Here is a 55909-nt window from a genome sequence, read left to right as displayed (position 1 = left end):
GTCGGCGTTTTACCAGCGCAAGCGCGATCTCCTGCACAGCCTGCTGGCCGATTCGCCGTTTACGCTGCTGCCGAGCGCCGGATCGTTCTTCATGCTGGCGGACTACAGCCAGTTCAGCGACGAGCGCGACAGCGAGCTGGTGAAACGGCTGATCGTTGAGTACGGCGTTGCCACCATTCCGCTGTCGGCGTTTTATGCGGACGGTACGGATAATAAATTGATTCGTCTCTCTTTTGCGAAAGATGAGGCGACGTTACGGGCAGGTGCCCAGGCCCTGTGTCGGGTTAAACCACGCTGAGGAGTATGAGATGAAATTACGCGCGTTAGTTGTCGGCATGGGATTGCTGTGTACTTTTTCTTCCTTCGCGGCCACCGAGCTGCGTTACGGTCTGGAAGCGGAATATCCGCCGTTTGAGAGCCGCAATGCGGCGGGCGAACTGGAAGGGTTTGACGTTGAGCTGGGGAATGCCATCTGCAAAGCGGCAGCGCTGAAGTGCAGCTGGGTTGAAACCTCCTTTGATGCGCTGATCCCGGGCCTGGTGGCGAAGAAATTTGACGCCATCAACTCGGCGATGAACATCACCGAGCAGCGCCGCAAGAGCATTGATTTTACCCAACCGATCTACCGTATTCCGTCGCAGCTGGTCGGCAAGGCCGGCACGGCGGTTGAGGCAACCCCAGAAGGGCTGAAGGGGAAAACCATCGGCGTGCTGCAGGGATCCATCCAGGAAACCTATGCCAAAGAGCACTGGGAAAAGCAGGGTGTCACCGTGGTGTCTTATAAAGATCAGAATATGGCCTGGGGCGATCTGCTGAATGGCCGTATCGACGCCTCGCTGGTCATGTCCGCGGCCGGGCAGGCAGGTTTCCTCAGCAAGCCGCAGGGGAAAGGGTTTGGCTTCATCGGCAAACCGGTGTCTGACGACACTATCCTCGGCAGTGGGATCGGTTTTGGGTTGCGTAAGGGCGACGAGGCCACCAAAAAGCAGCTTGATGCCGCGATTGATAAAGTACGTGCCGACGGCACGATCGCTAAACTCGCTGATAAGTACTTCCCGGGTATCGATGTCAGCGTAAAATAATCGCCTCATTAGCCCCGGCGAACGATGTCGCGCCGGGGCATTTTTAATACACTTCATCCTTCAAGCTGCCTCTGCGTTGGCTACGTCTGTTCACCCAAGTCACTTACTTAAGTAAGCTCCTGGGGATTCTCAGACTTGCCGCCTTGATCCAGCATGAATGATTTTGTGTATTTACTGTTTTTTACACCACTTTCGGGCCGTTCTGGTCGACAGAAAATATTTATCACTTTGTTCATATAAACACCGGCCAACAATTGGATTCTTAACCATTTTTGTTTAGGCTGTGCGTTCTTTCTTGCCGTCATTTCGCCGAGCGCGAAACACATTCACACGACCATAAGGACGTTTTTCCAGGCATGAATCGCAGACGTTTTCTAAAAGGCTCGCTGGCAGTGGCAGCCCTGAGCGGCACATCTGGCCTTGCTTCCCTGTTTTCCAAAGCGGCATACGCTGCCGACTCTGACATTGCTGACGGCCAGAGCCGTCGTTTCGACTTCTCCGTACTGCAATCCATGGCGCATGACCTGGCGAAAACCCCGTGGGGTGGCGCGCCGCGTCCGCTGCCGGACACGCTGGCAACCATGACGCCGCAGGCGTACAACGCCATCCGCTACGATGAAAAACAGTCACTGTGGAACAACATTGAAGGGCGTCAGCTGGACGTGCAGTTCTTCCATATGGGGATGGGGTTCCGCCGCCGCGTGCGGATGTTCTCGCTGGACCAGTCAACCTCTATGGCGCGCGAGATCCACTTCCGTCCGGAGCTGTTCAGCTACGGTGAAACGGGTGTGGATACCAAACAGCTGGAAGGGCAAAGCGATCTCGGCTTTGCGGGCTTCCGCGCCTTTAAGGCGCCTGAGCTGGCGCGTCGCGATATTGTCTCTTTCCTGGGCGCGAGCTATTTCCGCGCGGTGGATGACACCTACCAGTACGGCCTTTCCGCGCGCGGTCTGGCGGTAGATACCTTTACCGACACGCCGGAAGAGTTCCCGGACTTTACCGCCTTCTGGTTTGAAACCGTCAAGCCCGGCGACACGACTTTTACCGTCTACACGCTGCTGGACAGCCCGAGCATCACCGGCGCCTATAAATTCGTGATCCACTGCGAGAAGAGCCAGGTGATTATGGAGGTGGAAAACCATCTCTACGCGCGGAAGGACATCAAGCAGCTCGGCATCGCGCCGATGACCAGCATGTTCAGCTGCGGCAATAACGAACGCCGCATGTGTGACACCATTCACCCGCAAATTCATGACTCCGACCGCCTGGCAATGTGGCGCGGCAACGGGGAGTGGATCTGTCGTCCGCTGAACAACCCGCAGAAGCTGCAGTTTAACGCCTATATGGACAAAAACCCGAAAGGGTTCGGCCTGCTGCAGCTCGACCGCGATTTCTCGCACTATCAGGACGTGATGGGCTGGTATAACAAACGCCCGAGCCTGTGGGTTGAACCGCGTAACGACTGGGGTAAAGGCGCGGTTGGCCTGATGGAGATCCCGACCACCGGCGAAACGCTGGATAACGTGGTCTGCTTCTGGCAGCCGGAAAAAGCGGTGAAGGCGGGCGACGAGCTGGACTTTAAATATCGTCTGTACTGGAGCGCCATGCCGCCGGTGCGTTCTCCGCTGGCCAACGTCTTCGCCACCCGTACCGGTATGGGCGGCTTCCCGGAAGGCTGGGCACCGGGCGAAAATTACCCGAAAGTGTGGGCCCGTCGCTTTGCTATCGACTTCGTCGGTGGCGACCTCAAGGCCGCTGCGCCAAAAGGCATCGAGCCGGTGATTACGCTCTCCAGCGGTCAAGCGAAGCAGGTTGAGATCCTCTACGTTGAGCCGTTTGACGGCTATCGCATCCTGTTTGACTGGTACCCAACCTCGGATTCGACGGAGCCGGTGGATATGCGCCTGTTCCTGCGCTGCCAGGGCGATGCCATCAGTGAAACCTGGCTGTACCAGTATTTCCCGCCAGCGCCGGATAAACGTCAGTATGTTGACGACCGGGTAATGCGTTAACGATCGATTCCCTCTCCCTCCGGGAGAGGGTTAGGGTGAGGGGCAATGACCGCAGCAAAATCCGAAATTATCCCGGTATCTGACGCTCTCGAGCTTCGCGCCGTCGAAGAGCGCTACGCCGCCGATCTGCATAATCTCGTCGTCAAAAACAAAACCTTTCTGCAAACCGCCTTTGACTGGGCGCAGCACGTGGGCAGCGAGGACGATACCCGCCGCAACGTGCAAAGTAACCAGATGCTGCACCAGCGCGGCTACGCCAAAATGTTTTTGATATTCAAGAGTGATGAACTGGTCGGCGTGCTGTCGTTCAATACGATTGAACCAGCCAACAAGGCCGGGTACATCGGCTACTGGCTGGATGAATCCCACCAGGGGCAGGGCATTCTCTCCCGGTCACTGCAGGCGTTTATGCGCTACTACGTCGAACGTGGGGAGATCCGCCGTTTTGTGATCAAGTGTCGGGTGGCGAATCAGCACAGCAACAGCGTTGCCGTACGCAACGGTTTTACGCTGGAAGGGTGCCTGCGGGAAGCGGAATACCTGAATGGCCGCTTTGACGATGTGAATATCTACGGGAAGATTTACGCCCTATAACGCCCCCAGCAGCGGGGTGCGGGTGATGCGCTGGTCGCCGTTAATCACTTTTTCGCCGCGCAGGTGAATGCTCTCCCCGGTAAACGCTTCGATGACCGCATCATCGGTGATTTCAACCCGGTGCTCGATGAGTACATCCCCGCTGATCCTCGCGCGTCCCTGGATCACCACTTTGTCATCCAGCATGATCGGCCCGCCGCGCAGCCAGGCCTGACCGCCAATCAGAACGTGGTGCTTGATGACGCAGTTTCCCTCCACCACGGCATTCTCCGCAATCTGAGAGCTGTAGCGCACCGTCGGAATGGCATCCTCGTCATAACCGGCAATCACGCGGGCGTTGCCATAGACCTTTGCGCAGTCGCAGACCCAGACGTTATTTAAGTCGTTACCTTCGAGGATGGCGTTGTCGAATACTTCGGCGCGGTGCTCAACAAACGCAAAATTAACCATCGCCTCGCCGTAGATTTGCGCCTGATGCACAATGCGCGACTGGCTGACGGTCGCCTTATCGTAGATTTGCAGGATCTGGTCATGGTCCGGCGTCAGCCCTTTGGCGGCGATGATAACGCTGTTGTGCAGAATGCGGGCGTCGCCGTAGAGATGGCATTCGCCCCGCACGCAGGAGTGCTGAATGGTGACGTTGTCACTTATGCGCGCCCCGTGGCTGACCTCCGCGCCGTCCAGCCAGCAGCTGCCGCTGATATGCGCATCGTGGCTAACGATGCACGGTAGGGTAAGTCGCGCATTGCCGGACACGGTTGCACCGGCAAACACCACGCTGTTTTCGTCGTAGATCCAACCGTCTCCGTCCTGCGCGAGGGCGCGCTCATCGTCAACCCAGCCGCCTTTCGTACCGACCGTCACGTCGTTAAAATCCACTGTCGCGATAATCTGCCGCAGCGTGACGGAGCGGGTAGTTTCGCCGTTTTTCCATTGCCAGAGGCGGGTTTCGTCGCTAAGGCGATATTTGTTCATCTTTAGGTCTCTGATAAGCGTCTTAACTAAACGTAGCAAATTTTTCGGTTTTCGAGCGGCTGGCAACCAGACGGTAAACGCCTTAAAATGGCATTCAGGATGCACTTTAAACTTATGCAGGCTCAGGAAAAAATAATGACCGTTGATGAGAATTACTTCACAGAGAAATATGGCTTAACCCGCACCCATTCAGAGGTGCTGTTCAGTGCGGCACAGATTAAACCGGGCAAAACGCTGGATCTGGGCTGCGGCAACGGCCGCAACAGCCTTTATCTGGCGGCCAACGGTTACGAGGTGACCGCATGGGACAAGAACCCGATGAGCATCGAGAATATCGAGCGCATTAAGTCGGAAGAAGGGATCGATAACCTCCACACGGCGATTAAAGATCTCAACAACCTGAGTTTTGACGGCGAGTACGATTTCATTCTCTCCACCGTGGTGCTGATGTTCCTGGAGTCAAAAACCATCCCGGGACTTATCGCCAACATGCAGCGCTGCACCAGGCCCGGCGGCTACAACCTGATTGTTGCCGCGATGGACACGGCGGATTACCCGTGCACCGTCGGCTTCCCGTTTGCGTTCAAAAGCGGTGAGCTGAGCAACTACTACGAAGGCTGGGAGTTGCTCAAATACAACGAAGACGTTGGCGAACTGCACCGCACCGACGAAAACGGCAACCGCATCAAGCTGCGCTTTGCCACGATGCTGGCGCGCAAGCCCGCTTAGCGGGCAGCAAGCAGGCAGATCTGCAGGGCGGTGTTGTAAGACGCCTCGAACGACGACAGCGGCAGGAATTCAAACTTCGAGTGGAAGTTATGCGCGCCGGTGAAGAAGTTCGGCGTGAGCAGCCCTTTTGCCGAGAGCGCCGCGCCGTCGGTACCGCCGCGCATGGGAGTCGGCTTCGGCGTGATGCCGAGTGATTCCATTGCCTCGAACATCAGATCGATGGCGCGCCTGTCTTCACCAATCGCATTGCTGATATTGCTGTAGGTATCTTCAATGCGATAGTCCACCCTGGCCGTTGGATACTGGGCGGCAACCAGCGCGGCTACGTCGGCAATCTGCTGCTTGCGGGCGGCAAAGTTGTCCTTGTCAAAGTCGCGGATATTGGCCTTAAGAATGGCCTCGCTTTGCCCGGCCTGAATGCCGTTAAACCAGATATAGCCCTCACGCCCCTCGGTGCACTCCGGCGTTTGCTGGCGGTCAAAATGGTTGATGTAGTCAGTCGCCATCAGCAGGGGATTCACCAGCACGCCTTTGGCGGACATCGGGTGCGCCGTTACGCCGGTAAAGCGGATCTCAGCGGCTGCCGCATTAAAGTTCTCGTAGACAATTTCCCCCAGCTCGCAGCAGTCGATGGTCCAGGCGAAGTCGACGTCAAAGCGCTTAAGGTCCAGCGCTTTTGCACCGTTCAGGCCGATCTCTTCGTCAGGCACAAACGCCACGACGATATCCCCGTGCTGATGTTCCGCCGTCAGGTTTTCCAGCACCGTCATGACCACCGTGACCGCCGATTTATTATCCGCGCCCAATACGCTGGTTCCGTCGCTGAAAATAATCTCCTCATTCGGATACGCCAGAATTTCAGGGTGCTCGTTAACCCGCAGCCAGATGTCTTTCTCTTTATTCAGGCAGAGATCTTCACCGGTAAACGTTAATATTTGTGGATGAATATCCGGTGATAATCCCACGTCCACGGTATCAATATGGGTAATAAAGCCGATGCGCGGCGCGCCGGGCACGTTGCCTTTTTTGACCGCCGTTACCGTGGCGAATTCATCAATAACAATATCGTCTAACCCCAGCTGTGCCAGCTCCTGCGCCAGCTCCCGCGCCATGTCGTGCTGGCCCGGCGTTGAGGGCAGGGTTTTGACTTTGGGATCGCTCTGGCTGGTGATCGCGAGATAGCGGAAAAAACGGTGCGTTAATTGTCTGGAAAGCGGCGAGCCCATAGTGATTTATTCCTTATTTATTTTTCAGGTGTTTGCCACATCACTTTAATGTTATTTATGAAATGGCAAAAGAATTAATTAGCCGTCGAATTAAAAAGACAGGAATAAATGATGAAAAGCAAACTCACAACTATAACGCTGGCGCTTGCTGCACTCACGGTCAGTTCCACCGTCGCCGCGAAAACGCTGGTGTATTGCTCCGAGGGATCGCCGGAAAACTTTAATCCTCAGCTATACACCTCGGGAACCAGCGTGGACGCCAGCGCCGTGCCGGTCTATAACCGTCTGGTTGATTTCAAACCCGGCACCACGGAGCTGGTGCCAAGCCTGGCGGAGCGCTGGGAGGTGAGCGACGACGGCAAGGTTTACACCTTCCATCTGCGTAAGGGCGTCAAATTCCAGAGCAATAAATCCTTCACGCCGACCCGCGACTTTAACGCCGACGACGTGATTTTCTCGTTTATGCGCCAGAAAGACGTGAATCATCCGTATCACAACGTCTCTAACGGCAGCTATTCCAACTTCGAAAGTCTGGAGTTTGGCAGCCTGATTACCGGCATTGATAAAGTTGATGACCACACCGTTCGCTTTACCCTGGCGCACCCGGAAGCGCCGTTTGTCGCCGATCTGGCATGGTATTTTGCCTCGATCCTGTCCGCTGAATATGCCGACGCGATGCTCAAAGCGGGCACGCCGGAGAAGGTGGATATGGAGCCTATAGGCACCGGGCCGTTTAAGCTGGCGCAGTATCAGAAGGATTCGCGGATCCTGTTTACGGCGTTCGACGACTACTGGCAGGGGAAATCGAAGCTGGATCGGCTGGTGTTTAGCATCACGCCGGATGCCTCCGTGCGGTTTGCCAAAATCGAGAAGAACGAATGTCAGGTGATGCCGTTCCCGAACCCGGCGGACCTGCCGCGCATGAAGGCGAACAAAGACATCAACCTGATGAGCAAAGCCGGACTGAATACCGGCTTTCTGGCGTTCAATACCCAAAAGCCGCCGCTGGATAACGTAAAAGTCCGTCAGGCGCTGGCGATGGCCATCAATAAGCCGGCCATTATTGATGCGGTTTTCCACGGCACCGGCACCGCTGCAAAGAATCTGCTGCCGCCGGGCGTCTGGAGCGCAGACAGCGAGCTTAAGGATTACGATTACGATCCTGAAAAGGCGAAAGCGCTGCTGAAAGAGGCCGGTTTTGCCAGCGGCGTGAGCGTCGACCTGTGGGCGATGCCGGTGCAGCGTCCGTACAATCCGAATGCGAAACGCATGGCGGAGATGATTCAGGCCGACTGGGCGAAAATCGGCGTACAGACCAAAATCGTCACCTACGAGTGGGGCGAATACCTTAAGCGCGTGAAGGGCGGGGAACATCAGGCCGCGCTGATGGGCTGGACGACCGCAACGGGCGATCCCGACAACTTCTTTGGTCCGCTATTTACCTGTACCTCGGCAAACGGCGGCTCAAATTCGGCGAAATGGTGCTACAAGCCCTTCGATAACATTATTGCGGAAGCAAAATCAACCACCGATCGCGATAAACGCGTGGCGCTGTATAAAGAGGCTCAGCAAATGATGCATGATCAAATGCCGGCGGTGATGATTGCGCATTCAACTATTTTCGAACCGGTGCGCAAGGAGGTGACGGGCTATGAAATAGACCCGTTTGGCAAACATCTGTTCTGGCAACTGGATATAAATCAGTAATTTTTCACTGCCCGGCACGCTTCCGGGCAGTCTTTTCGCAATTTGTGCTCCCCGCATCATTTTTTGTCACAACAAACCCGCCGGTCTTTTGCTATAACTTCAAATGCATACTTGCAGATAACATGGAAAACTATCATGCGTACTCAAACTTTTTTTAAAGTTGCAGTGCTTACTGGTCTGTTGGCGTTGGCGGGCTGTTCTTCAAAAGTCGCGGCTCCCGAACAATATTCTGGCTTTTTAAAAGACTATTCAGGCTTGCAGCAGACGACGTCTGCGACGGGTAAACCAACGCTGCGTTGGGTTGATCCTTCCTATAACGAAGCTAATTACGACAGTATTCTCTGGACGCCGATTACTTATTATCCTGCGCCTAAACCGACCACTCAAATTGGTCAAAAAACGCTTGATGAGCTGTTGAATTACACCAATAACAAAATGAAAACTGCTATTGGTACCCGTAAGCCAGTCGTGACCACGCCGGGTAAACACAGCCTGATTTTCCGCGGTGCAATTACCGGGGTGAGTTCGCAGAAAGAAGGTCTGCAGTTCTATGAAGTGGTGCCGGTCGCGCTGGTTGTAGCAGGTACGCAGATGGCAACCGGACATCGCACCATGGATACGCATCTCTTCTTTGAAGGCGAACTGATCGATGCGGCCACCAACAAACCGGTCATGAAGGTGGTGCGTAAAGGCGAAGGTAAAGATCTGAACAACGAAAGTACGCCGATGACCTTTGCGACGCTGAAGCAGGTTGTTGATGACATGGCGACGGACGCCACCATGTTTGATGTGAAAAAGACCGCGAAATAAAATAAAACGGCCTGCGTAATGCAGGCCTTTTTATTTACGCCATTCGTAAGCGTCTGAACCAGGTTTCTGGTTTGGTAAACATCACCATATTTCCCCCCAGAATCAGCAATAACCCCACGATACCGTTGATATGCCAGACGTAGCCTTCATACACCGTAGAGATGGACAGCGCCACCAGCGGGAAGAGCAGCGTACTGTAGGCCGCTTTGCCCGGACCGATACGTCCCACCAGCGTGAAGTAGGCGCCAAAGGCAATCACCGAACCAAACACGGCCAGATAGAGCAGCGCGCCAATGTAGCTGATGGTCCACTCTGGCGCGAAGCTGTCGCCTCTGAACAGGGCAATGCAGCCCATTACCAGGGTGCCGTAGAGCATCGCCCAGGCGTTGGTGGTCATGGTTTCAAGGCCTTTGCGCTGGTGACGCATGCTGATCATATTGCCCAGCGAGAAGCCGTAGGTGCCGAGCGCGGAGAGACCAATCCCGGTCAGGAGCGACGCGCTCCAGCCGCTGGCCAGCAGATCGTCCCAGAAGAGGGTGACGATCCCAGTCAGGCCCAGTGCCGCCGCCGTCCAGAAACGCGCGGGCGGGCGCTGCCCGAAGAAGATAAAGCTGTTAATGGCGTTATAGAGTACGGCCATGGAAAAGATCACCGATTCCAGCCCGGTGTTGATGTGCGAGGCTGCGGCGTAAAAACACCAGAAGTTAAAGCAGAAAACGCAGCATCCCTGGAGCATACAAAAAAGGTGATCCCGCAGCGCCAGCTGGCGCAGGCGGCGCAGGGCGATTAATACCACCATCATCGTGAGGCTGGCGACGGCGAAACGCCAGAAAATAGAGACGGGCGCCGCTACGGGACCCTGCTGCAGGAAAATCGCAATCCAGGTGGTTCCCCAGATGACCACCACCAGTCCGTATAATAATGCGTTCATATTTTTCTCTTCTCAAACCACGGAAGCCCGCAGTATGCCGCTGAGATCGGTCAGGGGCTTTCACCGGCTTGCGGTCGACTTGCAAAATCTTGCGCTTTTTTCTTTCCCGGGGGCTGGCAACGGGAGACAACTCTTCTTAGACTGATATTCCAGTCAATCACGCGCTTACGGTCATGTCTCACGCTTACGATACCTTTGAAACGCTTTGCCAACAGAATGCGGTCCTGCGGGAAACCGTCTCGCTGAATTCGGGCATTCAGCTGGCAGCGTGGTACAACAAGCACGATACGATAACGGTAAAAAGTAACCATCATACTCTGAGCCTGTACGTGGCGGACGGCTACGAAAGCTACCAAAAAACGCCGGGCGGCTGGAAGAACGGCGGGGGGCCGGACCGCTTCTGTTTGATGCCAAAAGAGAGCGAATCGACGTGGGATATCCGTGATGACCTGTCGTTTGTGCATCTCTACTGCACCGATGAACACCTGCGCGACGTGGGGGAAAAGATCTGGGACAAGCGCCCGCTTTCGCTGACGCTCGACGAGCGCATTTTTGGTAGCGATCCGAAAATCACCGCGCTGTATCGCCAGTTTTTGCTCGGCTGCGACTGGCAGCAGCACGCTAACCAGCTCACCCTGAGCACGGCCTCTACGCTGCTCCTGACCCATCTGCTGCAAAACTACTCTAACGTTCAGTGGAAGCTGCCGGTCGTCACCGGCGGGCTATCGCCATTCGTGCTGCGTAACGTGCTGGCCTTTATCGAAGAGAACCTCGGGCAACCCCTGACGCTGGCTGAACTGGCGGCGCAGGCCACCCTCAGCGAATACCATTTTGCCCGCATGTTCCGCCAGTCGACGGGGCTGGCGCCGCATCAGTATGTGATGCAGAGACGAATGGAAAAAGCGAAGGCCCTTGTGCAGAACACGGCGACGACGCTAACTGACATCGCCCTTGCCTGTGGGTTTAACTCCGCCAGCCACTTCAGCAACCGCTTTCGCAGCGCGACGGGCATGACGCCTTCGCAGCTACGCGCGGCGAGCGCGTGAAAACAGGGCATAGCATACGCCGCCCAGCACCAGCCCCCAGAATGCCGAACCGATCCCGAGGATCGTGACGCCGCTCGCGGTCATCAGGAACGTGACGATGGCCGCGTCGCGCTCCGCCTCGTGGCTCAGTGCCTGATATAAACTCCCGCTGATGGTGCCCAGCAGCGCCAGACCAGCGAGCGTCTGGATCCAGCTGAGCGGCAGAGCGGCCATCAGCCCGGTAATCGAGCCGCCGAAAATCCCCGCCAGCAGATAAAATCCTCCTGCTGCGATGGCCGCCAGCCAGCGTTTACCGGCATCCGGATGCGCATCCGGGCTTTGACAAATGGCGGCAGTAATGGCCGCGATGCAGATAGAAAAGACGCCAAAAGGGGATAACAGCAGCGCCAGCGCTCCCGTAACGATGATAAGCGGCGAGACCGCCAGCGGGTAACCGGAGGCCTTCATCGTGGCGAACCCCGGCGCGTTTTGTGAGGCCATGGTTACCAGGAAGAAGGGCACGCCAATACTCACCAGGCTGGTGAAGGTGAACGTGGGGGCGATAAATTCAGGCATCACAAGCGAGAGCGTGAGCTTATCAGTGACAACGTCACCGCCCGCCCATGCCACGATACCGCCGACCAGCAGCGTGACCACGATGGCGTAGCGCGGCGCCAGCGCTTTTGCTATCAGCCACGCCGCAATCATGCTGCCGCACAGCAGAAAGTGCCCCTCAAGGTGCGCAAACGCGTGCAGGCCAAACTGCAGCAACACGCCTGCCAGCATGGCGGCAGCAAGCGAATGGGGGATCAGCCTCATCAGACGGGCGAAGAGCCCGGTGATGCCGCAAAGTAAAATGAGCGCGTTAGCAAAGATTAACACGCCGATCGTTTCCGGCAGCGTTGCGCCGTGCAGGCTGGTGGCGAGCAGCGCCGCGCCGGGCGTTGACCAGGCGGTCAGCACCGGCGCTTTGTACCACCAGGAAAGCGCCAGCGTGCTGACGCCCATCCCAATCCCCAGCGCGGTCATCCAGCCTGCGATCTGCTGTGCGCTGGCACCAGCCGCCGCGGCAGCCTGCCAGATGATGGCGGCCGAGCTGGCGTAACCGACCAGCACGGCGACAAATCCAGCCAGGGCGACTGGAACAAGGTGAGAGGAAGGGCGCATGAGAACTCCGTTGTGCGTTATAACGTCCGGCATAAGGTAACACTGTGCGCTATAGCGTACAAGTGGTATGCTGATCGCCATCAGGAGGGACTATGGACATCACACTACACCTTGCAACAACGCTGAAAACGCTGCGCCAGGCGCGCGGCTGGAGTTTGTCGAAGCTCGCGGACGAGACCGGCGTGTCAAAAGCGATGCTGGGGCAAATCGAGCGCAATGAATCCAGCCCGACGGTGTCGACGCTGTGGAAAATAGCCACCGGGCTGAACGTGCCGTTTTCCGCGTTCATCACGCCAGCGGCGGACCGGCAGGCGGTGTTTGACCCGCAGCAGCAGGCGATGGTGGTCAAACCGCTCTTTCCGTGGGACGAGACGCTCGGGTTTGATTATTTCTCCATCACGCTGGCACCCGGCGCGCTGAGTGAATCCACGCCGCATGAGGCCGGGGTGATTGAACATGTGGTGGTGGTCAGCGGCGAGCTGGAGATGAAGATTGACGACACGTGGCAGACGATTTCTGCCGATTCGGGCGTCCGTTTCGCCGGCGATAAACCGCACGCCTACCGCAACAGCAGCGACCGGACGGTGCATTTTCACTCCCTGATTCATTATCCCCGCTGACGCTACGCAAAACTGTTTCGCTGACGCATACTTCTGACTACAATAGCCGCCATTTTGACCATAACGGATAACGACGAAGTATGCGCCTGCAATCCCATCATCTTGAACTTTTAAGCCCGGCCCGCGACGCCGCCATTGCCCGTGAAGCGATCCTTCATGGTGCTGATGCCGTCTACATTGGCGGCCCGGGCTTCGGTGCCCGCCATAACGCCAGCAACAGCCTGAGCGATATTGCTGAACTGGTGCCGTTCGCCCACCGCTTCGGGGCGAAAGTGTTCGTGACCCTGAACACCATTCTTCATGATGATGAGCTGGAGCCTGCGCAACGTCTGATTACCGATCTCTACCAGGCCGGCATTGATGCCCTGATCGTCCAGGATATGGGCGTGCTTGAGCTGGATATTCCGCCCATTGAACTGCATGCCAGTACCCAGTGCGATATCCGCACGGTCGAGAAGGCGAAGTTTCTCTCCGACGTCGGCTTTTCGCAGATCGTTCTGGCGCGCGAGCTGAACCTGAATCAGATCCGCGATATTCACCAGGCGACAGACGCGACGATCGAATTCTTTATCCACGGCGCGCTGTGCGTGGCTTACTCCGGTCAGTGCAATATTTCCCACGCGCAGACGGGCCGCAGCGCCAACCGCGGCGACTGTTCTCAGGCCTGCCGCCTGCCGTATACCCTGAAAGACGATCGGGGCCGCGTCGTGGCGTTCGAAAAACACCTGCTCTCCATGAAGGATAACGATCAGACGGCCAACCTGGGCGCGCTGATCGACGCGGGCGTGCGTTCCTTCAAGATTGAAGGGCGCTACAAAGATATGAGCTACGTGAAGAACATCACCGCGCACTATCGCCAGATGCTGGACGCCATCATCGAAGATCGCGGCAACCTGGCGCGCGCGTCGGCCGGGCGCACCGAACATTTCTTTATTCCGTCGACGGACAAAACGTTCCACCGCGGCAGCACGGACTATTTTGTGAATGCCCGTAAAGGGGATATCGGCGCGTTTGACTCACCGAAGTTTATCGGTTTACCGGTGGGCGAAGTGCTGAAAGTGGCGAAAGATCACCTTGATGTCGAAGTGACGGAACCGCTGGCGAACGGCGATGGCCTTAACGTGATGATTAAGCGTGAGGTCGTGGGCTTCCGTGCCAATATGGTCGAGAAAACCGGCGAGAACCGCTACCGCGTCTGGCCGAATGAAATGCCCGCCGATCTCTACAAGGCTCGGCCGAACGCGGCGCTTAACCGTAATCTCGATCATAACTGGCAGCAGGCGCTGCTGAAAACCTCCAGCGAACGTCGTATCGCCGTGGACATTGAGCTGGGCGGCTGGGAAGAGCAGCTGATTCTGACCATGACCTGCGAAGACGGCATCAGCGTGACGCATACGCTTGATGGTCATTTCGAGGTGGCAAACAACGCCGAAAAAGCGCTTAACAGCCTGAAGGATGGCGTGGCGAAGCTGGGCCAGACGATCTACTACGCGCGCGCGATCGACGTGGCGCTGCCGGACGCGCTGTTCGTGCCAAACAGCCTGCTTAACCAGTTCCGCCGTGAAACGGCAGAGATGCTGGATGCCGCGCGCCTGGCGCAGTATCCGCGCGGAAGCCGTAAAGCGGAAACCGTCCCTGCGCCAGTCTACCCGGACACCCATTTATCCTTCCTCGCCAACGTCTACAACCATAAAGCGCGTGAATTCTATCATCGCCACGGCGTGCAGCTGATCGACGCAGCCTATGAAGCGCATGAAGAGAAGGGCGATGTGCCGGTGATGATCACCAAGCACTGCCTGCGCTTTGCGTTTAACCTGTGTCCTAAGCAGGCGAAAGGGAACATTAAGAGCTGGAAGGCCACCCCCATGCAGCTGGTAAACGGCGATGAGGTTCTGACCCTCAAGTTCGACTGCCGTCCTTGTGAAATGCATGTGATTGGTAAGATGAAAAACCACATCTTCAAAATGCCGCAGCCCGGCAGTATCGTGGCGTCCGTCAGTCCGGACGATCTGATGAAAACGCTGCCGAAACGCAAGGGCAGCTAATTACCGAACGTGCGTGTCCGGTTTGCGCGACTTCTGCCACAGGTGGTGCTCGCGCAAACCCTCCGCCGACTCTTCCGCAGCGCTTCGCAACTCATCGCTGTCGGCTTCATGACGAAGCTGATGCGCCACATTCTTGACCCACAAATACTCGTGTCCTTTGTGCCCGGCCATAAGCTGGCCGGAAAACAGCGCACAGATAAGCATGACGAAAGATAACCCTTTTTTAATCATGGATTCACCGCTGAAAAAGAATGCGGGATAATCATGTCGATTATTTTTTAGGGTTATTATTCAAAAATTAAAATTAGCGAAAAGAAAATGTCAAATAATGTGGGTTCGGAATTACGGTTAAGATATTTCCTAAAAAAACTATGACGCTTTGTAAAGTATCATTTCTGGACCTCAATTAGATATTTGCATTAAGGATAAACCTTATATAATAGTTAGTCTCTGGCTAAGGAACAGGTCATTTCTAAATGAAAAAAATAATAGCGCTTGCGCTTCTGGCGGTTGCTGTTGTGGCCGCTGCAGGGATTCGTTATGCAGGTAATGACGAACCAGAATATATTCGTTCTGCGGAAATTCGCGTGGGTTCCTATTTAACCAGCGATTATGGTGGCGTTGCCTGCTCCAGCAAAAAAATAAACGATCGGCGCTGGGAATTAGATTGTACTCATCAGGCAAGAGGAAAAACATTCCAGTTTGCGGTGTATCCCTCTGAAAAAGCACCTTATGGTGTCGCCCGTTCCTTTTATCTTGAAGCCCTTAATGACGACGCAAAACAGAGCGCTGAGCAGGGGCTTATGCGTTATTTGCAGATCAATACCCATGCAGGTTAATAAGGTTGTTTAGCGTTCGTTAAGGCAACAGGTGTTAGGTTGTAAGGGATCCGCAGCCCGGCCACGGAGTGTCGGGACGTAGAGACCAAAACACAAATCTATCCATGCAAGCATTTACCGCCAGTTATTGGCGGTTTTTTTTTGCGCAGGCCGTCGCGATGGTTTTATGGCATCAGCCGATAATGTGACTGCACCAGACCCGAGGGGAAACTGCGGCTTGATACAAGCGTTAAATCGATATCCTGAGGAAGGGTTCCGAACAGCGGTTTTCCCGCACCGAGCAGGACAGGAACGGTCGTGATCACCATATCGGCCACCAGTCCTTCGCGCAGGAACGACTGGATCACCTGTCCGCCATCGAGATAGACCCGATGAACGTTCTGCGCAGCGAGATCGTCCAGCACCTCCTTTGGCGTGCGGCAAGAGAACTGCACTTTTCCCTTCAGCGCCTCCGGCACGGTCGTACCGGCCAGCTGTCGGGAGAGTACCAGCACGGGCCGTTCATAAGGCCATGCGTCAAAGGTCAGTACCTTCTCATAGCTACCCCGGCCCATCACGATCCACTCTTTGTCCGCGATGAACGCCTCATAGCCATGATCTTCTGTGGGATCGTCGCGCTGCAGCAGCCAGTTGATATCGTCATTCTGTCGGGCGATGTAGCCATCAAGACTAACCGCGATAAAAACGTGTGTAGTGACCATCAGGTGCTCCGTGTGCCAGTGTAGCCATAAAAATAACGCCTCAGCGGGCAGTACCCGGACGTGAAAATTGTTTGCGATACTGAGCCGGGGAAAGCGCGAACTGCTGGCGAAAATGATGACGCAGTGTCGACGCCTGACCAAACCCGGTCTGTTCAGCGATGCTGTCGATGCTCAACCGGCTGCTTTCCAGATAATCTTTTGCTCTCAGCAGGCGTTCATTGATTAACCAGCGTGCGGGCGTCGTCCCCGTTGCCGCCTCGAAGCGACGAAGGAAGGTGCGCTGGCTCATTCCGACCCGATGCGCCAGGGAGTCGACGCTGTGCGCCTCGATAAGATGCGTGTGCAGAAAGTCAAACAGCTGGCCGAGACGCTGGCTTTCCCGCAGCTGGGCTACCGGGCGGCTCAGCTGTTGTGGCTGTGAACCATCCCGGTGAGGGGGAATGACCAGCCGACGCGCCACGCTGTTGGCGGTTTCCATGCCATAATCCCGCCGCACCACGTGCAGACAGAGATCGATTCCCGCCGCGCTGCCCGCGGACGTCAGAATATCGCCTTCGTCCTGGTAGAGCACATCCTCAACCACGTCGATGTCAGGGTAGCGGGCTTTAAGCGCGTCGATGTAGCGCCAGTGGGTTGTGGCTTTGCGGCCGTTCAGCAGCCCCGTAGCGGCCAGCACAAACACCCCCGAACAGATGGAGAGCAGCCGGCATCCTCGCGCGCTGGCCTGGCGTAGTGCCTCGCAGAGCGCGTCCGGAACCGGTGAATCCAGCCCCCGCCAGCCGGGAACCACAATCAGGTCCGCAGACGCAAGCAGGCTTAAATCACCATCGGTAACGATGCGGATCCCGCCAGTTGCCCGAAGTTCACCGCTGTCCACGCTCGCCACCGCAAAACGATACCATTCATCGCCAAGCTCGGGACGCGGAAGGCCGAAGATCTCCACCGCTACGCCAAACTCAAAGGTACACAGACCGTCATACGCCAGTACGACCACCTGCGGGCGGGCAATTTGTCTTAAGTTTGTCATCTTTTTGCTGTTTTCTGGCATAAGCGAACGCATTCACGGGCTGAATTTGTGGATAAAGTAGTGTTAACACAAACGCCAAAGATGAGGAAGGATCATGAGCTATGTTACTGAATTTCCGGCTGCCGAGCCGCAGGAAGCCGTTACCCATTTTCTGCGCCGCCTGAGCGTTGAAACCGACTGTGCGGATGTGCACCACGCCATCGCCAATAATGAGCAGGACTTCGTGCTGCTGCACGTGGTGGGCAGCCCGGAGCAGTTTGCCCGCCGTCACGTGCCCGGCGCACTGCACCTGCCGCGGAGCCAGATGACCGCCGAGCGCATGGCCCAATGGCCTGAAGGCACGCTGTTCGTCGTTTACTGCGCAGGGCCGCACTGTAACGGCGCGGACAGAGCCGCGCTGAAGCTGGCGCGCCTCGGGCTGCCGGTCAAAATCATGCTCGGGGGGATCACCGGCTGGGAGGATGAAAAGTTCGCCTTTGCCAGCAGCGAAACCGCCGTCGCCCTGTGAAGATGAATTTTTTTCAACACCCGTGAAATTTTCTCGTTTGCCGGAACAGGACAGGTATGACATCTTTTTTGGACATTTAGACATCCAGAAGTCTAAATATTCAAATAATGAATTATCACTGCTGGCAATTATCGCCGGCAGACTGAGGAGATTTCCATGCAACGACAGCACGCCCCGTACCGCGCCGATGTAGTCGGCAGTTTTTTACGCCCGGATGCCATCAAAGAGGCTCGCCTGAAGTTCGCCAGCGGCGAAATTGACGCCGGACAGCTTCGCGCGGTAGAGGATGATGCCATTCGCCACGTCGTTGAGCAGCAGTGTGCGTGCGGCCTGCATGTGGTCACCGACGGTGAATTCCGCCGTGCCTGGTGGCACTTCGACTTCTTCGACGGTCTGCAGGGCGTTGAGCGTTACGATTCGCAGCAGGGCATTCAGTTCAACGGGGTACAAACCAAAGCCCACGGCGTGCGCGTCACCGGCAAGCTGGGCTTTGGCGACCACCCGATGCTCGAAGATTTCCGTTACCTGAAAAGCATCAGCGGCAATGCTCAGCCGAAGATGACCATTCCCAGCCCGAGCGTGCTCCATTTCCGCGGCGGCCGTAAAGACATCGATGCGACGGTCTACCCGGATCTGAATGACTATTTCGACGATCTGGCGACCACCTGGCGCGACGCCATCCGCGCATTTTACGACGCGGGCTGCCGTTACCTGCAGCTGGACGACACCGTCTGGGCCTATCTCTGTTCGGACGATCAGCGCCGTCAGATCCGCGAGCGCGGTGACGATGCCGATGAGCTGGCACGCATCTATGCCCGTGTCCTGAACAAGGCGCTGGAAGGCAAGCCGGACGATCTGACCATCGGCCTGCACGTCTGCCGCGGTAACTTCCGTTCAACCTGGATTTCCGAAGGCGGCTATGAGCCGGTGGCGGAAGTGCTGTTCGGGACGGTCAACGTTGACGCGTTCTTCCTTGAATACGACAACGACCGCAGCGGGGATTTCGCGCCATTGCGCTTCGTTCGCCCGGGCAAGCAGCAGGTGGTGCTGGGCCTGATCACCACGAAAAACGGCGAGCTGGAGAACCCGGAGGGGATTAAAGCCCGTCTGGAAGAGGCGGCGAAATACGTGGCAAAAGAGCAAATTTGCCTCAGCCCGCAGTGCGGCTTTGCCTCTACCGAAGAGGGCAACAGCCTGAGCGAATCCCAGCAGTGGGATAAAGTCCGTCTGGTCACGCAGATCGCCAGCGAAGTCTGGTAAAGCCTCTTCCACAGCGCTGCATTATAAAAGTGCAGCGCTGTGCCATTCTGAGACGTTCTCTTTACATCCCGCGTTCCCCCTCCAGAAATAGCGCTACCTCCATTCTGGCATCCTTTTTGCTCCTGCTTCGCTGACACATTTTTTTCCGCGTCCACGCCGTAACGGACGTTTTCGCACAGCGTTCTTTTTCAGGAGTGAAAATATGCAGCGTCGTACCTTATTAAAAGCCTTTGCGTTATCCGCGTCCGTCGTGACGATGGGAATGAGTTTTGGCGTGCAGGCGGCCGATACCATCAAAGTGGGGATCATGCATTCTCTTTCCGGCACCATGGCCATCTCCGAAACGCCGCTGAAAGACGTCGCGCTGATGACCATCGACGAGATCAACGCGAAAGGCGGCGTGCTGGGTAAAAAACTGGAGCCGGTGGTGGTGGATCCCGCCTCAAACTGGCCGCTGTTTGCCGAGAAGGCGCGCCAGCTGTTAAGTCAGGATAAAGTGGCGGTGGTATTCGGCTGCTGGACGTCGGTATCGCGCAAATCCGTGCTGCCGGTCTTCGAGGAGCTGAACGGTCTGCTGTTTTATCCGGTGCAGTATGAAGGCGAAGAGATGTCGCCAAACGTCTTCTATACCGGCGCCGCGCCGAACCAGCAGGCCATCCCGGCGGTGGAATACCTGATGAGCGAAGACGGCGGCGCGGCGAAGCGCTTCTTCCTGCTGGGTACGGACTATGTTTATCCGCGCACCACCAACAAGATCCTGCGCGCTTTCCTGCATTCGAAAGGGGTGGAGGATAAGGACATCGAGGAGGTTTACACCCCGTTCGGTCATAGCGACTACCAGACCATTGTCGCTAACATCAAGAAATTCTCCGCGGGCGGCAAAACCGCCGTGGTGTCGACCATCAACGGCGATTCCAACGTACCGTTCTATAAAGAGCTGGCTAACCAGGGGCTGAAGGCGACCGACGTGCCGGTGGTGGCGTTCTCCGTGGGCGAAGAAGAGCTGCGCGGGATCGACACCAAACCGCTGGTCGGCAACCTCGCGGCGTGGAACTACTTCGAATCCGTGGATAACCCGACCAACCAGGCCTTCGTGGCGGATTACAAAGCCTATGCGAAGGCGCATAAGCTGCCGAACGCCGATACCGTGGTGACCAACGACCCGATGGAAGCGACTTACGTGGGGATCCATATGTGGGCGCAGGCGGTGGAAAAAGCGGGCACAACCGACGTGGATAAAGTGCGTGCGGCGATGGCCGGCCAGTCCTTTAAGGCGCCGTCAGGCTTTATGCTCACCATGGATGCCACCAACCACCATCTGCATAAGCCGGTCATGATCGGCGAAATCGAAGGCAACGGTCAGTTCAACGTGGTGTGGCAGACGGAGCAGCCGGTACGCGCCCAGCCGTGGAGCCCGTTCATCGCCGGTAACGATAAAAAGCCCGACCAGCCGATGAAAACCGCCAGCAACTAAGCCATCACCAGGGAGAAACGTCATGAACGCCATGCGCATGTTCATCGCTCTTGTATGGCTTTCCGGACTGCTGCCAGGGATGGCGCAGGCATCGGATGCCGATCGTTTTGTTGCCGCCAGCCGCAGCCAGCAGGCGGAGTTGCTGACGCAGTGGGCCGAAGCGCCGGACGCCTCGAGGCTGCCGCTGCTGCAGGCACTGCAAAAAGAAAACCTCTATACCGACAGCCAAAAGCACGCCTTTGCGCAGCGCAACGGTCAAATGGTTTCGCTCGGTGACGCTAAGTCGACCGAAGGGGCAGCCAAAGCCGTTCGTCTGACCAACCGGCTGCGCGTGCTGGCCGCCACGGCCATCGCTACGCATCAGCTGGTGAGTGACAGTGTCACAGAAAGGCGGGCGGCAGCCCGTCAGCTTCAGCGGGATGCCCAGCCCGGTATGCTCGCTTTTCTGGAAAAACGGGCAAATGATGAAACGGACGCGGTGGCACGTCAGGCGCTTTTACTGGCGGTGGCGAATCTCCAGCTAGCCAGCCCGCAGGCAGAGGTGCGCCGCAAGGCCGTCGAGTTATTAGGGCAGTCAGACGATCCGGACGTGGAGTCCAGACTTACCCCGTTTACCCAGGCACAGACAGAGCCGGATGCCGGGGTGCGTGCCGCCGCGCAGGAGAGCCTGAGCCAGATCCAGCATCGACTGATGTGGGGCGATCTGTTGGGCCAGGCGTTTATGGGGCTCTCTCTGGGGTCGGTGCTGCTGCTGGCGGCGCTGGGGCTTGCCATCACCTACGGCCTGCTGGGCGTCATCAATATGGCGCACGGTGAGATGCTGATGCTGGGGGCGTATGCCACCTGGATGGTGCAGCAGGCGATGGCCGGGCTTGCGCCACAGTGGCTGGCGCTCTATCCCGTTATCGCGCTTCCGGTGGCGTTCTGCCTGACGGCGGGCATCGGGATGGTGCTGGAGCGCACCGTGATCCGCCATCTGTACGGTCGTCCGCTGGAAACGCTGCTGGCAACGTGGGGGATTAGCCTGATGCTCATCCAGCTGGTGCGCATGACCTTTGGCGCCCAGAACCTGGAGGTGGCCAACCCGGCATGGCTGTCCGGCGGAGTGCAGGTTTTTGCCAACCTGACGCTGCCGTGGAACCGCATTGTGGTGCTGGGCTTCGTGCTGCTGGTGCTGTTCTTTACCTGGCTCATTCTGAATAAAACCCGTCTGGGGCTCAACGTGCGTGCGGTGACGCAGAACCGCAGCATGGCCGCCTGCTGCGGGGTACCGACAGGCCGCGTCGATATGCTGGCGTTTGGGCTTGGCTCAGGAATTGCCGGGTTAGGCGGCGTGGCGCTATCGCAGCTCGGTAACGTCGGGCCGGAGCTGGGTCAGGGCTACATCATCGACTCTTTCCTCGTGGTCGTGCTCGGTGGCGTAGGCCAGCTGGCAGGCAGCGTGGCCGCGGCGTTTGGTCTGGGTATTTTCAATAAAATTCTTGAACCGCAGATGGGGGCGGTGCTGGGCAAGATCGTGATTCTGGTGGCGATCGTGCTGTTTATTCAAAAACGCCCTCAGGGGCTGTTTGCGCTGAAAGGGAGGGTGATTGACTGATGAGCCAGCCGCTGACCTTAACGCTGGCGCGCAAAGCGCCGCGCACAACGCAACTTGCAGGCAGCCTGATGGTGGTGTGTCTGCTGATATTACCGTTTTTCGCCTTACTGCCTGCGACGCATCCGCTGGCGCTGTCGACCTGGATGCTGACGCTGATTGGCAAGATCCTCTGCTATGCCATCGTTGCGGTGGCGCTGGATCTGGTGTGGGGCTACGCCGGGATGCTCTCTCTTGGGCACGGTATCTTCTTCGCTCTGGGCGGCTACGCGATGGGCATGTACCTGATGCGCCAGGCTGCGGGTGACGGTCTTCCCGCGTTTATGTCGTTTCTCTCCTGGAGCGAGCTGCCGTGGTTCTGGTGGGGAACCCAGCATTTTGCCTGGGCGCTGGTGCTGATTGTGATGGTACCGGGCCTGCTGGCGCTGGTGTTCGGCTGGTTCGCCTTCCGCTCAAAGATCAAAGGGGTCTACTTCTCGATTATGACCCAGGCGCTGACCTATGCCGGGATGCTGCTGTTCTTTCGCAACGAAACCGGTTTTGGCGGCAATAACGGCTTTACCGGCTTCACCACGCTGCTCGGGTTTTCGGTAACGGAAACGACCACCCGTATCGCGCTGTTTCTGGCGACCGTGCTGTTGCTGCTCCTGGCGTTAGGCACCGGATTTGCGCTGGCGAAGAGCAAGTTTGGCCGCATCCTGACCGCCGTTCGCGACGCCGAAAACCGCCTGACGTTTTGCGGCTACGATCCGCGCGGGTTCAAGCTGCTGGTATGGACGCTCTCCGCCGTGCTGTGCGGCCTGGCGGGGGCGCTGTACGTCCCGCAGGTGGGCATTATCAACCCCGGTGAAATGTCGCCGACGAACTCAATAGAAGCGGCAATCTGGGTGGCGCTGGGCGGGCGCGGCACGCTGGTCGGTCCGGTGATTGGCGCGGCGCTGGTGAACGGCGCCAAGAGCTTCTTCACCGTCGCGATGCCGGAATACTGGCAGCTGTTTCTGGGGCTGATTTTCATCGCCGTCACGCTGTTTTTACCGCGCGGCGTCTACGGTCTGTTTCGAAAGGGAGAGAAATAATGCAGCCAGCCGAAGGGTTATTCACCCGCCAGTTGCCCGGCGATCGTTATCGGGAACAAACCGACCCGGTGCTGCAGCTTGAGGCCATTAACGTCAATTTTGATGGTTTTCAGGCCCTGACCGATCTGTCGCTGAATATCGGCGTGGGCGAGCTGCGCTGCGTGATTGGCCCTAACGGCGCCGGTAAAACCACGCTGATGGACGTCATCACCGGCAAAACTCGGCCAAAGAGCGGGTGGGCGATTTACGATCAGTCTATCGACCTGACCGCGCTGGAGCCTGCGGCCATTGCCCGCCAGGGGATCGGGCGTAAATTCCAGAAGCCCACGGTTTTTGAAGCGCTGACGGTGTGGGAAAACCTGGAGATCGCCATGAAAACCGATAAATCCGTCTGGGCGAGCCTGCGGGCAAAACTCAACGGTGAACAGCGCGACCGCATCGATGAGATGCTGGTTTTGCTGCGCCTTAGCAGCGAGCGCGACCGCCGCGCCGGGCTGCTTTCGCACGGGCAAAAACAGTTTCTGGAAATCGGTATGCTGCTGGTTCAGGACCCGCACCTGCTGCTGCTGGATGAACCGGCCGCCGGGATGACCGACGCGGAAACCGAATACACCGCCGAGCTGTTCAAAACGCTGGCGGGTAAGCACTCCCTGATGGTGGTGGAGCACGATATGGGCTTTGTTGAGACTATCGCCGACCACGTCACGGTGCTGCATCAGGGACGCGTGCTGGCGGAAGGTTCGCTTCGCGAGGTGCAGGCTAACGAGCAGGTGATTGAGGTCTATCTGGGGCGCTAAGGAGCGATGATGTTACAGGTTAACGAACTGAATCAGTATTACGGCGGCAGCCATATCCTGCGCGGCGTGAGTTTTGAGGCCGTCACCGGAGAAGTCACCTGCCTGCTGGGGCGCAACGGCGTCGGGAAAACCACGCTGCTGAAGTGTCTGATGGGGCTGATCCCGGCGAAAACCGGGGAGGTCATCTGGCAGGGTAAAAAAATCACCCACAGCAAGCCGCACCAGCGGGTGCACTCTGGCGTGGCGTACGTCCCGCAGGGCCGCGAGATTTTCCCGCGCCTGACCGTGGAAGAGAATCTTCTGCTCGGGCTGTCGCGTTTTTCCGCCCGCGAGGCGAAGCAGGTTCCGGATGAGATCTGGCAGCTGTTTCCGGTGCTTAAAGAGATGAAGCACCGCCGCGGGGGCGATCTCTCCGGTGGACAGCAGCAGCAGCTGGCGATTGGTCGCGCGCTGGCGAGCCGTCCGCAGCTGTTGATTCTGGACGAGCCGACCGAAGGCATACAGCCATCGGTGATTAAAGAGATTGGACAGGTGATCCGCACCCTGGCGAACCGAGGCGACATGGCGATCCTGCTTGTCGAACAATTTTACGACTTTGCCGCCGAGCTGGCCGACAGCTATCTGCTGATGTCGCGCGGCACCATTATCCAGCGCGGCCGGGGTGAAAACATGGAGCAGGAGGGCGTTCGCGGATTGGTTGCGATTTAAAATGTTATAATATAACATCCGCATTCTTATAAAACGGAATGAGGGTGTTATGTTGGCTGCACATTTTGGGAAATTTGCCATGACTCTGGGGGCGCTGCTGGTCAGCGGCCAGCTGTTTGCTCACTCGCACGGCCATCAAATGACCGAAGCGGAACAGAGGGCGGCGAACGGCGTGTTTGAGGATAAGGACGTGAAGGACAGAGCGCTGTCTGACTGGGACGGAACCTGGCAGTCGGTCTATCCGTTCCTGCTGGACGGTTCGCTGGATCCGGTGTTTAAACAGAAAGCGCAGAAAGACAAAAGCAAAACCTTTGACGAGGTGAAAGCGTACTACCGCAAGGGCTATGCGACGGACGTGGATGCTATCGGCATCGAAAACAACGTGATGGAATTTCATAAGGGCAAAGCGGTCAGCCGCTGTCAGTATGATTACAGCGGCTACAAAATACTGACCTACGCATCGGGAAAAAAAGGCGTTCGCTACCTGTTTGAGTGTAAGGATGCCGGCAGCAAGGCACCAAAGTTTGTTCAGTTCAGCGACCACACCATCGCCCCGAAGGCCTCTTCGCACTTCCATATTTTCATGGGCAACACCTCCCACGAGGCGCTGCTGAAAGAGATGGATAACTGGCCGACCTATTATCCGAATGAGATGTACAAAGAACAGGTGGTAGAGGAAATGCTGCACCACTGATGCTTTATTGCCGGGTGGAGGCTACGCCTCACCCGGCCTGGAAGCGCTACGCCACGTTGGGCGTTTCACACCACGCCTTCACGCTCATCCCACGCAAAATCATCAGCCACGCCATGACGATGGCAACCATCATGATGACAAATAGCGACCAGTGCGGCAGGTTGGTCAGGATAATACCGGTGATCATCGGGTTTGCCGCCGCGCCGAGCCAGCCCAGCGCCTGCGCGGAAAAATAGCTCGCCTTCATCCCGGGCGGGGCAATGTTGTCGATCAGCATGTATTCGCCCGGTGCATAGATAATCTCACCCAGGGTAAAAATGGCGGCAGCGATGCCCCAGTAAACCAGGTTTTCCCCGGAGAGCATAAAGCCACCCAGTCCCACGATAAAAAACAGGGTGGCGAGGGTCATCAGCGGGCGAATATTGCTGGCAGAGATCTTGCGGCCCAGCGCATATTGCAGCGTCACCACCACGGCGGCGTTGACGGGCAATACCACGGCGACCACCTTTTCGGCGAAATTACTGTCTGCATGCGCGGCCAGAACGTATTGCGAAATGCAGGTCGCGAACGATCCGCCGACGTATGACGCCAGCAGGCCAGAGAGCGTGTACCAGAACAGCGCGCGGTCTTTCAGCAATACCGACGGCTGCCAGGGCATCTTCTCCTCGGCGGTATCCAGCGCAACGCTTTTCTGCACGAAGAAATGGATGAATCCGAGCGGCAGCGCCGCGCAGAAGGCCGCCAGCCAGAACGGCAGCTGCAGGCTGTACATCACCAGCAGGGTGCCAATCGGCGGCCCGATCGTCCAGCCAATGTTCAGAAAGCTGTAGTTAAGCGAGAAAACGCGCGCTTTCTGGCTTGCGGTGAGCACGTCGGAGAACCAGGCCTTCAGCACCGTCGAAAAGACGGAATAGGCGCAGTTGATCAGCGCAAAGAACAGCACCACCAGCGTGACGTTATCGACCAGCGGGATCGCGACAAACCCCGCGATAAAGGCCACGATCGCAATCAGCATGTAGCGCTTTTTATCAAACTTATCGGCCAGAATGCCAAATCCCAGGCTGAACACCACGCCGATGGTCAGCGCAATCGTCAGGGCATAACCAATATTCTCGACGCTCATGCTGTAGACGCGCGTGAGATAAATGGTCATGAACGGCAGCGTTGCTCCCCGACCGATGGTTAATAACAATGACGACGCCAGCAGCGCTGCGGTTGAGCGCCTGAGAGATGGTTTCATATTCCTGCCCGACAGTTGCTTATGCTTTTTTTAGACGTGTGTTAACAGGATTACCATGACATAAGGGGCTTGTATAGCACCTAATTTATCCGTAAGTGCTTAGCCTGACTGCCAGAATTAATGATCTTCTCGCCGCGCGCTTTTTTCTGTTAACTTGAAGTGTTAACAAATAATTAATAATTCAGGGGCAGGGTATGACGCGTAAAGACGGGCTGCTGGCGTTGCTGGTGGTCGTAGTATGGGGGCTGAATTTTGTGGTCATCAAGCTGGGGTTACACAACATGCCGCCGCTGATGCTGGCCGGTTTGCGTTTTCTGCTGGTCGCATTCCCGGCCATCTTCTTTGTGGCGCGTCCAAAGATCCCCTTTAAACTGCTGCTGGGCTATGGCCTGACCATTAGCTTTGGCCAGTTCGCGTTTCTCTTCTGCGCCATCAAGTTTGGCATGCCGGCCGGTCTGGCCTCGCTGGTGCTGCAGGCGCAGGCGTTCTTTACCATTATTCTCGGCGCCTTCGTGTTTGGCGAACGTTTACAGGGAAAACAGCTGGCGGGCATTACGCTGGCGGTGTTTGGCGTGCTGGTGCTTATTGAAGCCAGCCTGAACGGCCAGGATGTGGCGCTGCTCGGCTTTATGCTGACGCTGGCGGCGGGGCTGAGCTGGGCCTGCGGGAATATCTTCAACAAGCTGATTATGCAGCACGAGGCGCGCCCGGCGGTGATGTCTCTGGTGGTCTGGAGCGCGCTGATCCCGATAATCCCGTTTCTGGCGGCGTCGTTTATTCTGGATGGTCCGGATGTAATGCTGAACAGTCTGGTCGAAATCGATCTGACCACAATCCTTTCTCTTGTCTATCTGGCCTTTGTCGCCACCATTGTGGGCTACGGGATTTGGGGATCGCTGCTGGGGCGTTATGAAACCTGGCGCGTGGCGCCGTTATCCCTGCTGGTGCCGGTGGTGGGGCTTGCCAGTGCGGCACTCTTGCTGGATGAAACGCTGAGCGCGCTGCAGCTGCTTGGCGCCGTGCTGATCATGGCCGGGCTGTACATTAACGTGTTTGGTCTGCGGGTTCGTCGGGCGACGCGGGTAAGCGAAAAGGCATAAAAAAAGCCCCGCGTCTGCGGGGCAAAAACGAATCAGAGGCCGTGCTGATTATAATAAGGCACGCCTAATTCGTCGGATTTGTCGCTACCAGCACCCATATGGTTAAAGTCATAAGGCGACTGGTCATGTGCTGACGGCAAAATCATCGTATCAGGATTATTTTGCTGCGTTGCACGAGGGGTTTGCTCCGCGAAGGTCTGGCTGGAGAACAGCACCAGCAAGGCGAGGGCGGCGGAGGCGGTAACTTTCATGATTTCCTCGGTTACGTCTTTACAGGCGATGATTAACTACAGTGTTTTAACGGATACAGGTATCGGGATTCGCCCGGCACGCTGGTGATTCGGTACTTATGAGGCGGCACGTCAAAATAGTTCTTGAACGTACGCGTCAGGGTTTGTTGCGATTCAAATCCGTAACGCTCCGCCAGATAAAGGATCGGCTCATTGCTTTCTTTCAGTTTCTGGGCAATTTCCGTCAGCTTGCGGCTGCGAATGTATTGGCCTAATGAATGACCGGTCTCTTTTTTGAACATCCGTTGCAGGTGCCATTTGGAGTAACCTGAACGCTCTGACACTTTTTCAAGGGAGAGCGGCGATTCCAGGTTATCTTCGATCCAGTCCAAAATGCTATGAATGGTGATAGCGTCAGTATTGCGTCTGGACATCGTCATACCTCTTTTTCTGTTTACGGCAGTATTTTTTTGAGCAGAAGCTCAAGGGTTGCCACTTCATCTGCCGTTAAGTTTTTTGTTAGTTCCTGATGCAGTGTTTGTCCTACTAATTGATGACATTGCTCGCACATGGCCGCGCCATCGCTGGTCAGCTTCACCAGTACGCCGCGTTTGTCATTCGGGTTAGGGCTTCGTTCTATCCATCCTTTGCAGACGAGACGATCCAGCATGCGGGTTAACGCGCCCAGATCGACAGAGAGCACCTTTTTAAGCTCAACCGGTGTAATACACACTTCGCAGCGAATGGAACACAGCACTTTGAACTGTGTTGCGGTGATATCCAGCGGTGACAGATAGTCGTTGAGCAGGCGATCTTTTTTCTGATTTACCATATGAATAAGACGACCCAGCGGAACAACGTCGTTAAAGATATCACTGGTGCTTTTCACAATGGTTGCCCTGGCAAGTAGTTAGTCACGGCAGATATTATTGCTCAGGCAAGTATAAGTCAACTGAATGAGTCAGCCGATGCCACGAATTGCTAAAACGTTTCATGAACTTTTTTTGAGGTCTTTCAAATCATATAGATAACTGTCAGTTATCTTTCCAGGACGGAAATAATCGTTGCGTTGCACCCATGGCTCAATGTCACACTTTCACCCTATAATTGCTGTGTTAAATATGGATAAGGACGACAACGCACTATGTTGGATTTAATAAAAGCAATCAGCCTTGGGCTGGTGGTCTTGCTGCCGTTGGCTAACCCGTTAACGACGGTGGCGCTGTTCCTCGGGCTGGCAGGGAATATGAACAGCGCCGAGCGCAACCATCAGTCGATGATGGCCTCGGTGTATGTGTTTGCCATCATGATGGTGGCTTACTATGCCGGACAGGTGGTGATGAACACCTTCGGGATTTCCATCCCCGGCCTGCGTATCGCCGGGGGGCTGATTGTGGCCTTTATCGGTTTCCGCATGCTGTTCCCGGCGCAAAAAGCGCATGAGTCGCCGGAAGCGGCCAGCAAATCGGAAGAGCTGGAAACCGAGCCGAGTGCGAATATCGCCTTTGTACCGATTGCCATGCCGAGCACGGCGGGGCCGGGTACGATCGCGATGATCATCAGCTCCGCATCAACGGTGCGTGACAGCGCAACCTTCCCGGACTGGGTGCTGACGGTTGCGCCACCGCTGATTTTTGCGATTATCGGGGTTATCGTGTGGGCGTCGCTGCGCAGTTCTGGGGCCATTATGCGCTGGGTAGGCAAGGGCGGTATCGAGGCGATTTCCCGTCTGATGGGCTTCCTGCTGGTCTGTATGGGCGTGCAGTTTATTATTAACGGCGTGCTGGAAATTATTAAAACCTATCATTGATGTGATTGCCCGGCGGCGCTTCGCTTGCCCGGGCCTGCGGGTTTTGTAGGCCGGGTAAGGCGAAGCCGCCACCCGGCAAGAGGGCTCACCCGTGCTGACCCTGTTCCTCCAGCGCCACCGGCCATTTACGGAAGATGAGCACTGACCAGACCAGCGCCACCAGGGCCGGAATGGCGCCCAGATAGCCAATCGCCGACATTGATACGTGCAGTATTACCTGATTTCCCACCAGCGCGCCCGCGCCAATCCCCAGATTGAAAATCCCTGAGAACAGCGACATGGCGACGTCCGTTGCATCCGGCGCCAGGGCCAGGACCTTCACCTGCATGCCCAGACCAATAATCATGATCGCCACGCCCCAGAACAGGCTGAGGATCGCCAGTTGGCTCTCACTGCCTGCGGCAGGCATCAGCAGCAGCAGGCAGGCCAGCAGCAGACCGATAGCGCAGCTCACCAGCGTCGACGCATGCCGATTACCCAGCTTACCGAACAGCACGCTGCCAATAATGCCCGCTCCGCCGAGGATCAACAGCAGGACGGTGGCAAAGTTGGCGCTAAAGCCCGCCGCCACCTGCACAAAGGGTTCAATGTAGCTGTATGCCGTGTAATGGGCCGTCACCACAATGACGGTAAGCAGGTAGATACCCAGCAGCGCCGGGCGACGCATCAGCAGCGGCAGGCTTTTCAGCGAGCCGGAATGTTCGCTCGGCAGCGCGGGCAGCAGCTTAATCAGGCATACCAGCGTAACCAGCGCGCCCATACCAATGGCGAAGAATGTCGTACGCCAGCCGAAGTATTGCCCTACGATGCGGCCAATCGGCAGACCCAGCACCATCGCCAGTGCGGTACCGGTGGCAATCAGGCTCAGCGCCTGGGCGCGTTTACCCGCTGGCGCGAGTCGAATAGCCAGCGACGCGGTGATCGACCAGAACACCGCATGGGCAAAGGCAATGCCGATTCGGCTGATGACCAGCACCGTAAAATTCCACGCCATAAACGACAGAACATGGCTGGCGATGAACAGCACAAACAGGCCGATCAGCAGCCTGCGCCGCTCCATCTGGCTGGTCAGCAGCATAAACGGCAAGGACATCAGCGCCACAACCCAGGCGTAGATGGTCAACATAATGCCCACCTGCGCCGTTTCCATCTGGAAACTTTCAGCGATGTCAGACAACAGCCCAACCGGAACAAATTCTGTGGTGTTAAAAATAAACGCGGCGATGGCCAGCGTGACCACGCGTAGCCACGCAACCCTGCGGGAAACTGTGTTCGTTGTCATAGGGATGTCGGAGATTCGTTGCTGAAAAGAAGAGGAGACGATCTTAAAACGTCGAACGGCGAAAACTCAACCATTATGTGACGCAGATCTCAATATTTACCTTATGAAAGCGGTAGCCGGGAACGCCGTTTTCATTGAATATAAAAGAACAACACAATAAAAACAGGCGGTAAGACAATGCAGGAGATTGATTTTTATCTGGTAGATGCGTTCAGCGACACCTCGTTTGGCGGCAATCCGGCCGCCGTTTGCCCGCTCAAGGAATGGTTACCCGATGAGACCTTGCTGAAAATGGCGCAGCAGCATAATCAGTCGGAAACGGCTTTTTTCGTCTGCAGTAAAGGGGGCATTGAGCTACGCTGGTTTACCACGCTTACCGAAGTCAATCTCTGCGGCCACGCTACGCTGGCGGCCGCGCACGTGCTGTTTACCGAGCTGGATTACCCGGATTCGCGGATCCACTTTGAAACCGCCTCTGGCCGCCTCACCGTCAGCCGGGAGGGGGAGTGGATGACGCTGGATTTCCCGGCATGTCCAACCCATGAAGAGACACCCCCGCCGGAGATGCTCTCGGCGCTGGGTATCAGCCGCTACGTTGAAGCCCGTAAAGGGCGCGCATGGCTGATCGTTCTGGAAAATCGCCAGCAGGTTGAAGCGCTTGCGCCGCGCTTCTCGGTGATGACGCCGGGCGAGCATAAGGTGAGCGTTACGGCGCGCGGTGAGGGGAAATATGATTTTGTCAGCCGCTTTTTCTCACCGGGCGTTTCCGTCCCGGAAGACCCGGTCACCGGCTCCGCGCACACCATGCTGATCCCCTACTGGAGTGAAAAGCTGGGCAAAACCACGATGTTTGCCCGTCAGGTTTCAGCGCGCGGCGGCGATGTGCGCTGTGAGCTGAAAGGTTCGCGCGTGCTGATGAGCGGGCAGGCCACGCTTTATCTGAAAGGCACAGTTTTTCTGCGCTAAAACCCATAACAAGAGAGGAAGAGACAATGCAGGAAATTGATTTTTATCTGGTGGATGCCTTCAGCGATAAAACCTTTGGCGGCAACGCCGCAGCGGTATGTCCTCTGGAAGAATGGCTGCCGGACGAAACGCTGCTCAAAATGGCGCAACAGCATAACCAGTCTGAGACCGCCTTTTTCGTGCGCACCGACGGCGGGTTTGAGCTGCGCTGGTTCACCACGCTGGATGAAATTAACCTGTGCGGTCACGCTACGCTTGCCGCATCGCACGTCATTTTCGAATACCTTGATTATCCGCATACCGAAATCACCTTCACCACGCGCTTCGTGGGCGAGCTGACCGTCAAGCGCAGCGGCGACTGGCTGACGCTGAACTTCCCCGCGTGGTCGACGGAAATCGTCGAAAACCCACCTGAGCTGCTGTTTAGCGCGCTGGGCATCACGGTGGCAAAAGAGGTGCGCGTCGGACGCGATTTCATGGTGGTGCTGGAGAGCCAGCAGCAGGTTGAAGCGTTAACGCCGGATATTGGGGCCATGCTTCCGCTGGATAAAATGGTCTGCGTGACGGCGCCGGGAGAAGAATATGACTTCGTCAGCCGCTTCTTCTGCCCTGGCGAAGGGGTGCCGGAAGATCCCGTCACCGGATCCGCCCACAGCATGCTGATCCCTTACTGGAGCGAAAAGCTGGGCAAAATGTCACTCAATGCCCGCCAGGTGTCATACCGTGGCGGGGATCTGCGCTGCGAGCTGAAGGGCGACCGCGTGCTGATTGGCGGCCAGGCTACGCTGTACCTGAAAGGGCGAATCTTCCTGCGCTAGCTGAGTGACGCGCTATAAGTTAATACTATGAACCACTCCGGCAGGCCTGAGCTATGTTGATATAAAAACAGCAAGGTGCCTGCCATGTATTCCATTACCTCTGAATCTGCACGTCATCCGGACATTCTCACGCTGATCGCGGCGCTTGACCGCTACCAGAGCGAACTCTATCCCGCCGAAAGCAACCATCTGCTCGACCTGTCCGCGCTGCCGGAAGCCTCGCTGATCCTGATGGTCATTCGTGACCAGCAGCTGCACGCCGTAGGCTGCGGAGCCATCGTGCTCAACGGCGACGGAACGGGGGAGATGAAGCGGGTCTATATCGATCCGGCCCATCGCGGGCAGCATCTCGGCGAGACGCTGCTGGCCGCCCTGGAAGATGAAGCCCTGAGCCGCCATTGCCACACGGTAAGGCTGGAGACGGGCATCAAACAGCGCGCCGCGGTTCGCCTGTACGAGCAATGCGGGTACGATTTGCGTCCGGCGTTTGCCCCGTACGCTGACGATCCGCTCAGCCTGTTTATGGAGAAGGCGCTGGTTGAAGACGTTCGTTTAGCAGCGCTATAAAGGCTTCCAGCTGGCGGGTCATCGCCCCGCGCCGCCACACCAGCCAGGTAGTGAGCCAGCGCCAGTTTTCCGCCAGCGGCCAGGCTTCAACCTGATGATGTCCCGGCATACTCTCCAGCATCGAGCGCGGCATCAGCGCGATGCCAGCGCCCGCAATGACGCAGGCGAGCATGCCGTGATAGGACTCCATCTCATGAATGCGGCCGGGCGTGGCTCTGTCCGCATGAAACCAGCTTTCCAGATGTCGACGGTACGAGCAGTTCGCGCGAAAAGCGTAAACGTCGCTGCCGCTGACCTGCGTGGCGCGGGCGACCTCCGCGTGCCCGGCTGGCGTGACCAGCAGCATCTCTTCCCGGTAGACCGGCATCCCCTCCAGCTCCGGGTGCGACAGCGGCCCGTCGACAAAGGCGGCGCTGAGGGTTCCCTCCAGCACGCCATCAATCATCGTCCCGGAAGGCCCGGTAGATAGGGCAAACTGGATGCGCGGATAGCGCTGGTTAAACTGCGCCAGCGTTTCGGGAATGCGCACCGCGGCGGTGCTTTCCAGCGCGCCGAGGGCAAATAGCCCCTGCGGCTCATCACCCGCGACGACCATGCGCGCTTCATCCACCAGGGCGAGGATCTGCCTGCTGTAGCGCAGAAAGTTATGTCCGGCGGGGGATAAGCGCAAACGCTGGTTCTCACGAATAAACAGCTCGACGCCAAGATCGGCTTCCAGCTGGCGGATGCGGGTCGTCAGGTTAGACGGCACGCGATGCACCTTCTGCGCCGCCTGGGTGATGCTGCCCGTCAGCGCGACGGCGTTAAACATTTCAAGCTGGGTTAAGTCCATGGCATTCTCGTTTCGTGAATAAGGTGGTTAGTATTATTCATTTTTAAGAAATAGCAGAGTGAGCCACAATGAATCAACCGAAATGCGTGGAGAACATCATGAAATATTCATCTGCTACACATGCCCTGTCCGTTAACCCGGCAACGGGAGAAACCCTCGCTGCGTATCCCTGGGCGACACCGGAAGAGGTTGAACGCGCGATTGCTCAGTCTGACGCGGGGTATCGCCAGTGGCGACGCGAAAGCGTGTCCCAACGGGCGCAGAAGCTCCGGGATCTCGGCGCCGCGCTGCGAAACCGCGCGGAAGAGATGGCGCAGACGATCTCCCGTGAAATGGGGAAACCCATCCTGCAGGCGCGGGCGGAAGTGGCAAAATCCGCAGCTCTGTGCGACTGGTATGCCGGGCACGGCCCGGCGATGCTGCGTGCGGAGCCTACGCTGGTGGAAAACCACAGCGCGGTTATTGAATACCGTCCGCTGGGGCCGATTCTCGCGGTAATGCCCTGGAACTTCCCGCTCTGGCAGGTGCTGCGCGGCGCGGTGCCGATCCTGCTGGCAGGTAACAGCTATCTGCTTAAGCATGCGCCAAACGTGCTCGGCTCTGCGGAACTTATTGCGCAGATCTTTGCGGATGCCGGTTTCCCTGAAGGCGTATTCGGCTGGGTGAACGCCACCAATGACGGCGTAAGCCTGGCGATTAACGATCGCCGTATTGCGGCCGTGACCGTCACCGGCAGCGTGCGTGCCGGTGCGGCCATTGGCGCGCAGGCAGGAGCCGCGCTGAAAAAATGCGTTCTTGAGCTGGGCGGCTCCGACCCGTTTATCGTCCTTAACGATGCCGACCTGGATCTAGCCGTGAAGGCGGCGGTGGCGGGTCGCTACCAGAATACCGGGCAGGTGTGCGCGGCGGCCAAACGTTTTATCGTCGAGGAGGGTATCGCAGAGACCTTTACCCGGCGTTTTGTCGAGGCCGTTTCTGCGCTGAAACTCGGTGCACCGGATCGGGAAGAGAACTTTATTGGCCCGATGGCGCGTTATGACCTGCGCGATGAGCTGCATCAGCAGGTGCAGGCCACCCTGGCCGAAGGGGCAACGCTGCTGCTGGGCGGAGAGAAAATCAGCGGAGAGGGCAATTACTACGCGCCAACCGTGCTGGCCAACGTTACCCCGTCGATGACGGCGTTCCGCCAGGAACTGTTTGGTCCGGTCGCGGCCGTGACTGTCGCAAAAGACGCGGAGCACGCTCTGGCGCTTGCCAACGACAGCGACTTTGGCCTGTCCGCCACCGTCTTTACCGCTGACGCGGCGCTTGCGGATAAATTCTCCCGCGAACTGGAGTGCGGCGGGGTGTTTATCAACGGCTTTAGCGCCAGCGACGCGCGCGTGGCGTTCGGCGGCGTGAAGAAAAGCGGCTTTGGCCGCGAGCTTTCCCACTTTGGTTTGCACGAGTTCTGCAACGTGCAGACGGTGTGGAAGGATCGGGTGTAATTTATTGCCCGCCTGTGATTACGGCCCTCATCACGAGGGCCGTTGTCATTTATCTGCAATGGTTCTGTCATTTTCATTTCGTAGACTCGCTCGCGTCTAACGCATTGTTAATGAAGATAATTATGAACCTAACGCAAATTTTTCGCCGTATTGCGCAGCGTCTCACCCCTCGTCACTTTGGCCTGCTGACGGGTATCTTTTGCATTATTGGCCTTTTCTCCGCGCTGCAGCTCTCCTCCTCATTCCTGCTTAACGCCTCCCTGAACGACGCCCAGCGCAACGAGCAGCAAAACCTGCTGGCCTGGCAGCAGCAGAGCAAGCTGGATCTGGCCCGCGTTTCCCTGCTGGCGGCAAGCGACCTGCTTAACCGCTCCGGCGTCTGGTTTATGCAGGATAAAGAGACCGGCTCCGACGGGAGCTGGCATAGCCTGATGGACGATGCGCAAAAGGCGCTGGCGGTTTCTCAGCAGGCGTGGAAGGCCTGGCTGGCGCTGAATCCGCCGAAAGACGATGCCCTGGTGAACAGCTATCAGCTTTTCTACGGCGCGATCAACGAGCAGGCTGAAGGTTTGATTAAGACCAACACCATCGACGCTTTTTTTGCCGTACCGGCCCAGGCGTTTCAGTCTGATTTTAACGACAACTATGCGCGCTATCAGCAGGCAAGCGAGAAGCAGGCCATGCAGGGGCGTCAGAGCCTAATGGCGCAGCTCTCCGGCCTGCAAACGTTGTTCCTGTTTGCGCCGGTGCTGCTGCTTGCCATCGCGGTTGTCGTCTGGTTCGGCATGTCCAGATGGGTGATTACGCCGCTGCGTCGGTTGATTGCGCATATTAACCGGCTGGCGGCAGGGGATCTCTCCGGCACGCCGCCGGACGTCATGCGCTTTAACCGGGAGATAGGTCAGCTTAGCGACAGTATTGCGACGATGCAGCACGGTCTGCAGCAGCTGGTGACGCAGGTCAGCCATGCCACCGCGACGATGGTGGAGAACATTGACTCCCTTGCGCAGGGTAACCAGAAGCTGTATCAGCAGTCAGCGCGCCAGGCGAAAGAGCTTGAGGATGTGACGGCGCATATTGCGGCGCTGGAAAGCCATGTGGAAGGGAATACCGGCTATGCCAGGCTTGCCAGCTCGCGGGCCGATGAAGCGCGTCAGGCCGCCGTGGGGGGCGACCGGATGATGTCGACCGTGAATGCGTCCATGCAGGCGATCGTCGACCGATCTTCTGAGATGCGCGGGATCGTGGCGATGATCGACAGCGTGGCGTTTCAGACCAACATCCTGGCGCTGAATGCCGCCATCGAGGCGGCCCATGCCGGAAATCAGGGGCGCGGTTTTGCCGTCGTCGCCAGGGAAGTCGGGCTTCTGGCCAGAAAAAGCAGCCACTCGACGCAGACCATTCAGGAGCTGATCAACCGCTCGCTGCAGGGCATTGAAGACGGTTCCCGCGCCGTTACCCTGATGGAAGAGAATCTGCAGCAGGTCACCGGCCTGGTGGGCAATTTAAGCAGTTTGCTTAATGAGATCTCAACCGCCACGCTCAGCCAGGGAGACAGTATTCACCAGATGACGCGCCAGCTTCAGGCGCTGAATCAGGTCTCCCGGCAGACGGACCTGCTGGTCTCTGACGCCTCGGATGCCTCTGAGCGGCTGCAAAAGCAATCCGATCTTTTATTGCAGGCCGTTTCGCGTTTTCGTCTTAGCGCCTGACGCAATACATAAGCCTCTGTTATACTCGCAGCCCGTTTTAGCCTGAGGGCAAGGAGCAAAGTGTGGCTGCGGTCATCCATAATGAGATGTTGGACGAGATTCTGGCGCAGGTTCGTCCGTTAATTGGAAAGGGGAAGGTTGCCGACTATATTCCGGCCCTTGCCTCGGTGAGCGGGAACAAGCTGGGGATTGCTATCTGTACCATTGACGGACAGCGATACCAGGCAGGCGATGCGGCTGAGCGTTTTTCCATTCAGTCCATTTCGAAAGTGCTGAGTCTGGTTGCGGCGATGCGCCAGTATGAAGAAGAAGAGATCTGGCAGCGTGTCGGTAAAGATCCTTCCGGCCAGCCTTTTAACTCGCTGCTTCAGCTCGAGATTGAACAGGGTAAACCGCGAAATCCCTTTATCAATGCCGGGGCGCTGGTGGTCTGCGATATGCTGCAAAGTCGCCTCAGCGCACCGCGCCAGCGAATGCTGGAGATTGTTCGCCAGCTCTCGGGCGTTGACGATATTGCCTATGATGCGGTGGTGGCACGCTCGGAGTTTGAACACTCCGCCCGTAACGCGGCTATCGCGTGGCTGATGAAATCCTTCGGTAATTTCCACAACGACGTGGCGACCGTGCTGCAAAACTACTTCCATTACTGCGCCATCAAAATGAGCTGCGTTGAGCTGGCCCAGACGTTCCTGTTCCTTGCGCACCAGGGGCACGCGCCGCATCTCGATCAGGAGGTGGTTTCTCCGCTTCAGGCCCGGCAGGTTAACGCGCTGATGGCCACCAGCGGGATGTATCAAAACGCCGGTGAGTTTGCCTGGCGCGTTGGCCTTCCGGCTAAATCGGGCGTTGGCGGCGGGGTCGTGGCGATTGTGCCGCATGAAATGGCGATAGCCGTCTGGAGCCCGGAACTGGATGAAACGGGAAATTCGCTTGCCGGCGTGGCGGTTCTGGAGAAACTGACCCAGCGCCTGGGACGTTCCGTATACTGATGTCCGATCTGGATCCTCTCTTTTCCCGCCTGGCGCGATCGACATTTCGCTCGCGCTTTCGCTTAGGCGATAAGGAACGACAGTACTGCTGGGACAAAGGCCCCGAAACCATTGATCGGCACGCCGCGGATTTTGTCGAAAAGCGCCTTGCGCCCGCGCACCCCGCAAACGACGGTAAGCAGACGCCCATGCGCGGTCACCCGGTGTTTATCGCCCAGCATGCCACCGCCACCTGTTGCCGGGGCTGTCTGGCAAAATGGCATAACATTCCACAGGGCGTAACGCTCACGGCGCCGCAACAAAATTATATCGTCAGCGTCATCCACTACTGGCTGGTGCTGCAGATGAACGCCTAAATTTGACGAGTTATGCTCCCGTGGTATTTGTGTTATAGATGCATCCCAAGTTAGTCCCGATCATGCTGACGACCGCAATAATTGCCATAAGCTTTCATATGGAATGATATTTAATGCGTTCTGCTCTTACCGCTTTCAGGCCGTTCCAGGTTGATACGCCGCTGCGAAATGCAGCGACGATCTTCATCCTCACCACCTTATTCTATTTTGTGGGCGCGGAATTACGGCTCGTTGAGGCCCTGTCGCTGTTCTGGCCGCTGAATGGCGTCATGGCAGGGATTTTCGCCCGCTATGTTTACCTGAATCGCCTGCATTACTACGCGGTATGTTATGTCGCGATGCTGTTGTACGACGCGGTAACGACCAACTGGGGTATGGCCTCCGTGTTGATTAACCTGTCAAACATGATCTTTATCGTCGTCGTCGCCGTGCTGGTTCAGCGCGACAAGCGGCTGATGAAGAAAACCCCCGATCCGCTTAACGCGCTACGCCTGTTTAACTACTGTCTGATTGCCGCGCTGCTTTGCGCCTTGCTCGGCGCGGTAGGGTCGGTCGGGATTGACAGTCATACCTTCTGGCCGCTATTTGCCGACTGGTTTAGCGAGCAGTTCTCAACCGGCGTGCTTGTTGTGCCCTGTATGCTCACGTTACGCATGCCAGGGCGTGAGCTCAGGCTACGTCTGGAGCAGCTGCTGCCGGTAATTGCGCTGATCGTCTCGGTGATCGCGTCGGTGGTGATTGGCGGAGCGGGGAGCCTCTCCTTTCCTCTGCCTGCGCTTATCTGGTGTGCGGTTCGCTACTCGCTGCCCGCCACCTGTCTGCTGACGTTTATCACGGGGGCCACTGAAATCATTCTGGTCGCCAACTCGATTATTAATATCGCCGTGGCGACGCCGTTTACGACGCCAATGATGTTTTCAGCCCGGCTGGGGATCGCCACGATGGCGATCTGCCCGGTGATGGTTTCCGTCAGCATGGCGGCGATTAATTCCCTGATCCGCCAGGTTTCACTGAGGGCGGATTATGACTTTTTAACGCACGTCTATTCGCGTTCCGGGCTTTATGAGGCGTTAAAGCATGAAGAGACGTACCGGCACACGCGTTTTCTGACCGTCATGCTGCTGGATATTGATTATTTCAAGAGCATTAATGATAACTACGGCCACGAGTGCGGAGACCGCGTGCTGGCGTCGTTTGCCCGACAGGTGCAGCAGGTCGTCGGCGAAAACGGCATGGTGGCGCGCATGGGCGGGGAAGAGTTCGCCGTGGTGGTCAATTCAGGCGACGCGCAGCACGGTTTTGAACTGGCTGAACGTATCCGATCCACCGTTGCCGGTCATCCTTTTACATGGCGTCACCAGACGCTCTATCTGACGGTCAGCATTGGCCTCGGCAGCGGAAAGGCTGAGTCCTGGCAGCTGACCGAGGTCTTCAACAAGCTCATGGCCGAAGCGGACGATCATCTCTATCGTTCAAAAAAAGCGGGTCGAAACCGTACCAGCGCCCGGGTGGCGGACGAGCAGATTGCCGCGCCCTCCGGGAGTGAAACATAGCTGCGTTAATCGTCATAAGGCATTGACGTGAATAGTAAGCGGCTTAACAGGATGTCAGAACACTGACAATGTCTCTGTTTAAGCTACGCTTTTAGTAACGCTTTACGTCAGGAGACATTATGAAAGCACCTGCAACCCCTGAAAATGAAACAGACAGACTCAACTCGCTACGAGAATCAGGTCTGCTTGAGATCGACAGTTCCCCGGCGTTTGACCGCTTAACGCGTCTGGCAAAACGCTTCTTCCAGGTGCCGCTGGCGATGGTCAATCATCATTGATGAGCATTCGCTGATCGTTAAGTCGGCCGACGGTCAGGCGCCCGGCAGCGTTCCGCGCAATATCTCATTTTGCGGGCATACGATCCTCACCGAAGCGCCGCTGGTAGTGGGGGATATGCTTCAGGACGATCGCTTTGCGGATAACCCGCTGGTGGCCGGTGAGCCTCGCGTGCGTTTTTACGCGGGCTTCCCGCTGCGCCTGCGCGACGGCGCAAGCGTTGGCTCGCTGTGCCTGATTGATTACGCTCCCCGCGAGTTTTCTGCCGCCGACCTCGCCGTGCTGGGGGACCTTGGCGCGCTGGCGGAAGATGAATTTGCTGCCATCAGCGCGGCGACCACGGATGAATTAACCGGGTTATTCAACCGTCGGGGCTTTAATCAGCTCGTGCGGTTCACGCTTTCCGTTGCCCGGCGTCGCGCTGAGCCGCTCACGCTCGGCTGGCTGGATTTGGATCGCTTTAAGGAAATTAACGATCGCTTCGGGCATGAAGAGGGGGATAAGGCGCTGAAAGCGATGGCGCAGCTAATGCGCGCCTCTTTCCGCGAAGCGGATCTGCTGGTTCGTTTTGGCGGGGACGAGTTTGCCGTGCTGTTCGCGGATACAGATGAGCAGGGCGCCTGGATTGCCATGCAGTATCTTGCCGAGCAGGTAGAAAACTATAACGCCCGCAAGCTACATCCCTGGTCGCTCCATTTCTCGTGGGGGCTCAGTGAATTCGATCATAACGGCAACGACCTGCAGCAGTGGTTAAAAGAGGCCGATGAAAAGATGTATGCCATGAAACAGCAGCGACAGCGCTCCCGGTAACATAACAAAAGCGTATGTCCGATCCGTTTGCGTTAAGAAGATGTTAAATGCACAGTGACGGTATTCAACGTAAGGAAAAACAATGAATACCTCACTGCAAATCAAAAACCTCACCCGAGACGACATTCTCACCCATCTTGATGCGCTGGCCGGGATCCTCGAAAACTGTGTGAACGGCGGGGCATCCGTCAGGTTTATGCTTCCCTTTAGTCTGGATAAAGCTCGTTCGTTCTGGCGCGGCATCGCTGAAAGCGTAGGGCGCAACGAGCGTCTGGTGCTGGCCTGTGTCGACCCGCAGGACGGCGTCATCGGTACGGTGCAGCTGATCGTCGACCAGCCGGAAAACCAGCCGCATCGCGCCGATGTGGCGAAGCTGCTGGTTCACGAGAAAGCCCGCCGCAAAGGTGCCGCGATGGCCTTGATGGAAGCGCTTGAAGCGGAGGCCCGGGCCAGAGATATTTCGGTTCTGGTGCTCGATACCTCCACCGGCAGCGGCGCCGAGACGTTCTACCAGCGTGCCGGCTGGCAAAAGGTGGGGGAGATCCCGCGCTATGCCCTGATGCCGGACGGCGCCATGACGGCCACGTCCGTGTTCTATAAGTTCTTATGATTATTTTGTACAACTACGCCGTCCATTGATCAAAACAGGGTTTCTGGTCGTTAAGTTTTGATAAGTTATCGGACCAATCTTATCAGGCTGTATGACTAATCATAAAGGAACCCTCTTGTGAACACGCTCAACCGTCGTGATTTTCCCGGTGCTCAATACCCGGAACGCATTATTCAGTTTGGTGAAGGCAACTTCCTGCGTGCGTTTGTCGACTGGCAAATTGACCTGCTAAATGAACATACCGATCTTAACGCCGGTGTGGTTATCGTCCGTCCTATTCAGAGCGACTTCCCGCCGTCGCTGAACACTCAGGATGGTCTCTATACCACTATCATTCGCGGCCTGAACGGGCAGGGTAAAGCGGTGAGTGAGAGCCGTCTTATCCGCTCGGTTAACCGGGAGATCGACGTCTACGGCCAGTATGATGCGTTCCTGAAACTGGCGCACAATCCGGACATGCGCTTTGTTTTCTCGAACACCACCGAAGCGGGTATCAGCTACAACGCGGGTGACCGATTCGCCGATGCCCCTGCGGTGAGCTACCCGGCGAAGCTGACGCGACTGCTGTTTGAGCGTTATAGCCACTTCAACGGTGCAGCGGATAAAGGTTGGATCATCATTCCGTGCGAGCTGATTGACTACAACGGTGATGCGCTGCGCGAACTTGTCCTGCGCTATGCCCGGGAGTGGGCGCTGCCTGCCGCCTTTATCCAGTGGCTTAACGAGGCAAACAGCTTCTGCTCGACGCTGGTTGACCGTATCGTGACCGGTTACCCGCGCGACGAAGCGGCCACGCTGGAGGCTGAGCTGGGTTATCACGATGGTTTCCTGGATACGGCTGAACATTTCTATCTGTTCGTTATCCAGGGGCCGGCATCCCTTGCGCAGGAACTCCGTCTGGATAAGTACCCGTTGAATGTGCTGATTGTCGACGACATCAGGCCGTACAAAGAGCGCAAAGTCGCTATCCTGAACGGCGCGCATACGGCGCTGGTGCCGGTGGCATTCCAGGCTGGGTTAGAGACGGTAGGCGAGGCGATGAATGATGCAGAGATCTGCGCGTTTGTCGAAAAAGCGATTTATCAGGAGATCATTCCGGTCCTCGATCTGCCGCGTGACGAGCTGGAATCTTTTGCCAGCGCGGTAACAGGGCGTTTTCGCAACCCTTATATCAGACACCAGCTGCTTTCCATTGCGCTTAACGGCATGACCAAATACCGCACCCGCATTCTGCCGCAGCTGCTAGCAGGACATAAGGCAAGCGGACAATTGCCTGCACGTCTGACGTTCGCGCTGGCTGCACTGATAGCGTTTTATCGCGGGGAGCGTAACGGGGAAAACTACCCGGTGCAGGATGATGCATTCTGGCTGGAACGTTATCAACAGCTGTGGGCGCAGCATCGCGACCAGCAGTTGAGCACCCGTGAGCTGGTGCAGGCCGTACTGAGCGTGAGCGAGCACTGGGAACTGGATCTCACGCAGGTCTCCGGGCTTGTCGACCAGGTCACCCTGGATCTTGACGCCATTCTCCTGAAGGGAATGCGCGCAGCGGTGAAACCCCTGTGCTAATGACGTCACCCGGCTTCGGCCGGGTTTAATTACACCTTATTTTAGTTACAACATACTATATGCTCTTTTTTTAAAAGCGCATGCAGCACCGTGCGGTTATCGCTAAGCAGGTCATAAAATTCAATGTCCCGTTAACATGCTTGCAACCGTGAGGGAGATCACGTTTAATAGCCACGCTCTTTTCCTTCCTGAAACTCACTATGATTGTTCGTCCTAAACAGCACTGGCTACAACTGATTTTTGTCTGGCACGGCTCGGTACTTCCCAAAATTTACACCCGACTGCTGCTGAACTTCCTGCTTTCAATCGCCGTTATCCTGATGCTGCCGTGGTATACCTCGCTGGGTATCAAATTTACCGTGGCGCCATTTAGCATTCTCGGCGTGGCGATCGCTATCTTTCTCGGTTTCAGAAACAACGCCTGTTATTCGCGCTACGTTGAGGCTCGCCTGCTTTGGGGGCAGTTGATGATAGCGGCACGCTCGCTGTTTCGCGAGGTGAAAAACACCTTGCCTGACGATAAGCACCTGGGGGAATTTGTCCGCCTGCAGATAGCTTTTGCCAACTGCCTGCGCATGACCCTCCGCCGGGACCTGAACGCCGAACAGCTCTCTCGCTATCTTGCTCCGGACGATTTACGTCACGTGATGAGCGCCAACTCGCCGGCGAACCGCATTTTACTGATTATGGGGGAGTGGCTGGCCGTGCGGCGGCGTAACGGCCAGCTTTCAGACATCCTGTTCCACAGCCTGAACAACCGTCTGAACGATATGTCCATCGTCCTCTCCGGCTGCGAGCGCATTGCGACAACGCCGGTGCCGTTTGCCTATACGCTGATTTTGCACCGCACGGTCTATCTGTTCTGCATCATGCTGCCGTTCGCGCTGGTTGTAGATCTGCACTACATGACGCCGTTTGTCTCGGCGCTGATCTCCTACACCTTTATCTCGCTGGACACCCTGGCGGAAGAGCTGGAAGACCCGTTCGGCACAGAAGATAACGATCTGCCGCTGGACGCCATCTGCAACATGATGGAACGCGATCTGCTGCAGATGAACGATGAAGAGAACATTCCTGAAAGGCTGATGCCGGATAAGCATTATCAGCTGACCTGACGGGCGTTCCATTCGTCGCGGGTAATCTCCCACAGTTCGGAATCCAGCATGCCGCTGACGTAGGCTTTTTGTTCCGTTCTGATAAGCCGCATGCCGCTACTGTCTGAAATACGCCGGGAGCGGCTGTTGGCGGCGGCTTTCGGAGCGCGTAACACGGGTTTGTTTAGGGTATTGAACCAGTAATCCGTCGCGGCAATGCTGGCCTCGCGCATGTATCCCTGGCCCTGAAACTCCGGGGCCAACCAGAATCCACGGTTGTTATCTTCAACGTCATACAAACAGATAATACCCATCAACTCATCCGGCACCTCGCGACGACGGATGCTCCAGAACCAGGCGATCCCTTTTGCCATATCCGGCAGCGCCACGTTGTTGACATAGTTTTCCGCGCCGTTATCCGGGTAGGGCCAGGGCACGGAAGAGACCATATAGCGGACGATCTCCCAGCGCGGATAACGCTTTTGTATCTGGGCCGCATCTTCGGCAACCAGCGGTTTTAGCAATAAGCGTTCTGTCGTGAGCGTCGGTATCGTCATCCGCGGATCTCCATATTTAAGCGTTATTCTTTTGTTTGTGTTCTGGTATTTTCACTTCTACCACATTCTATTTAGTTGCGTTGAAACTTATTTACTACCAAAATTTTGCTCTGCATAGCGCTCGATTACCGTCAGATTAGTTGGGTTAACTTACCCATCCACATAAGGAGTAATGTATGGTTTTGCCTGGAATGGGTAGCGATTGGCTACGCAGGAACCCTTGCGACCGGGTTGCAATGCGTTAACGGCCTTTATCGTATCTATGATTTGGTTGAAAACGGTGGCGGTAATGTTGCCTGGCTCGATACGCAAGAATGGTACGTCGCCACCTCAACTTCACTGGATGTAATTTCGTTAGCAAGTGCAGGAGGGGCGCTAAAAGAAGCAGTTACCACCTGGCGTGCAATGAAATCTATATCTTCCTTGAAAGCCACTGAGTGGTTAAAAAGTTATCCTCGTCAGGATCGCGCTCGTTTGACCGAATTGATAATTCGCGCGCAAAACCCCGGTATAAGCAACAAGGAAATTAAGGCACTTATACGCGCTGGTCTTTATCCGAAACGATTTCCAACCGGGCCTGTTCAGGTAGAGCTCACTCGACAACTTGGGCAAGTGGTTACAAGTGCCGCAGCATTGGCCGGGAGTGCTGTGAGTGGCGTTATTGCAGCGCCCAGTAATTTACCACGGACCGGTAAATACATTATCGGTACCATTCAGTCACTGGCGGTATTCTGATGAAGTTTTTGAGTTTTTTAACCGGACGGGTTTTCCAGGATCTCCTGCAGCATGGCAAAGAGATAGAGGATGCTATTGGTCAGCGTGATACCCGTCTCTTGAATTATTCCACGCCAGAGCTGGAACAGTATTTTTCGCGTCCTCTCAGCGAGCTTCCGCGTCAAAATCCTTATCCGGTAGCGGTGCTGTTACCTCTGTTTTTAGTGGCGTTTGCGTTAAACCTTCTGCCTTTTCTCAGCGGGTTGCAGGGGTTATCACCTTTACATCATGCATTGAGCTTTTTCGTACCATCATTGACGATGACAGGCGCGCTCATTGTGATAAGCGTACTCCTGGCTCGTGGGAAGACGTCGGGATTGTTGGGGTTTAGGGCGTTGTTCATCATTCTGCTGATAACGACCCTCGTTCAGGTTTTACATATCCTGCTTTCGCATAACGGAGGCCTTTGGCCGCTGGTCATCGCATCCTTCGCACTGTTATTTTGTCGGGTGGTGATGAACAGCAGCGGCTTTGTGCTGTTTGCGCTCTATTGTCGTACTCAGCGTCTTGCCAGACTGGCACGGGAAATGCGACTAAAAAGCCGTTAAAGAGGGGTTATGACTTTACGAAAAGCTAAGCCACAGGAAGCCGAAATACTCTGGAATATTCGCAATCAGGCGATTCGTCACGGCTGTAAAACCAGTTACGACGCTGACGTCATTGCGCGCTGGACGCCGGATCTCATGCCCGAACGCTATCGGCAGATGGTCATTGAATACCCTTTTTACGTGGTGGAAGATGAAACGGGCGACGTTGCGGCGACCGGCTATCTGGATCTGGATACCCACTGTCTGGAGGCGATATTCACCTTGCCCGCGGCCTTCGGTAAAGGCATGGCGACCCGAATTATCGAGGCGCTCAAAAATGAAGCCCGTAGCCGGGGGATAACCCGCCTGAGGCTGGATGCAACCCCTAATGCCCAGTCGTTTTATCAGAAGCTGGGGTTTGTCACGCTGCGCGAAAACTATCATCACTCGCGTATGGCTGGGGCTGATTTACGCTGTTTTGAAATGGCGATCGACTTGTAATGTGAGGAACACATGGCTGTCACGGTAAGACCTCTACGTGAAGACGATTATTCCCAATGGCGACCGCTGTGGGATGGCTATACCCATTTTTATGACTGTTACCTCGAGGAATCCGTCACCGCATCGACATGGGAAAGGGCGCTCTCAGCGCATTCCTCGATGTTTTGCCGCGTGGTAGAAACGGATGAAAAGGTCATCGGTTTCGCGATGTGCATTCTGCACGAAGGAACCTGGTCAACGGCCCCCGTTTGCTACCTGGAAGATCTGTTTGTTGATGCCGACGAACGCGGGGCGGGAGCCGGTAAGGCGCTCATTGATGCTCTGATTGAGGAAGGCAAGCGCGAAGGGTGGTCAAAACTGTACTGGGTCACCCGGGAGAATAACCCGGCGCGAAAACTTTATGACAAATACGGTCAAGCCGACGATTACGTCCGCTATCGCATCACCCTTTAAGGCGACAAGGCCTGGGTTTGTATCACACTGTATCTGCATCGCTGGTACATACACAGGCTTACATTAAACCCGCTTTCGCACATATCCGCTATACATTGCCGTGTTGTTATATCCCCGTGAACTGTACTCAACCGGAGATACCAACATGTTTAGCAAACTCGCGTACTCAACTCTCGCACTGACCGTTTCTCTTGGCACCGTGATGTCCTGTCAGGCTGAAGTCACCGGCACAAATTTCGCGGCAGCCTTTGATCATCCACAGCAAATTAACGCCGGCGATCTGAATGTCGGTTATGTCGACATCGGCCCGAAAAACGGCCAGCCGGTTATTTTACTGCACGGCTGGCCTTACGATATTCACAGCTACGCCGACGTCGCCCCCGCGCTGGCGGCAAAAGGCTATCGGGTGATTGTGCCTTCTCTGCGCGGCTACGGCACCACGCGCTTCCTGTCACCCAAAACGCCGCGCAACGGCCAGCCTTCAGCCATGGCGAAAGATATTGTGAACCTGATGGATGCCCTGAATATTAAGCAGGCGGTATTTGCAGGATATGACTGGGGCGCTCGTACGGCGGATATCGTTGCGGCGCTGTGGCCAGAGCGCGTTAAGTCACTGGTGTCGGTGAGCGGGTATCTCATCAGCAGCCAGCAGATTGGCAAACAGCCGCTGCCGCCAAAAGCGGAACAGCAGTGGTGGTATCAGTTCTATTTCGCTACCGCGCGCGGTGCTGAAGGCTATGCCAAAAACACGCATGACTTCGCCCGTTTGATCTGGTCTCAGGCCTCGCCTGACTGGAAATTTAGCGATGCTGTCTTCAACGCCAGCGCCAAATCCCTCGATAACCCGGATCACGTCGCGGTGACGCTCAGCAACTATCGCTGGCGTTTAGGGCTGGAAAAAGGCGAGCGCAAATACGATAGCTACGAGCAAAAACTCGCTACGCTGCCGAATATCACCGTTCCAACGATCACCATCGAAGGCGGGAACAACGGTGCGCCGCATCCGGCTCCGCAGGCCTATGCGGGTAAATTTACCGGTAAATATGAGCACCGCACCTTCGGGAAAACCGTGGGGCACAATCCGCCTCAGGAAGATCCGCAGGATTTCGTCAAGGCCGTCGTTGACGCGGACAAGCTCTGAAATGTGCTATTTTCAGTACGTTACCCTTCGGTCTGGAGATTTCGGTGGAGCATATTGATCATATCCTTGTCGTCGATGACGACAGGGATATTCGTGAACTGATTGTCGATTATCTCGTTAAGTCTGGCTATCGCGCGACGGGCGCGGCCAACGGCAAAGAGATGCGCGTCGTGCTGGATAAACAGCATATCGACCTGGTTGTGCTGGATGTCATGATGCCCGGCGACGACGGGCTTACGTTATGTCGAGAGCTACGCGTCGGGAAATACAAAGATCTGCCCATTCTGATGCTGACGGCGCGCAACGAGGAGACGGACAGGATCCTGGGTCTGGAGATGGGCGCGGATGACTACGTGGTGAAGCCGTTTGTCGCCCGGGAACTGCTGGCGCGTATCAAAGCGATTTTACGACGTTTTCGCACGATGCCGCCCAATTTGCAGGTGACAGAAGCCGGGCGGCTGGTGATGTTCGGTGAATGGCAACTCGATACCGTTGCCCGTCACTTAATCGATCCGGAAGGGGTGATCGTCGCGCTCAGCGGGGCGGAGTATCGCCTGCTGCGCGTTTTCCTTGACCATCCTCAGCGTGTGCTGACCCGCGATCAGCTGCTCAACCTGACGCAGGGGCGAGACGCCGAGCTGTTTGAACGTTCTATCGACCTGCTGGTTAGCCGGGTTCGTCAGCGCCTGAACGAAGACGCCCGCACGCCCGCCTATATCAAGACCGTGCGCAGCGAGGGCTACGTTTTTACCATGCCGGTGACCATCAAAGAGGCTAACGAATGACGCTCTGGCCGCGCTCGCTGCTGGCCCGCCTGCTGCTCGTCGTGCTGTCCGGCCTGCTGCTGGCCAACGCCCTGAGCCTGACGCTGGTCATGATTGAACGAATGCACAGCGCCAGAACGGTGATGCTCGGTAATCTGGAAAACGACGTCGCAACCAGCGTCGCCATTTTAGACCGCTTACCGGCCAGCGAGCGCGCGGCCTGGCTTTCGCGCCTCGAACGGGGCAATTACCGTTATATTCTGGGACCGGGAGAGCCCGGCAACGCGCCGACGGATAAGCGTTCGCAGGACGCCATCCGAACCTTAAAAGCGACGCTTGCGTCACAGTACCCGCTCAGCTTCACCGCCGTTCCCGGTGCCGTTTCACACATCCAGGCGCATCTGACGTTACGCGACGGCGCGCCGCTGACCATTGACCTGATCCCACGCATGCCGCCGGTCGCCAGCTGGCTGCCCGTAGTGCTGATCCTGCAGCTGCTGTTGCTGGCTGCATGCGGCTGGATTGCCGTGCGGCAGGTGGTGCGGCCTTTTTCACAATTTACCCGCGCGGTGGATTCGCTGGATCCGGCGGCCAGCACGCCAATGACGGAGAAAGGGCCGCTTGAGGTGAAGCGTGCAGCGCATGCCTTCAACGCGATGCAGGCGCGCATTCAGTCTTATCTCCGGGAGCGCGCGCAGATCCTGGCGTCCATTTCTCACGATCTTCAGACGCCGATTACCCGCATGAAGCTGCGCGTCGAGATGGCAGGGGAACCTGAACTTCGCGACAAGCTCCTGAACGATCTCGATAGCATGACGCGTCTTGTTCGCGAGGGTATAGCGTATGCCCGGTCATCAGAATCCCTGGAAGAGACCCCGCTGAAGCTGGAGCTGAACGCCTGGGTCAACAGCATCGCCTGCGATTATCAGGACATCGGTAAAAACGTGCAGCTTCAGGCAAACGATACCCGCTTGCCGATCGTTACGCGTCCGCAGGCGCTTCGTCGGGTGATGACCAACCTGCTGGATAACGCCCTTAAGTTCGGTGGGTATGCCGTTATTGCCATTGATAATTCGTCTTCCGAAGAGGTGGTGATTCATATCACTGACGGCGGACCGGGAATACCCGATGACGAGCTTGAGGCGGTATTACAGCCGTTTTACCGGGTGGAAACATCGCGCAACCGCGATACCGGCGGAACAGGACTCGGACTGGCGATTGCCGCGCAGCTCACCGCTCAGCTGGAAGGAAAGCTCAACCTGACGAACCGTGCCGAAGGCGGACTGGATGTCTCCATTACGCTACCGCACCGTTAATTGTACGGCTTTGTATCTCCCGGCCCGGGTGATACAAAGCCAGACAAAACCTGCTTTTTTACACATATCCTGAACACATCCGCACGATGAAATAGCCTCACTGCAGCGTCGCAGGACTTGTATTGTGAGGTATCTATGTTTCTGGTAATCGCTTTTCTGGGCGGGATGATAAGCCTGCTCAGTCCATGTACTCTCCCGGTTATTCCGCTCCTGTTCGCCGGTTTTCAGGGACAGCGACGACATATTCTGGCCCTGCTCGCGGGGATGATCGTGATGTTCACCCTGGTGGCGATGGCCGTCACCGTCGCCAGCGAGTGGATCGCAGAGGCAACCATCGTCGGGCGCTGGATCGCTCTCGTTATTCTGGCCACGGCCGCGCTGGCCTTAATTTTTCCGTCATTCGCCCAGCGTATTGCGGGCCCGGCCGTCAGCGCGGGAAATGTCCTGAACACCCGAAGCGGGCAAACGCGCGGTCTGGCATCGGCTTTTCTGGCCGGGCTTGCGGTGGGGCTGCTCTGGTCTCCCTGCGCCGGTCCCATACTGGGCGCCATTTTCAGCATTAATATCGCGGGCAATTCGGCAATTACGACGGGCGCACTGCTGGCGGCCTACGGCAGCGGATGCGCGCTAATGCTGAGCCTGCTCGTTTCAGGAGGCCGCACGCTGATGGCGCCGTTAAGAGCAAAATCGGCGCTGATGGAAAAGCTGCGGCAGGGGGCGGGCGTAGCGATGCTGGCGGCTGTCGTATTCAACGCGACGGGAATGACTTCGCTTCTGACAGGAGCAAACGGCTTTGCGGACCGTCTGGAGGCAACACTCCTGACGCTGGCGAAACCCACAGCCGCGCCGGTGAAGCTCCAGCCGGTCGTGATGACAGAGCCCAGCAGCCAGCTGCCTTCATTAAGCGGGGGGACAGGGTGGATTAACGGTGACCCTGTCACGTCTGAATCCCTGCGAGGGAAGGTGGTGTTGATTGATTTCTGGACCTGGGATTGCATTAACTGTCAGCATACGCTCCCGCACGTGCGGGACTGGGCCACGAAGTATCAGTCTCAGGGGCTGGTCGTGATTGGGGTTCACACCCCGGAATATCCCTGGGAAAAGCCGCTTTCGTCGGTAAAAACCGCGGTGGAGAAATGGCAGCTGCCGTATCGGGTTGTGACGGATAACAACTATCAAATCTGGAACGCTTTCGGGAACCAGTACTGGCCAGCGCATTACTATTTCGATGCCAAAGGCCAGCTACGTTATACCGCCTTTGGCGAAGGAGATTATGCGCAGCAGGAAAAGGTCATCCAGCAGCTGCTGAAAGAAGCCAGGTCATAACCCGTCAGGGCTGGCGTTGCGCCACAATAAACAGCCGCGGAAAAGCGAGCAGTATCTGCCCATTTTCCTGGAGCGGATACTGCTCTTCCAGCAGTTCATGGTAGCGTTTCAGGAAACGTTTCTGCTCGCTCTCGTTAAGTTCCTGGAGCCACGGGCGCAAGCCGGTGGCGCTTACCCAGTCAATAATGGCCTGGTGCGAGCTCATTTTATGGAAATAGGTTGTCCGCCAGATATCCACGTCACAGCCCGCCTCGGACAAGATATCGTAGTAGGCATGCACACCCGGGAGAGGTTCGCGGCCGCGGTCAGGGTAGTCTTGTTCCAGCGCCACTTCGCGCATCGCCACATGAGTAGGTTCAAGCCAGTTGTCAGGCATCTGGATTGCTAATACGCCGTTAAGCGTGAGTAAAGAAACGAGATGAGGCAGGAGATCGTAATGGTCAGGAACCCATTGCAGCGAAGCGTTGGCATAAATCAGGTTCAGCGGCTGGCCAGGCTTATACTGGCGGATATCGGCCTCAACAAAATGGCAGTCAGGCAATGCGGCTCTTGCTTCCTCAAGCATTGCAGGGGAGTTGTCGACCCCGGTAATGTGCGCCGAAGGCCAGCGATGCTTCAACAGCGCGGTGCTGTTTCCCGGCCCGCAGCCTAAATCAGCGATGGTGGAGACCTCATCCAGAGGAATTCTGGCGAGCAGTTCAGCGGCAGGACGCGTTCTTTCCGCGCCGTACTGCAGATAAAGAGAGGGATTCCAGTCGGCCATTTTGATTCTCCGTTTAGCATGCTTCTGCAAGAGTAGCACAGCATTAAGAACAGAGATAATAGGAGAAAAAATAGAAAAAGGAAATATTACCCCTTAAATACTTAAGGGGCAATACTTTAATTGTAATTATTTTATGATTATCGTTTTTTAATATTTTATCGGCTAAGTGCTTCTTACGCTCTGTACCCGAAACTATAAATATTAGATAATCATGAATGGATATATCCCTGGTGTTTCGTAGGTCTTTGACCTCCTGGCCACTGAGTTTCACGAGGACTTAGTGGCCGGGTACTTTTTAAGTATAAGGAATACCATGCACAATGAAAGCTGTCCTAAAAGACAGGGGATAATAGTTTCAGGTGTTATTATCAGGAATAAGAGCAATGAATTCTGTTATTGAGTTTTTTTTGCATGATTACGATGATTTACCGTCAGCATTAGCCCGCGAACTCTTCCGACTCAGGAGAAAAACCTTTCGGGACCGACTCGACTGGAAAGTTGAATGCGTTGAAGATATGGAAAAGGATCGGTTTGACAACCCAAACACGACATACTTGCTGGGTATGTATGAGGGACAGTTGTTATGCGGCGCACGATTCATTAACTCGACGCATCCGACGATGATAAGCGAAATCTTTCACAATTATTTTGACGAAGCCATTATTTTCCCGGCAGATGTTCCCTGCTGTGAAATTAGCCGTTTATTTTTAGATAAAGAAACGCGAGACTCCGCAAGTCTGCAGGGCGTGCCCGCCAGTAAGGCATTGTTTCTTGCGATGAATATGTATTGCATAAAGCAAAAATACCATGGAATGTACGCAGTCGCCAGTCGCGGTATGTATGCCATATTTCGCCATGCGAACTGAAAGTTGAAGTTATTCAACGCGGTGTTTCTGAAAAAGGGGAGGTTATTTACTATATTTATATGCCTGCCAGCATCAGCATTATTGAAGACATTATTAGCAAAGATAAATCCAGTCACTGGCTTCGCGAAATGCTGGAGCATTTACGCCACTTATAACCAGTGGCTGAGGCTCAGTCGTCCAGTAAACGTAGTTCTGTTCCAAGCTTTATTGCGTGTCTGGCATTATTCACACCGAGCTTTTTCATTACATTTCCCATATGGAACTTAACGGTGCGTTCAGCAATAGACAAAATAACAGAAATTTCTGCGTAGGTTTTCCCGGCGCTGACCCATTTAAGGATTTGTCGCTCACGTGGCGACAGAAAAACATTCTTTTTCTGTTGATGCTGGCTATACAGATTGAGTGTCTTCTGATGCAGTTGAACAAGGAAGCTTAGAAATTGTGGCCGATATTTTTCTATATCAATACCAGAATGCTTAGGACTGATGACGGATAAGACGACAAGATTATTCAGATAGTCATGCAGAGGAAAAGTCTGTCCCTGGTAGATATCATACTGGACGCTTTCGTTGAAAATGCGCGTCAGGTTATAACCATCCGACAGAATGACATCACTTTCCCAGAAAAAATCTTCAACACAGCGCAAAGCCCGAATGATAACAGGGTCAATGAACTGATATTTCCTGTCGAGGTAGATATCAAACCACTCGGGGCTGTTATTGATTATCCGCATCTGGGAAGGATCTTTCTTGTTCATAATGGCGTAGGCGAAGACGATCCCTTTGAAATCCTCAAAAAACGCGTCCAGCTCACTCTGAATTAGCGTATTGATCGCTATGTCGTTGTAATATGTATCCTTCACGTGAGTTGCTTGCCTCCTGTTCGAGTGGAGGAGCAAGTATAATATGCTTCGTTATCTGTAGCGAGTCGCATTTTAATCCAGCCAACAGATAAGACAGGCTACCTCAACTGGTAGCCTGATCAATGTGTGGCATTTCTAATGGTAAATACAGATGACTCGGCGAATTTTTGAAGATTTTGTCAAATCCCGAAATAGTTCACTAAATATAGTAGGCTGCAAAATTTAGGAGGTTTTCCGCTTTACATTTGAGTAGTGGACAAGCGTACCGACCCAGATTCAAAATCAGGATTTTAACCAGCAGTCTACATAATGCCTTTAAGAGCAATATGATAAAGCAGCATGATGGTTTTACCGTCGACAATCTTGCCTGTTTCAATGCCGCGTAATGCCTCTTCAAGCGTCATTTCCAGCACGTCGATATCTTCTCCCTCAGACTTGATCCCGCCGCCTGCGCCGGTTCTGTCTTTCGGCTGATACTCGGCAAGATAAAAATAGAGTTTTTCCGTGACGGAGCCCGGGCTCATATAGGCTTCAAAGATTTTCTGCACGCTCGAAACCTGAAACCCTGTCTCTTCTTCCGCTTCTGCTTTTATGCGGCTTTCGGGATCCATGTTGTCCAGCAGTCCCGCCGCGGCTTCGATTAAATCGTCCTCATGGCCGTTGATAAAGACGGGAAAGCGGAACTGGCGCGTCAGGATCACCGTTTTTTCCTCACGGTTGTAGAGAAGAATAGTCGCGCCGTTGCCACGGTCGTAGACCTCCCGTTGCTGTCTTTGCCATTCGCCGTCACGGCGCTGCAGGTCGAAGGTGTATTTTTTAAGGTTGTACCAGTTATCTGACAGGGTTTCACTGTCAATGATGCGCACATCTGCACGTTTTGATTGCACGTTTGTTCCTCCTTACGTAGAGTAATTATCATAAACAGCATTATCGTGCACTTTCAAGATAAAACATGCAACATCAGGAATTCATGATGCTCACCAGTCAGCGAAAAAAATTGATCCTCGAAAAGCTCGGCGCAGAAGGTCAGGTCCAGTCAAAAGCACTCAGCGTGCTCTTTGACGTTTCTGAAGACACCATTCGGCGTGATTTACGCGAGCTGGCGGCAGAAGGGCGTTTACAGCGGGTTCACGGCGGCGCGCTGCCGTCATCTTCTG

The 55909-nt window shown here is 56.0% G+C and carries 59 protein-coding genes and 1 pseudogene (2 of these 60 only partly in view); 43 read left to right on the top strand and 17 right to left on the bottom strand.

Annotated features, from left to right (window positions below; translation table 11 throughout):
- The 4 genes from QMN93_RS07770 to rimL form a co-directional block, all read left to right on the top strand.
- Positions 1-298, top strand: partial view of a pyridoxal phosphate-dependent aminotransferase gene (locus QMN93_RS07770; protein ID WP_047651261.1) — the end only. It extends 872 nt beyond the left edge of the window; only the last 298 of its 1170 coding nucleotides appear in the window; its start codon lies beyond the left edge, outside the window; it ends in the stop codon at positions 296-298.
- A 10-nt stretch (positions 299-308) separates the two neighbouring features.
- Complete coding sequence (locus QMN93_RS07765; protein ID WP_025756391.1) at positions 309-1082, top strand: transporter substrate-binding domain-containing protein; 774 nt, start codon at positions 309-311, stop codon at positions 1080-1082.
- Positions 1083-1438: 356 nt separating this feature from the next.
- The gene (locus tag QMN93_RS07760; protein ID WP_182383539.1) at positions 1439-3094 is read left to right on the top strand and encodes a glucan biosynthesis protein D; all 1656 of its coding nucleotides are present in this window, start codon (positions 1439-1441) and stop codon (positions 3092-3094) included.
- 45 nt (positions 3095-3139) lie between these two features.
- On the top strand, positions 3140-3688 hold the full coding sequence (gene rimL / locus QMN93_RS07755) for a 50S ribosomal protein L7/L12-serine acetyltransferase (protein ID WP_033145509.1): 549 nt from the start codon (positions 3140-3142) through the stop codon (positions 3686-3688).
- On the opposite strand, the gene ydcK is transcribed toward rimL, so the two are convergent.
- Positions 3683-4663: a YdcK family protein gene (gene ydcK, locus QMN93_RS07750; protein WP_182383540.1), complete on the bottom strand. Its 981-nt coding sequence runs from the start codon at positions 4661-4663 to the stop codon at positions 3683-3685. The genes rimL and ydcK overlap by 6 nt on opposite strands.
- Before the next feature lie 132 nt (positions 4664-4795).
- Between ydcK and tehB the strand changes: the two genes are divergently transcribed.
- The gene (gene tehB, locus QMN93_RS07745) at positions 4796-5392 is read left to right on the top strand and encodes a tellurite resistance methyltransferase TehB (protein ID WP_127353285.1); all 597 of its coding nucleotides are present in this window, start codon (positions 4796-4798) and stop codon (positions 5390-5392) included.
- Here the strand turns inward: tehB and pepT are convergent.
- Positions 5389-6618, bottom strand: a complete 1230-nt coding sequence (gene pepT / locus QMN93_RS07740) for a peptidase T (RefSeq protein ID WP_182383541.1) — start codon at positions 6616-6618, stop codon at positions 5389-5391. The two genes, tehB and pepT, sit on opposite strands and share 4 nt — an antisense overlap.
- Before the next feature lie 111 nt (positions 6619-6729).
- Between pepT and QMN93_RS07735 the strand changes: the two genes are divergently transcribed.
- The gene (locus tag QMN93_RS07735; RefSeq protein WP_182383972.1) at positions 6730-8325 is read left to right on the top strand and encodes an ABC transporter substrate-binding protein; all 1596 of its coding nucleotides are present in this window, start codon (positions 6730-6732) and stop codon (positions 8323-8325) included.
- A 135-nt stretch (positions 8326-8460) separates the two neighbouring features.
- The gene (locus tag QMN93_RS07730) at positions 8461-9135 is read left to right on the top strand and encodes a DUF3313 domain-containing protein (protein WP_033145514.1); all 675 of its coding nucleotides are present in this window, start codon (positions 8461-8463) and stop codon (positions 9133-9135) included.
- Positions 9136-9169: 34 nt separating this feature from the next.
- Here QMN93_RS07730 and QMN93_RS07725 read toward each other — a convergent pair whose 3' ends face one another.
- On the bottom strand, positions 9170-10066 hold the full coding sequence (locus QMN93_RS07725) for a DMT family transporter (RefSeq protein ID WP_193139253.1): 897 nt from the start codon (positions 10064-10066) through the stop codon (positions 9170-9172).
- A gap of 173 nt (positions 10067-10239) precedes the next feature.
- Between QMN93_RS07725 and QMN93_RS07720 the strand changes: the two genes are divergently transcribed.
- Positions 10240-11112, top strand: coding sequence for a helix-turn-helix domain-containing protein (locus tag QMN93_RS07720; protein ID WP_193139255.1), 873 nt, complete (start codon positions 10240-10242; stop codon positions 11110-11112).
- Here QMN93_RS07720 and QMN93_RS07715 read toward each other — a convergent pair.
- Entirely contained in the window at positions 11092-12258 is a 1167-nt protein-coding gene (locus QMN93_RS07715) for a benzoate/H(+) symporter BenE family transporter (RefSeq protein WP_193139257.1), read from the bottom strand. The two genes, QMN93_RS07720 and QMN93_RS07715, sit on opposite strands and share 21 nt — an antisense overlap.
- Positions 12259-12350: 92 nt before the next feature.
- On the opposite strand from QMN93_RS07715, the gene QMN93_RS07710 reads away from it, so the two are divergent.
- On the top strand, positions 12351-12878 hold the full coding sequence (locus QMN93_RS07710) for a helix-turn-helix domain-containing protein (RefSeq protein ID WP_033145518.1): 528 nt from the start codon (positions 12351-12353) through the stop codon (positions 12876-12878).
- Between the two features lie 80 nt (positions 12879-12958).
- Positions 12959-14923 carry a U32 family peptidase gene (locus tag QMN93_RS07705; RefSeq protein WP_193139259.1) on the top strand — a complete coding sequence of 655 codons (1965 nt, stop codon included), beginning with the start codon at positions 12959-12961 and terminating at the stop codon, positions 14921-14923.
- Here QMN93_RS07705 and QMN93_RS07700 read toward each other — a convergent pair whose 3' ends face one another.
- A complete protein-coding gene (locus tag QMN93_RS07700) occupies positions 14924-15154 on the bottom strand; it encodes a DUF2554 family protein (protein ID WP_039262502.1) in 231 nt (76 codons plus the stop codon).
- Between the two features lie 245 nt (positions 15155-15399).
- Between QMN93_RS07700 and QMN93_RS07695 the strand changes: the two genes are divergently transcribed.
- A complete protein-coding gene (locus QMN93_RS07695) occupies positions 15400-15762 on the top strand; it encodes a hypothetical protein (protein WP_033145521.1) in 363 nt (120 codons plus the stop codon).
- Positions 15763-15926: 164 nt separating this feature from the next.
- Here QMN93_RS07695 and QMN93_RS07690 read toward each other — a convergent pair whose 3' ends face one another.
- On the bottom strand, positions 15927-16463 hold the full coding sequence (locus QMN93_RS07690) for a dihydrofolate reductase family protein (protein ID WP_193139261.1): 537 nt from the start codon (positions 16461-16463) through the stop codon (positions 15927-15929).
- A gap of 40 nt (positions 16464-16503) precedes the next feature.
- Positions 16504-17511 carry a transcriptional regulator FtrA gene (gene ftrA, locus QMN93_RS07685; RefSeq protein WP_083581946.1) on the bottom strand — a complete coding sequence of 336 codons (1008 nt, stop codon included), beginning with the start codon at positions 17509-17511 and terminating at the stop codon, positions 16504-16506.
- A 73-nt stretch (positions 17512-17584) separates the two neighbouring features.
- On the opposite strand from ftrA, the gene QMN93_RS07680 reads away from it, so the two are divergent.
- The 8 genes from QMN93_RS07680 to zinT all read left to right on the top strand — a co-directional run bounded on the left by QMN93_RS07680 (position 17585) and on the right by zinT (position 25601).
- The gene (locus QMN93_RS07680) at positions 17585-17998 is read left to right on the top strand and encodes a rhodanese-like domain-containing protein (protein ID WP_047060853.1); all 414 of its coding nucleotides are present in this window, start codon (positions 17585-17587) and stop codon (positions 17996-17998) included.
- A gap of 156 nt (positions 17999-18154) precedes the next feature.
- Positions 18155-19258 (top strand): cobalamin-independent methionine synthase II family protein, encoded by a 1104-nt coding sequence (locus tag QMN93_RS07675; protein WP_064672492.1) that lies wholly within the window; start codon positions 18155-18157, stop codon positions 19256-19258.
- A 202-nt stretch (positions 19259-19460) separates the two neighbouring features.
- Positions 19461-20732 carry an urea ABC transporter substrate-binding protein gene (gene urtA / locus QMN93_RS07670; protein ID WP_193139263.1) on the top strand — a complete coding sequence of 424 codons (1272 nt, stop codon included), beginning with the start codon at positions 19461-19463 and terminating at the stop codon, positions 20730-20732.
- A gap of 22 nt (positions 20733-20754) precedes the next feature.
- Positions 20755-22329 (top strand): urea ABC transporter permease subunit UrtB, encoded by a 1575-nt coding sequence (gene urtB / locus QMN93_RS07665; protein ID WP_193139265.1) that lies wholly within the window; start codon positions 20755-20757, stop codon positions 22327-22329.
- The gene (gene urtC, locus QMN93_RS07660; RefSeq protein WP_045888382.1) at positions 22329-23402 is read left to right on the top strand and encodes an urea ABC transporter permease subunit UrtC; all 1074 of its coding nucleotides are present in this window, start codon (positions 22329-22331) and stop codon (positions 23400-23402) included. The genes urtB and urtC overlap by 1 nt, the downstream gene beginning before the upstream one ends.
- Positions 23402-24199: an urea ABC transporter ATP-binding protein UrtD gene (gene urtD, locus QMN93_RS07655; protein ID WP_193139268.1), complete on the top strand. Its 798-nt coding sequence runs from the start codon at positions 23402-23404 to the stop codon at positions 24197-24199. The genes urtC and urtD overlap by 1 nt, the downstream gene beginning before the upstream one ends.
- Positions 24200-24208: 9 nt before the next feature.
- Positions 24209-24907, top strand: coding sequence for an urea ABC transporter ATP-binding subunit UrtE (urtE, locus tag QMN93_RS07650; protein ID WP_087822571.1), 699 nt, complete (start codon positions 24209-24211; stop codon positions 24905-24907).
- Positions 24908-24959: 52 nt separating this feature from the next.
- Positions 24960-25601, top strand: coding sequence for a metal-binding protein ZinT (gene zinT / locus QMN93_RS07645; protein ID WP_045888408.1), 642 nt, complete (start codon positions 24960-24962; stop codon positions 25599-25601).
- Between the two features lie 46 nt (positions 25602-25647).
- Here the strand turns inward: zinT and ydeE are convergent, their stop codons facing one another.
- Positions 25648-26841 (bottom strand): efflux MFS transporter YdeE, encoded by a 1194-nt coding sequence (gene ydeE / locus QMN93_RS07640; RefSeq protein ID WP_182932005.1) that lies wholly within the window; start codon positions 26839-26841, stop codon positions 25648-25650.
- Positions 26842-27035: 194 nt separating this feature from the next.
- On the opposite strand from ydeE, the gene eamA reads away from it, so the two are divergent.
- Positions 27036-27941, top strand: a complete 906-nt coding sequence (gene eamA / locus QMN93_RS07635) for an O-acetylserine/cysteine exporter (protein WP_193139270.1) — start codon at positions 27036-27038, stop codon at positions 27939-27941.
- A 32-nt stretch (positions 27942-27973) separates the two neighbouring features.
- On the opposite strand, the gene marB is transcribed toward eamA, so the two are convergent.
- The 3 genes from marB to marR are packed head-to-tail and all read right to left on the bottom strand — an operon-like array spanning position 27974 to position 29060.
- Complete coding sequence (gene marB / locus QMN93_RS07630) at positions 27974-28192, bottom strand: multiple antibiotic resistance protein MarB (protein ID WP_029741246.1); 219 nt, start codon at positions 28190-28192, stop codon at positions 27974-27976.
- A gap of 32 nt (positions 28193-28224) precedes the next feature.
- Positions 28225-28605 carry an MDR efflux pump AcrAB transcriptional activator MarA gene (gene marA, locus QMN93_RS07625; RefSeq protein WP_008502237.1) on the bottom strand — a complete coding sequence of 127 codons (381 nt, stop codon included), beginning with the start codon at positions 28603-28605 and terminating at the stop codon, positions 28225-28227.
- Positions 28606-28625: 20 nt separating this feature from the next.
- On the bottom strand, positions 28626-29060 hold the full coding sequence (marR, locus tag QMN93_RS07620) for a multiple antibiotic resistance transcriptional regulator MarR (protein WP_008502236.1): 435 nt from the start codon (positions 29058-29060) through the stop codon (positions 28626-28628).
- 255 nt (positions 29061-29315) lie between these two features.
- On the opposite strand from marR, the gene QMN93_RS07615 reads away from it, so the two are divergent.
- Positions 29316-29981, top strand: coding sequence for a MarC family NAAT transporter (locus tag QMN93_RS07615; protein WP_023311775.1), 666 nt, complete (start codon positions 29316-29318; stop codon positions 29979-29981).
- 85 nt (positions 29982-30066) lie between these two features.
- Here the strand turns inward: QMN93_RS07615 and QMN93_RS07610 are convergent, their stop codons facing one another.
- Complete coding sequence (locus QMN93_RS07610) at positions 30067-31263, bottom strand: sugar transporter (protein WP_193139272.1); 1197 nt, start codon at positions 31261-31263, stop codon at positions 30067-30069.
- A gap of 177 nt (positions 31264-31440) precedes the next feature.
- On the opposite strand from QMN93_RS07610, the gene QMN93_RS07605 reads away from it, so the two are divergent.
- The 3 genes from QMN93_RS07605 to QMN93_RS07595 all read left to right on the top strand — a co-directional run bounded on the left by QMN93_RS07605 (position 31441) and on the right by QMN93_RS07595 (position 33614).
- Positions 31441-32229 carry a PhzF family phenazine biosynthesis protein gene (locus QMN93_RS07605; RefSeq protein ID WP_069302821.1) on the top strand — a complete coding sequence of 263 codons (789 nt, stop codon included), beginning with the start codon at positions 31441-31443 and terminating at the stop codon, positions 32227-32229.
- 26 nt (positions 32230-32255) lie between these two features.
- Positions 32256-33047 carry a PhzF family phenazine biosynthesis protein gene (locus tag QMN93_RS07600; protein WP_182383555.1) on the top strand — a complete coding sequence of 264 codons (792 nt, stop codon included), beginning with the start codon at positions 32256-32258 and terminating at the stop codon, positions 33045-33047.
- 84 nt (positions 33048-33131) lie between these two features.
- Positions 33132-33614 (top strand): GNAT family N-acetyltransferase, encoded by a 483-nt coding sequence (locus QMN93_RS07595; protein ID WP_047653295.1) that lies wholly within the window; start codon positions 33132-33134, stop codon positions 33612-33614.
- On the opposite strand, the gene QMN93_RS07590 is transcribed toward QMN93_RS07595, so the two are convergent.
- A complete protein-coding gene (locus QMN93_RS07590; RefSeq protein ID WP_193139273.1) occupies positions 33568-34446 on the bottom strand; it encodes a LysR family transcriptional regulator in 879 nt (292 codons plus the stop codon). The two genes, QMN93_RS07595 and QMN93_RS07590, sit on opposite strands and share 47 nt — an antisense overlap.
- A gap of 98 nt (positions 34447-34544) precedes the next feature.
- Here QMN93_RS07590 and sad point away from each other — a divergent pair, with 98 nt between their 5' ends.
- The 9 genes and pseudogenes from sad to QMN93_RS07545 all read left to right on the top strand — a co-directional run bounded on the left by sad (position 34545) and on the right by QMN93_RS07545 (position 44923).
- The gene (gene sad, locus QMN93_RS07585) at positions 34545-35933 is read left to right on the top strand and encodes a succinate-semialdehyde dehydrogenase (RefSeq protein ID WP_182383556.1); all 1389 of its coding nucleotides are present in this window, start codon (positions 34545-34547) and stop codon (positions 35931-35933) included.
- 122 nt (positions 35934-36055) lie between these two features.
- On the top strand, positions 36056-37645 hold the full coding sequence (locus QMN93_RS07580; protein ID WP_182383557.1) for a methyl-accepting chemotaxis protein: 1590 nt from the start codon (positions 36056-36058) through the stop codon (positions 37643-37645).
- A gap of 62 nt (positions 37646-37707) precedes the next feature.
- Positions 37708-38634 (top strand): glutaminase B, encoded by a 927-nt coding sequence (gene glsB / locus QMN93_RS07575; protein WP_069302825.1) that lies wholly within the window; start codon positions 37708-37710, stop codon positions 38632-38634.
- A complete protein-coding gene (locus tag QMN93_RS07570; RefSeq protein ID WP_182383558.1) occupies positions 38634-38990 on the top strand; it encodes a DUF4186 domain-containing protein in 357 nt (118 codons plus the stop codon). Before glsB ends, QMN93_RS07570 begins: the two co-directional genes overlap by 1 nt.
- A gap of 113 nt (positions 38991-39103) precedes the next feature.
- Positions 39104-40543 carry a GGDEF domain-containing protein gene (locus QMN93_RS07565; RefSeq protein ID WP_182383559.1) on the top strand — a complete coding sequence of 480 codons (1440 nt, stop codon included), beginning with the start codon at positions 39104-39106 and terminating at the stop codon, positions 40541-40543.
- 119 nt (positions 40544-40662) lie between these two features.
- Positions 40663-41629, top strand: a pseudogene (locus QMN93_RS07560) (sensor domain-containing diguanylate cyclase).
- A gap of 82 nt (positions 41630-41711) precedes the next feature.
- Positions 41712-42239: a GNAT family N-acetyltransferase gene (locus tag QMN93_RS07555; protein ID WP_193139275.1), complete on the top strand. Its 528-nt coding sequence runs from the start codon at positions 41712-41714 to the stop codon at positions 42237-42239.
- A 117-nt stretch (positions 42240-42356) separates the two neighbouring features.
- Positions 42357-43808 carry a tagaturonate reductase gene (locus QMN93_RS07550; protein ID WP_193139277.1) on the top strand — a complete coding sequence of 484 codons (1452 nt, stop codon included), beginning with the start codon at positions 42357-42359 and terminating at the stop codon, positions 43806-43808.
- A gap of 200 nt (positions 43809-44008) precedes the next feature.
- The gene (locus tag QMN93_RS07545; protein WP_069302828.1) at positions 44009-44923 is read left to right on the top strand and encodes a bestrophin family protein; all 915 of its coding nucleotides are present in this window, start codon (positions 44009-44011) and stop codon (positions 44921-44923) included.
- Here QMN93_RS07545 and QMN93_RS07540 read toward each other — a convergent pair.
- Positions 44911-45459: a GNAT family N-acetyltransferase gene (locus QMN93_RS07540; RefSeq protein WP_064672502.1), complete on the bottom strand. Its 549-nt coding sequence runs from the start codon at positions 45457-45459 to the stop codon at positions 44911-44913. The two genes, QMN93_RS07545 and QMN93_RS07540, sit on opposite strands and share 13 nt — an antisense overlap.
- Positions 45460-45690: 231 nt before the next feature.
- Between QMN93_RS07540 and QMN93_RS07535 the strand changes: the two genes are divergently transcribed.
- From QMN93_RS07535 to QMN93_RS07500, 8 genes are all read left to right on the top strand, one after another.
- Positions 45691-46194: a hypothetical protein gene (locus tag QMN93_RS07535; protein WP_226852638.1), complete on the top strand. Its 504-nt coding sequence runs from the start codon at positions 45691-45693 to the stop codon at positions 46192-46194.
- The gene (locus QMN93_RS07530) at positions 46194-46781 is read left to right on the top strand and encodes a hypothetical protein (protein ID WP_193139279.1); all 588 of its coding nucleotides are present in this window, start codon (positions 46194-46196) and stop codon (positions 46779-46781) included. Before QMN93_RS07535 ends, QMN93_RS07530 begins: the two co-directional genes overlap by 1 nt.
- A 9-nt stretch (positions 46782-46790) precedes the next feature.
- Positions 46791-47261 (top strand): GNAT family N-acetyltransferase, encoded by a 471-nt coding sequence (locus QMN93_RS07525; RefSeq protein WP_182383562.1) that lies wholly within the window; start codon positions 46791-46793, stop codon positions 47259-47261.
- A gap of 12 nt (positions 47262-47273) precedes the next feature.
- Positions 47274-47714: a GNAT family N-acetyltransferase gene (locus QMN93_RS07520; protein ID WP_033145551.1), complete on the top strand. Its 441-nt coding sequence runs from the start codon at positions 47274-47276 to the stop codon at positions 47712-47714.
- A 145-nt stretch (positions 47715-47859) separates the two neighbouring features.
- Positions 47860-48855, top strand: coding sequence for an alpha/beta fold hydrolase (locus QMN93_RS07515; protein WP_182383563.1), 996 nt, complete (start codon positions 47860-47862; stop codon positions 48853-48855).
- Positions 48856-48899: 44 nt separating this feature from the next.
- Complete coding sequence (locus QMN93_RS07510) at positions 48900-49640, top strand: response regulator (RefSeq protein WP_033145553.1); 741 nt, start codon at positions 48900-48902, stop codon at positions 49638-49640.
- Positions 49637-50935 carry an ATP-binding protein gene (locus QMN93_RS07505; RefSeq protein ID WP_182383564.1) on the top strand — a complete coding sequence of 433 codons (1299 nt, stop codon included), beginning with the start codon at positions 49637-49639 and terminating at the stop codon, positions 50933-50935. The genes QMN93_RS07510 and QMN93_RS07505 overlap by 4 nt, the downstream gene beginning before the upstream one ends.
- 135 nt (positions 50936-51070) lie before the next feature.
- The gene (locus tag QMN93_RS07500) at positions 51071-52261 is read left to right on the top strand and encodes a cytochrome c biogenesis protein/redoxin (RefSeq protein WP_182383565.1); all 1191 of its coding nucleotides are present in this window, start codon (positions 51071-51073) and stop codon (positions 52259-52261) included.
- Positions 52262-52265: 4 nt separating this feature from the next.
- Here QMN93_RS07500 and tam read toward each other — a convergent pair whose 3' ends face one another.
- A complete protein-coding gene (gene tam, locus QMN93_RS07495; protein WP_048981351.1) occupies positions 52266-53024 on the bottom strand; it encodes a trans-aconitate 2-methyltransferase in 759 nt (252 codons plus the stop codon).
- A gap of 383 nt (positions 53025-53407) precedes the next feature.
- Between tam and QMN93_RS07490 the strand changes: the two genes are divergently transcribed.
- Positions 53408-53890, top strand: coding sequence for an acyl-homoserine-lactone synthase (locus tag QMN93_RS07490; RefSeq protein ID WP_323619665.1), 483 nt, complete (start codon positions 53408-53410; stop codon positions 53888-53890).
- A gap of 169 nt (positions 53891-54059) precedes the next feature.
- On the opposite strand, the gene QMN93_RS07485 is transcribed toward QMN93_RS07490, so the two are convergent.
- Positions 54060-54752, bottom strand: a complete 693-nt coding sequence (locus QMN93_RS07485; protein WP_023311808.1) for a LuxR family transcriptional regulator — start codon at positions 54750-54752, stop codon at positions 54060-54062.
- Between the two features lie 302 nt (positions 54753-55054).
- Positions 55055-55639, bottom strand: coding sequence for an NUDIX domain-containing protein (locus tag QMN93_RS07480; RefSeq protein ID WP_064672509.1), 585 nt, complete (start codon positions 55637-55639; stop codon positions 55055-55057).
- 86 nt (positions 55640-55725) lie between these two features.
- Here QMN93_RS07480 and QMN93_RS07475 point away from each other — a divergent pair, with 86 nt between their 5' ends.
- Positions 55726-55909: the beginning of a DeoR/GlpR family DNA-binding transcription regulator gene (locus tag QMN93_RS07475; protein ID WP_182383975.1), read on the top strand. Its footprint extends 590 nt past the window's final position; only the first 184 of its 774 coding nucleotides appear in the window; the start codon lies at positions 55726-55728; its stop codon lies beyond the right edge, outside the window.

Source organism: Enterobacter sp. R-1.6.2 (assembly GCF_035064085.1).
GTDB lineage: Bacteria > Pseudomonadota > Gammaproteobacteria > Enterobacterales > Enterobacteriaceae > Enterobacter > Enterobacter asburiae_B.
The sequence above is the reverse complement of the archived record's forward strand: the minus strand, read 5'-3'. Positions and strand labels throughout refer to the sequence as shown.

Excerpts from the sequence above, each read along its gene's own strand:
- QMN93_RS07765 (WP_025756391.1), top strand. The coding sequence starts at position 309 with ATGAAATTACGCGCGTTAGTTGTCGGCATGGGATTGCTGTGTACTTTT.
- QMN93_RS07760 (WP_182383539.1), top strand. The coding sequence starts at position 1,439 with ATGAATCGCAGACGTTTTCTAAAAGGCTCGCTGGCAGTGGCAGCCCTG.
- rimL (WP_033145509.1), top strand. The coding sequence starts at position 3,140 with ATGACCGCAGCAAAATCCGAAATTATCCCGGTATCTGACGCTCTCGAG.
- ydcK (WP_182383540.1), bottom strand. The coding sequence starts at position 4,663 with ATGAACAAATATCGCCTTAGCGACGAAACCCGCCTCTGGCAATGGAAA.
- pepT (WP_182383541.1), bottom strand. The coding sequence starts at position 6,618 with ATGGGCTCGCCGCTTTCCAGACAATTAACGCACCGTTTTTTCCGCTAT.
- QMN93_RS07735 (WP_182383972.1), top strand. The coding sequence starts at position 6,730 with ATGAAAAGCAAACTCACAACTATAACGCTGGCGCTTGCTGCACTCACG.
- QMN93_RS07730 (WP_033145514.1), top strand. The coding sequence starts at position 8,461 with ATGCGTACTCAAACTTTTTTTAAAGTTGCAGTGCTTACTGGTCTGTTG.
- QMN93_RS07725 (WP_193139253.1), bottom strand. The coding sequence starts at position 10,066 with ATGAACGCATTATTATACGGACTGGTGGTGGTCATCTGGGGAACCACC.
- QMN93_RS07720 (WP_193139255.1), top strand. The coding sequence starts at position 10,240 with ATGTCTCACGCTTACGATACCTTTGAAACGCTTTGCCAACAGAATGCG.
- QMN93_RS07715 (WP_193139257.1), bottom strand. The coding sequence starts at position 12,258 with ATGCGCCCTTCCTCTCACCTTGTTCCAGTCGCCCTGGCTGGATTTGTC.
- QMN93_RS07710 (WP_033145518.1), top strand. The coding sequence starts at position 12,351 with ATGGACATCACACTACACCTTGCAACAACGCTGAAAACGCTGCGCCAG.
- QMN93_RS07705 (WP_193139259.1), top strand. The coding sequence starts at position 12,959 with ATGCGCCTGCAATCCCATCATCTTGAACTTTTAAGCCCGGCCCGCGAC.
- QMN93_RS07700 (WP_039262502.1), bottom strand. The coding sequence starts at position 15,154 with ATGATTAAAAAAGGGTTATCTTTCGTCATGCTTATCTGTGCGCTGTTT.
- QMN93_RS07695 (WP_033145521.1), top strand. The coding sequence starts at position 15,400 with ATGAAAAAAATAATAGCGCTTGCGCTTCTGGCGGTTGCTGTTGTGGCC.
- QMN93_RS07690 (WP_193139261.1), bottom strand. The coding sequence starts at position 16,463 with ATGGTCACTACACACGTTTTTATCGCGGTTAGTCTTGATGGCTACATC.
- ftrA (WP_083581946.1), bottom strand. The coding sequence starts at position 17,511 with ATGCCAGAAAACAGCAAAAAGATGACAAACTTAAGACAAATTGCCCGC.
- QMN93_RS07680 (WP_047060853.1), top strand. The coding sequence starts at position 17,585 with ATGAGCTATGTTACTGAATTTCCGGCTGCCGAGCCGCAGGAAGCCGTT.
- QMN93_RS07675 (WP_064672492.1), top strand. The coding sequence starts at position 18,155 with ATGCAACGACAGCACGCCCCGTACCGCGCCGATGTAGTCGGCAGTTTT.
- urtA (WP_193139263.1), top strand. The coding sequence starts at position 19,461 with ATGCAGCGTCGTACCTTATTAAAAGCCTTTGCGTTATCCGCGTCCGTC.
- urtB (WP_193139265.1), top strand. The coding sequence starts at position 20,755 with ATGAACGCCATGCGCATGTTCATCGCTCTTGTATGGCTTTCCGGACTG.
- urtC (WP_045888382.1), top strand. The coding sequence starts at position 22,329 with ATGAGCCAGCCGCTGACCTTAACGCTGGCGCGCAAAGCGCCGCGCACA.
- urtD (WP_193139268.1), top strand. The coding sequence starts at position 23,402 with ATGCAGCCAGCCGAAGGGTTATTCACCCGCCAGTTGCCCGGCGATCGT.
- urtE (WP_087822571.1), top strand. The coding sequence starts at position 24,209 with ATGTTACAGGTTAACGAACTGAATCAGTATTACGGCGGCAGCCATATC.
- ydeE (WP_182932005.1), bottom strand. The coding sequence starts at position 26,841 with ATGAAACCATCTCTCAGGCGCTCAACCGCAGCGCTGCTGGCGTCGTCA.
- eamA (WP_193139270.1), top strand. The coding sequence starts at position 27,036 with ATGACGCGTAAAGACGGGCTGCTGGCGTTGCTGGTGGTCGTAGTATGG.
- marB (WP_029741246.1), bottom strand. The coding sequence starts at position 28,192 with ATGAAAGTTACCGCCTCCGCCGCCCTCGCCTTGCTGGTGCTGTTCTCC.
- marA (WP_008502237.1), bottom strand. The coding sequence starts at position 28,605 with ATGTCCAGACGCAATACTGACGCTATCACCATTCATAGCATTTTGGAC.
- QMN93_RS07615 (WP_023311775.1), top strand. The coding sequence starts at position 29,316 with ATGTTGGATTTAATAAAAGCAATCAGCCTTGGGCTGGTGGTCTTGCTG.
- QMN93_RS07610 (WP_193139272.1), bottom strand. The coding sequence starts at position 31,263 with ATGACAACGAACACAGTTTCCCGCAGGGTTGCGTGGCTACGCGTGGTC.
- QMN93_RS07605 (WP_069302821.1), top strand. The coding sequence starts at position 31,441 with ATGCAGGAGATTGATTTTTATCTGGTAGATGCGTTCAGCGACACCTCG.
- QMN93_RS07600 (WP_182383555.1), top strand. The coding sequence starts at position 32,256 with ATGCAGGAAATTGATTTTTATCTGGTGGATGCCTTCAGCGATAAAACC.
- QMN93_RS07595 (WP_047653295.1), top strand. The coding sequence starts at position 33,132 with ATGTATTCCATTACCTCTGAATCTGCACGTCATCCGGACATTCTCACG.
- QMN93_RS07590 (WP_193139273.1), bottom strand. The coding sequence starts at position 34,446 with ATGGACTTAACCCAGCTTGAAATGTTTAACGCCGTCGCGCTGACGGGC.
- sad (WP_182383556.1), top strand. The coding sequence starts at position 34,545 with ATGAAATATTCATCTGCTACACATGCCCTGTCCGTTAACCCGGCAACG.
- QMN93_RS07580 (WP_182383557.1), top strand. The coding sequence starts at position 36,056 with ATGAACCTAACGCAAATTTTTCGCCGTATTGCGCAGCGTCTCACCCCT.
- QMN93_RS07570 (WP_182383558.1), top strand. The coding sequence starts at position 38,634 with ATGTCCGATCTGGATCCTCTCTTTTCCCGCCTGGCGCGATCGACATTT.
- QMN93_RS07565 (WP_182383559.1), top strand. The coding sequence starts at position 39,104 with ATGCGTTCTGCTCTTACCGCTTTCAGGCCGTTCCAGGTTGATACGCCG.
- QMN93_RS07555 (WP_193139275.1), top strand. The coding sequence starts at position 41,712 with ATGAATACCTCACTGCAAATCAAAAACCTCACCCGAGACGACATTCTC.
- QMN93_RS07545 (WP_069302828.1), top strand. The coding sequence starts at position 44,009 with ATGATTGTTCGTCCTAAACAGCACTGGCTACAACTGATTTTTGTCTGG.
- QMN93_RS07540 (WP_064672502.1), bottom strand. The coding sequence starts at position 45,459 with ATGACGATACCGACGCTCACGACAGAACGCTTATTGCTAAAACCGCTG.
- QMN93_RS07530 (WP_193139279.1), top strand. The coding sequence starts at position 46,194 with ATGAAGTTTTTGAGTTTTTTAACCGGACGGGTTTTCCAGGATCTCCTG.
- QMN93_RS07525 (WP_182383562.1), top strand. The coding sequence starts at position 46,791 with ATGACTTTACGAAAAGCTAAGCCACAGGAAGCCGAAATACTCTGGAAT.
- QMN93_RS07520 (WP_033145551.1), top strand. The coding sequence starts at position 47,274 with ATGGCTGTCACGGTAAGACCTCTACGTGAAGACGATTATTCCCAATGG.
- QMN93_RS07515 (WP_182383563.1), top strand. The coding sequence starts at position 47,860 with ATGTTTAGCAAACTCGCGTACTCAACTCTCGCACTGACCGTTTCTCTT.
- QMN93_RS07505 (WP_182383564.1), top strand. The coding sequence starts at position 49,637 with ATGACGCTCTGGCCGCGCTCGCTGCTGGCCCGCCTGCTGCTCGTCGTG.
- QMN93_RS07500 (WP_182383565.1), top strand. The coding sequence starts at position 51,071 with ATGTTTCTGGTAATCGCTTTTCTGGGCGGGATGATAAGCCTGCTCAGT.
- tam (WP_048981351.1), bottom strand. The coding sequence starts at position 53,024 with ATGGCCGACTGGAATCCCTCTCTTTATCTGCAGTACGGCGCGGAAAGA.
- QMN93_RS07490 (WP_323619665.1), top strand. The coding sequence starts at position 53,408 with ATGAATTCTGTTATTGAGTTTTTTTTGCATGATTACGATGATTTACCG.